This is a genomic window from Ensifer adhaerens, from assembly GCF_000697965.2.
GTDB lineage: Bacteria > Pseudomonadota > Alphaproteobacteria > Rhizobiales > Rhizobiaceae > Ensifer > Ensifer adhaerens.
In genome coordinates, this window is sequence record NZ_CP015881.1 from 1,144,551 (window position 1) to 1,202,221 (window position 57,671).

Here is a 57,671-nt window from a genome sequence, read left to right on the forward strand (position 1 = left end):
CGCCCAGACGGCGTCAAGGCTCCCGCAGCCAGGTTTACCGTTTCGCAGAGACTTGAGAAGGAACAAGGCTAAGGCTTGCCCTCGAGAAGACCTATAGGGAGAGCGTCAGGGCGCTGGACAGCCGAGGATCAGGTCTTCAACCTCGGATCCGGAGCCGACGCGCATCAGCACCGTAAACGTGCCGCCGGCGCCCACTTCGAAAAGCGTGCCCCCGTTTTCGCCCTTCTCGTTCGTCCGGGTCACAATCAACAGGCTTCCAGCGCCGCTCAGATAGGATCGAATGTTGGACACTGCCGACCGGATCTGCGCGGCAGAGAAGTAACTCCTGTTGAGAATGTTCGCGGCTCTGACGAGATCGAAGCGGCCGGCGAAATCCGGTGAGCGCCGCATGATGTCATCCTCGACAAACGCGATGGAATCGTCACGCGATAACGACCGGGTGATCATCTGGACCGGCTCGCTCCTTCCGCTGCGGATCAGCGCGCGCAGGCGCGGCTGCAGCATGGATTTCGCCAGATGCCGCGGGATGAAGGCAAGGGAGACATAGTCGAGCCGTCGGATCCAGGGCCGGATCGCAAGACCGGCGACATCATATTGCAGCGGCCAACCTTCCGGATCGGCAAGAACGCGAACCCCCGGCGCCACCTCGACGATGTGCGCGTCGATGAAGAGATCGGTGGCTGTGATCTTCGGATTCGCCCCGCAGGCCTCCAGGTATCGCAATAGCTCGACCGTCGTCACACCGGTAGATACACCGACATCGAGCACCTCCCGCAACTGCGTCGCCCGCTGCGAAAGCAAGGGCCTGAATGCGGTTTCCAGCTCGCGAAAGCGCGACGGCTGCGTGAGTTTGAAGGTGCCGTTTCGCATCTTCAGTTTTGCGAAGAACTCCGACTCCCGGACCCAGTCCGTCGAGCCGTCGTTTCCAGAATAAAATTGCCGGGCGCTCATCACCATGGTCGGACAACCTGTAAAAATTGCCTGCGGCTCTCGAACCCAGAGGGCATCTGGCAGCGACCGAATACTTTGCCGCCTGCCTTTCCAGACAGGGGCTCAGCGCCCGCTACAGTGATCCCGAGGGTAGATTGGCCGACATCGGCTCCCAAAACATGAAAACGACAACAGTTAATTTCAGTATATTCGAAAACAATGCAGGGATAATACCAACTCCCCCGGAGATTCCAAGTTACATTTCAGCAGTTGCTTTCAAATGAGCCGCTGCGTCATGCCATGCCCCCGTTCGCCAGATCGTGCCGCCTTCTTTCTTCTCTGCTTCCCTCCGGCCGAGCGCAACGACGACTCAGCGCAGGTCCTGTGAAGGGTGCGAGGAACGGTGGAACCGAGGGGCGCCGGCATCTGCGCCGGCCGCCGTCAATGACGGCGGACCGGGCTTGATCAGCGCGTAAAGGTCCTCGTAGCACGAGACGGTCCGGTCGATTGAAAAGCCTTGTGCACGGCGGCGCGCATAGGCCGTCGCATTGCGATACTTCTCATCATCGCTGGTAAGTTCGCGAATGCGGTCTGCGAGTTGCCCGTGGTTCTTCGCCGGGAACCGGTAGTCGTCGTTGTCAACGACCACGGCCAGCCCGCCGACATCGCTGACCAGGACCGGCAGGTCCGACGCCATCGCCTCGACCACGGCCACCCCGAAGCCTTCCCAATGGGACGATTGCACATAGAGATCAATTTGGCTGAGGAACGCCGGGATATCCCGGACCAGCCCGGAAAAGTGGACGCGCTCTTGCAGTCCCAGAGCTCCGGCCAGTTCTTCCACGATCGGTCGGCGTTCCCCCACACCGGCAAAGACCGCATGGACCTTGTCCGGAAGCCGCTGCAGGGCCCGCACGATGGTTTCCTGGTCCTTCTTCTCCGTGAAGCTTCCGACCATGCCTATGTAAAAGAGCCCATCCTCTCTCGGCTTGCGGTCGCGCGCCGACGCAAACCGGTCCAGGCTGACACCGTTTTCGACGATGTGGATTTTCGCGGCCATGGGCGCCAGCCATTCGGAGAGGTGGTCACGGACAGGTGCGCTGATTGCCGCAACGCCGTCGTAACGGCCATAGACCCACCTTTCGATACCCCGCAGCCACCGCCTCGCCCTTCGGCGGTTCCAAGTGTTGTGTTCGGTGTAGATTTTCCGAAAAGGCAGGAGAGCGCAAAAATAGAGGGAGGGAAACAGGTGGACGTGCACGACGTCCGCGGCCCGCATCGCGCGCCATGCTCTGGCAATCGAACTGGGGCTCGTCAGCTTGACCGCGATGATCGTCACGGCAGCGAAAGCCTTGTCCTCCAGGAGCTCGTGATTTGCCCCCTTCCACACGATCACCGTTGCCGAAAACCGCGCCTGCCGCTGCGCCATTTCCACGACCAGGCGCTCGGCGCCGCCGTTTCCGTTAAGGTCGTTGATGATGTGAACGACGCTGCCCGCCATTGTAAGACGATCGCCTCAAATATTCCTCAAAGGCGATTATGCATAGCAATGGTCAATTCAACAACTATCAGTAATAGTATACATCGAAAAATATGAGTTTCCCATTGGCGCGTTAGAAACGCGCGCAGCCGAAAAGTTGCTGACAAAGCATCGTCGCGGTTGCTCTTTCTTGTAGAACACTCGCGACTATTTTGGACAAAGTGAAATGTTCCTGTCAGATCAGTGCCATGCGCTCAAGAAGCAGCTTGTTCACAGCATGCACATCAAACTTTGATTGGGCCAGTTCACGAGACCTGAGCCCCATGTCTGTGATCAGTGAAGGCGCTCTCAGGAAGCGGCACATGGCTTCGGCCAGTTGCTTGGCGTTGCGCGGCTCCACAAGGTAACCATTGAGCCCGTCGACCACTGTCTCGTCGCAGCCCGGCAGATCGGTTGTGACGATCGCGCGCCCGGTCGACATCGCCTCAAGAATGCTGCGCGGTATGCCCTCGCGATAGTAGGACGGAAGGACGAAGACGCTGCAATCGCTGAGATGCGGGCGCACATCCGTGGTTTCGCCGAGATAGTTCAGGCTGCCGTCCTTGACCCATCCATCGATGGTTTCAGCGGAGATCGCCGCCGGACTGGGATCGAACTGTCCCAGAAGACGAAATTCGGCCTCCGGGAACTGCTGGCGAACGAGGCGCGCGGCCTCGACGTACTCGCCGATCCCTTTGTCCTTCAGCAGGCGGGCGACAAGCAGAAAAACCGGGCGCCCGCGGGGCGGGCTCGAAAAGGCATAGTGGTCGAGGTCGACGCCTGAGCCCGGCACGAGCGTCAGCGCGCGCGGGTCGGAAATCAGCCTGCAGCTCTCGATATCAGCCGAATCCGCACGATTATAGGCAAAGACCCCGCCGGCCCCCTTGAGCGCCAACCGGTAGAGCAGCACGCTCAGTTGCTTGATGCGGCGCCCGACCCACCGCTTTCCTGCGGCTTCCGAATAGACGTGGCCAAGGCCGGTCACGAGAAAATACCGTCGCTTGACGCCGGCCAGACGAGCGGCAATGCCGCCGTAGACGATCGGCTTCATCGTATAGGGGATCACGACATCGATCTGCCGCGAGCGTAACAGCCGCCAGTAGGACCAGAGCGTCGCGAGATCCGTCAGTGGGTTGAGCCCCGTGCGGCTCATGGGCGAGCGGACGAACTCCACACCGATCGCGGCAAGCTGCCGGACGACGTCCTCGTCCTGCTCCGGCCCGACGGCCAGGACCGAATGGCCGGCCTCCACCAGGCGCCGCAGCAACTCCAGGCGAAAATTGGTGAGCGAGCGACTGTAGCTCGAAAGCACCGCGATCCGCTGTTTTGGAACCACGCCGGCAACCGCCGATCCCGCGGCCGCAGCCGCCCGCTGTGGCGGCAGCCTGACCGGAGAATAGTCGCTCGCGTCAATCAACATCAGGGCGCGCTCCATACAAGCGTTCGAAAGATCGTACAGATCACATCGGCATCGGCGTCGAAGGCGGCCCCCGCCTAAGGCTCGACAGCGCTGCTTGCAGGACATCGTCGGTGAGATGCGCGGCATCGGCGTCGGCGGCCACTTCCTCCCCGTCGTCCGACGAGGGCGCGCCAGCCGTGCCTTCAGTCGGATGTTTGTCGAAGCCGGGAATGAGGCTGTTCATGATCGCAAAGACCATCGCCTGATCGCCGAGTTCAGCAAAGAGCTTCAGGCGCGCGAACATCTCCTTGAGCGTCGCCAGGGGCACGGCGTTCGGCATCGCGCCGAGCACACCTGGAATAGGTGAACTGATGCGTTGCTCGCCGCTGTCGAACAGCTCCTCATAGAGCTTTTCGCCGGGCCTGAGACCGATGATCTCGATATCGATGTCCTTGCCCGGCGTAAGGCCGGCAAGCCGGATCATCCGCTTGGCGATGTCGATGATCTTGATCGGCTCATTCATGTCCAGAACGAAAATCTCGCCTTTGCCGATTTCGCCTTCCAGACCATAGGCCGAAGCCTGCAGCGTCAGTTCGACGGCTTCGCGAATGGTCATGAAGAAGCGAGTCATGCGCGGATCGGTTACCGTCAGCGGGCCACCCTTGGCGATCTGCCGCTTAAACAGCGGGATCAGCGAGCCGCTCGATCCGAGCACGTTGCCGAAGCGAACCGTCATGAAGCGCGGGCCGGAACCCTTCTTCAGGCAATGAAGGTCAAGCGCCTGGCAATAGAGTTCGGCCAGCCGCTTGGTCCCGCCCATCACGCTGGTCGGGTTGACGACCTTGTCGGTCGACACCTGCACCATCGCCTGCACCTTGAAGCGGCGGGCGGCATTCGCCACGTTCATCGTGCCGATCACATTGGTCAGTACGCCCTCGCAAGGGTTAAGCTCCACCATCGGCACATGCTTGAGTGCGGCAGCATGGAAGACGAGTTCTGGCCGGTACTTGGCAAAGACATCGTTGACGCGATTGGCCCGGCGGACGTTGCAAAGGTTTGCCGTCCGCTTGACGGCCGGATAGCGCTCCCCGAGCTCCATGTCGATCGCATAGAGATTGTATTCGCAGTTCTCAACCAGGATGAGTTCGGCCGGTTCACGCGCCGCCACCTGCAAGGTGAGCTCGCTGCCGATCGAACCACCGGCGCCGGTGATCAGGACGCGCCGACCGCGGACGAGGCGAAGAATTGCCTCGTTGTCGAGGGCTGCCTGCGGGCGCTCCAGAAGATCCGTCAGCTCGATCGAGCGGAGTTCGAAACGGCTTTCCTGCTTGGCGCTCTTGAGTTCGGTGATCTGCGTCAGGCGCGATACGGTCATGCCACGCGCTTCGGCGCGCCGCATCACATCCTCAGCGGCTTCCCCGAATGCCGAAAGCGCTTCGGTAAAGACAACATGGCGCGGCAACTGTCCACTTTCTGCGAGCGCGCAAACCACAGTCTCGAAATCGGTGAGCGCGCCAAGGATCGGAATGCCGCGCAAGGTCATGTCCGTATGCTCCGGCGTCACTTCCAAACAGCCGACCGGCTTGTGGCTGCAATGCGGATCGCGGCGGAGCGCTCTCAGATAGAGATCTGCCGCATGGCCGCTGCCGACGAGCAAGGTCGGGATTTGGTCGGCATTGCCCTCGGCGACCGGCTGCCGTCGCGTTGGGCGCAGCGCCAGTTCGTCGAGCCGGAAGCTCAGCCGCGAAGCCGAAAGGAATGCGGTCAGAAGAAGCGCCTCGAGTGGCACAACGCTTCGCGGCATATCCTGGAGGCGGTTCGCAAAGAACGACATCAACACCAGCGCCGCTGAACTGATCAAGACGGCCTGAAGGATTGAGCGCAGGTCAGAGACGGAGCAGTAGCGCCAGTCGCGAGCGTACAATCCCGCGATCGGAAAGGCGATCGCACAGGCCAGAAGATATTGCGGCCCGGTGGCTAGCAGCGCCCAGATAAGCTCCGGTCGCGTCGACATGGCGTCGAAGCCATAGCGCAGGAAAAAGGCGGCCACGAGCGCCAGGGCTGCAGACGCTATGTCCATCGCGTAGAGCACGCGCGATCGACGAACCTGCTTGACCGACGATACGGCCGTTCTTGCTGCCAGGCGCAAAAGCGCACGGGCGACGGCGGCAAACCAGGTGAACAGATTAAGGAACCTTGCCCAGTATCTCGCCATAGACGGCGGAGACGGGGCGACGGCTTGCGTTGGCTGGGCAGCGGCCTCGTTGCGATGCATGCGACACCCTTCGATCCATAGAACGCCATTCAACCGCCGCGCCGAGAACGGACGGACGAATGATGCGCCTTGAGACGTCATGTCTCGTTGAATTTGTTTGGAATAAACTTCTGATACCGATCAGCTCATACAAATTTACCTGAAATCTATTTTATCTATGCACTGATACAAACTTTGGTCTTCGCAATAAAATACGCCAACTTCGCCAAAACTCTCGCACGCCAAAACCTGTATGTAAATTATCTTTTCGTTCTATCGGAAGCAATTTACCTAATTATATTAGAACTCAATAGTATTACTACAATTTAATCCATAACCCTTTGGGGTTAGCAAGCGACCGCTACAGTTCCCAAGGGGCGGAATGGACCGCCCAAAAGAAATAAATAAAGATTCACTTCCGGAACATTGCCACACAATTTTATGTATAATTTGGAATATATTTGCATGTCCAAAATACATAACAGAGAAAAATGAAGCATACCTGTAGATACAAATCGACTAAATCTTAGCGCGACTGAAAAATGCGCCCCGATATCAGCAGCGCGCATCCCGGAACTGCTCTCGGGTGAAGATCGAGGAACTTCGACAGGACCTCTCCGACCGCCGGAAAACGAACCAGCCGGCCGACCAGGCCAGCCTGCGACATCAGCGTACACCTCGGCCCAGTGCAATTCTGCGCGGGAAGGACCTTGTGGGCTCATTCCCCCGCGAAGGCGCGTCGATAGGAGTCGGAAATCGGCCGGATCAGATACTCAAGGAAGGTGCGGTCGCCGAGTTCGATAAAGGCGTCGATCGGCATCCCCGGATGCAGCTGCTCCATCCGCACGCCGGGCGGCAGCGGCGTATCCAGGCGCAACACGGCCCTGTAATAGGGCTCGCGCGTCGCCGGATCGGTCAGGCGGTCGGCCGACACATGGGCAACCGTCGCAGAAACCTCCGGCGTCAAGCTGGTATTGAGCGCCGAGAGGCGGACCCTCGCCGGCTGACCGACATGGACGACGTCGATGTCGTGCGGATGAATGCGCGCATCGACTACCAAGTCCCCTGTCGGCAGGATCTCCATGATCTTCTCGCCGGGACCGACGACACTGCCAACAGCATTGTAAACCGAGGCGACGACAACGCCGTCCACCGGTGCTTTGACGACGGTGCGCTCGAGCACACGGCGGGCGGCCTCGACTTGTTCCTCCACGTCGGCAAGCCCGGTCTTCACATCGTTCATCGCGGTCACCGCCTGCTCGACGCGCTGGGTCTTCAGCCGTTCGATCTGCTCACGCGCTTCTGCGACCTGCGTGCGGCTCGACGAGGATTCTGCCTGCAGCATGCCGACCTGGCCGAGCAGGTCCGCTTCGACGCGAAGAAGCTGCGTGTACTCCGTGCGGTTCGTCAGCCCCTTTTCCAGGAGATTGAACTTTCGCTCGGCTTCACTGCGCACGATCTGCGTCTGCTTCTCGACGGCCGCCTTCTGCGCGGCCAAGCCATCGAGCGCATCGTTGATGCTTTCGACCCGTTGCTGCAGAATAACGGTCTCGGAGGTGAAGCGGGCAAGCCGGGTCTGAAACTCCTTCACCTGCTCTTCGGTCAGGTCACGGCTTGCGGCCGACATCGTGGCCGGCGCGTTGCCGATCGCGATCGTCAGATCCCGCCGCCCGTCCCGTTCGGCGGCAAGGCGCGCCTCCCGCGCTTTTAGCGCCACCCATTGCTTGGCAAGGCGGTTGAGCTGCGTGCGGGCGACGGTGTCGTCGAGGACCACGAGCGTCTGCCCCCTTGAGACTGCATCGCCCTCGCGAACCGCGATTTCGCTGACGATCCCGCCTTCCAGATGCTGCACGAGAACATTACGGCCCGTGGCCGTGATCGTGCCGGAAGCGACTGCGGCACCGGAGAGCGGCGCCGTTGCCGACCAATAGCCGAAACCGGCTAGGATGAGGACAAGCGTTCCATAGCCGAGCCGGCCGACCATCCCGGTATCGGTGACGATTGTCTCCCGCCAGGAGCGTCGAGTACCCGTCGTCGTCATGGCCGATCCCCGGTTCTGCCAGGCAGGAAGGCGGAAATGTTTGTCGGCGAAGGGTTCGCCTGTCTCTTTACAGCCGCGGCTTTCGCGGCCCGGTCAGCCCTTTCGGACTGCGCGCGGCGCGCCACCTCGTCTGTCGGGCCGAAGTCGTCAATCCGGCCATCCTTCATCACCAGGATCCGGTCACACGTCGTGGCAATCGAAATGCGGTGCGTGACGATGACGACGGTGACGCCGCGCGCTTTCGCGTCTCTCAGCGCCCGTCCGAGTGCCGCTTCCCCTTCGCTGTCGAGGTTGGCGTTCGGCTCGTCGAGAACAAGAAGACGCGGGGAGCCGTAGAAGGCGCGCGCAAGCCCGATGCGCTGCCGCTCGCCGCCGGAGAGATTGTTGGAACCGGGCCCGATCGGGGTCTGATAGCCCTTCGTCTGCGACAGGATGAGATCATTGGCATGAGCCGCGCGCGCGGCCGCAACCACCGCCTCGTCGGCTGCATCCGGCTCGAAGCGGGAGATGTTGGCGGCGATCGTGCCCGGCAGCAACTGCACGTCCTGTGCGAGATAGCCGATCAGACTACCGAGCTGCGTCGCGTCCCAGGTTCTCAGATCCGCACCGTCGATGGTGATCGAGCCCGCGGTCGGGGCAACGGCGCCGGTCAAAAGCCGCGCGAGCGTCGATTTGCCCGCCCGGCTCGGTCCGACCACCGCAACGCTCTCACCGGCAGCGATCGTGAAATTCAGCCGCTTCAGGATCGGCTCAGGGTCGGCTCCGGCATCGGGCGAAACATAGAGCAAATCACGCACGGCGATATCGCCGGCTGGGTTCGGCAGCAGAAGCTTGCGGCTATCGGCATTGCCGGCCTCGATCACCTTTTCGAACCGCTGCCAGGCACTGCGCGCATCCATTGCCTGCTTCCAGATCCCAACCAGCTGATCGAGCGGCTGCAGCGCGCGGCCCGATAGGATCGACGACGCGAAAATCATTCCGGCAGTCATCTGCCCCTTTAAGACAAGGGTCGCGCCAACAGCGAGGATCGCCATCTGCAGGATCATTCTGATCGATCGCGATAGGCCGCCGAAGATTGCGTTGACGACGAGGCTTCCGTCCGCTGCCGCCGTCGCGGCAGCAAACTGTCGGCCCCAAACCTCGCTGACATTGTTCGTCATGCCCATCGCACGCACGGTCTCGGCATTGCGGCTGAACATCTGCGCCGTCAGATTGGCGCTGGTTATACGCTCCTGCGCGAACTGCGACGCCTTCTTGTTCATGTACTGATTGAGGAAAACCAAGAGCAAGACCACGATCGCGCCGATCGTCGTCATCAGGAAGAGCAGCGGATGCAGGAGATAAAGGAGTGCGGCGAACACCGGCGAGAACGGCAGGTCAAAGAGGACCAGCGTGCCACGTGAAGCGACGAAGCCTCTAACGGTCGCAAGATCGCGCAAGGGCTGGATGTCACCCGGCTCCCTGCCCGTTGCCGCGACCAGGTTTTCGAAGGCGGTCGCCCCGAGCTCGCTGTCGAGCTTGGCCGCCATGCGCACCGCATAGATCGCCCGAATCACATCGAGCAGGCCGAGGAATGCGAAGGCAAGGAACGCGATAATCGTGAGGTAGACGAGCGTTTCGATACTCGAAGAGGGCAAAACTCGATCATAAACCTGGATCAAAAACAGCGGCGAGGTCAGCGCCAACACGTTGACGACCGTCGAGAACAAGCCGAGATCGATGACGCTGCGCCGGAACGCAGAGCGTAAACTACCGCTTGTGATTCTGTTGTCTACCATGCTGCAACGACACCGTTTCCAGGAATTTGAGTGGGGCCGTATCGATGGAAGTGTTCCCCGATGTCAACATGCCGGGGGTTGAGTAGGTACTATACATCTGTTGTAGCGGTTGCTTATAGATGCTATTTTAGGCCCCCACCATCTAACGCGACAGATCACAGTTTTCACACGCTAAGGTCGCTTGCTGCCTTTGCGCGGCGGTCGGTAAAAGCAACGGCGCGTATTCTGCCCCACTAATAAAGGATGGAAACATGATCGTTAAGGGAAGACCCGTAGCTGACACGCTTTATGGCACGAACGTAGCTGACACAATTTATGGATATGGCGGCGACGATAGCCTTTGGGGCTATGCCGGAGACGACTATCTCGACGGTGGCGACGGCAACGACCGGATGTACGGTGGCGACGGCAACGACTTCTTCAAGGCCGGTCCAGGCGACGATTATGCTGAAGGCGGCGTCGGCAACGACTCCTTCGATGGCGGCCTTGGTAACGACCACTTCGTGGGTGGCCTGGGCAACGACATCTTCGACGGCGAGGACGGCGACGACACACTCGACGGCGGCGATGGCCACGACACCATGCTCGGCGGTGCCGGCAACGATACCTTCTACGGTGGCGCCGGCGAGGAATATATCGATGGTGGCGCTGGCAATGACATCATCTATGCCGGCGACGGTAATGACGGTTTCGTCAATCGCATCAATCCGGCGACCGGCAAGGTAACGACGCAGGCCGTCGGCGGCGGCGCCGGCGACGACTACATCTATGGCGAAGGCGGCAACGACGCGCTCAAGGGCCAGTCCGGCAATGACCACGTCTATGGCGGCATCGGCGATGACCGGGTCGATGGCGGCGACGGCGACAACTATCTCGACGGCGGCGACGGCAACGACATTCTCGATTCAGAGAACGGTCGTGATGAGGCCCATGGCGGTGCCGGCGTCGACCGGATCAGCGTCGGCGCAGGCGACGACCTCGTCTACGGTGATGGCGGCAACGACAGCATCAGCGGCGAAGACGGCAACGACACGCTGAATGGTGGCGATGGCGATGACCTGTTCTATGGCGGCTCGGGCAACGACACGATCCGCGGCGATGCCGGCAGGGATACCCTGATCGGCGACACCGGCTCAGACTTCCTCTGGGGCGGCGCTGACGCCGACCGCTTCGTGCTCAAGGGCGCGGGCGCACTCGATGGACGGGATACCATCATGGACTACCAGGATGGTCTCGATCGCATCGTGCTCGAAAAGCTCGGCATCACCCGCTACGCCAACACAGGTGGTCCCGGCACGGTCTATGCCTATGACGACGCCAGCGGCGACGTGATCCTGAAGGCACAGGATTCGGGCGGCCACGCCTTCCAGATCGTCGTCGACGATCCGAACGGTACCCTGTCTGCGGCCAACTTCAGCGCGGCGGACTTCACCTTCGCATAAAATACCGGCGGCCGCGGGTTTGAATACGCGCTCCGCGGCCGCCACTTCCGCCAGTTCCTGCCTCTACTGGCAGTCCCGTTCGCGAAAAACTCACCGAGCGACCGCTTCACCAGCGGCGAGTGACCGCAATGCCTCGTCCAGTTCGTCGAGATCGCTGATCCGCCTATCGGCTTGGTGCGCCTCGTCCGGCGCCGCCGTGCGGTGAACCCGCGCTTCGCGCGCGACCATCACCGTTTGCCATCCGCGCCGGCGTGGCGTGACGAAATCCTTGAGCGGATTGTCGGCGATGTAGACGAGACTGTCCTGCTTGACGTCCGCCCAGGTCTCGATCGCCTCATAGGCCCGTGCATGCGGTTTCCAGAATTCTCTCCCCCAAAGATCAGTGAAGATCACCCGGTCCACCAAGGCTTCGAGCCCCAGCGCCTTGACCTTGGCCTGTTGCGTGGCCGCCGGCCCGTCGGTGATGATCGCTCTTCGGCCGACGCGCGCACGCTCCAGATAGCGGCGAGCATCGTCGGCGAGAGCTATTTCCGGCCGGTGTCCGCGGTAGACGGCAACCAACTGGCCGACCAACGCTTCGTCGATGGCAATGCCGATCGCTGCCAGCGCCGTATCGAAAACGCGCCCGCTGTGCCCGCTCGCAGCAGCTGCCTCGCAATGCCCGGCAAAGCCTTCCGCGCCCAGATGGTTCGCCAGCCAGGCATCAACGGCCCTGAAGCCACTTGCAGCAAAATCCCGCTCCAGATAGAGCGTATCGTCGAGATCGAAGACAAGCACCTGCTCGCCCATCCGCCTATCCCCGGAACACCGCTGCATCGTATCGCAGCATCAGCACACCTTCTCGCCAATCGTCGTGGACCGTTCTCGGCAAGCCTGCCACTTCCTCCAGCAGCCATTGGGCAAAAGTCGCGCCGGCATGATCCACAAGCGGATAGCCGCCGCCGAAACGAGCGTTGATTTCGATCACCCGCGGGCCGGTCAGGCGATCGTCCATGACCTGGAAACAGAACGCACCACGCAAGTCGGGCAACGCCCGCAAAATGCCCTCAGCCATCGCCCGATGCGCCGTATGGCGCTCGGTGACGCCCTTTTCGACTTCGCCCGCCCTTATGCGCAAGCGCCGATGCGAAATGACCGACTGCAATGTGCCACCGTCATCGACGAACGCATTGACCGTGTGCTCCGGACCGTCGAGATATTGCTGCAGGATCATCGGCTCTGCAGTCGTTTCAGGCAGATCGGCCATTGAGCGCACCATGCTGATCGAGCGGCTTGCGCTCCCGGCATTGGGCTTGAGGAACAGCGGCCAGTCCCAGCGGGAGAGCTCGCCGCGAACCTCCTCCAGCATGCCGGTCCGCGGGACCGGCACCCCAGCCGCGTCGAGCACACGCATGGTTTCGAGCTTGTCGCGCACAACGTCGATGACAGGCGGAGTGCTCACATGCACGCGGCAATCGAAGTGGGCGAAATCCCCCGCCGCTGCCGCAAGCGGTACCAGTTCGGGATCGATCGTTGGTACGAGCAGCCGCACATCATGCGCCCGCGCGATCTCCGCCAGGCGGCCCGTGAACTCTGGGTGACTATAGGCGGGTACCGCGAAAGCCCGGTCTGCAACGCCACAGGCCGCGCTCAGGTCAGGATCAAGATCGCAGGCCAGAATCTGGATATCGATGTTCAGCGCGCGCGCTGCCCGGCGAAAACACTCGATCAGGCCAACACGTCTTCCTGCGGAAGAGACAAGGATCTTGAACGACCGGTACGCCATACACGCCTTCTCCTTGACTGTTAGGACGACGGGCCAAGGCAATCACCGTGGCTCCGCCTGACTGAACCCGATGCAATGCCCCCGCGGTTACGCATCCAACTTGCTGTGCACCGGGGGGCGCCGGCCGTCGGCCGTGCGCCACGCGGTTACCTCGATGCACTGCCGGTCTCCGCACATGACGGTAAAGCCATCCGCCGTATGAGTCTGAACTTGCGCGGCAAGGCCGATGTAACGGAAGGAGTCCGCGAAGGGCCGCGCCGCATCGATATGGACGACCTTTCCGTCCGGGCGCGAAAAGGCGCCGGGATAGGGCTCGCCGACCGCCCTGATCAGTCGCAGCACCTCCGCTGCCGGGCGCCGCCAATCGATCAGGCCATCCTCGGCGACACGCTTTGCACAATAGTTCGCCAGGCTGTGGTCCTGCTCCATCCGCGGCGCCTTGCCGGCCGCGGCCAATTCAACGGCCTCCGGCACCATCTCCGCCAGATTGCGCACATGCTTGCCGTAGAGACTACGCGCCGTCTCATCCGGCGCGACAGAAAACAGGCGCTGCAGGATGATGGGGCCGGAATCCGTGCCCTCGTCTATCCAGAAGAGCGACGAACCCGTCGTCTTTTCGCCAAGCAGGATGGTCCAGGGGATAACACCCCTGCCTCTCAGACGTGGCAGCGCCGACGGGTGAAAACCGATCACGCCCAGCCGCGGGATGGCACGGAAGGCCTGGCGGCAGATCTGCGACCAGCCGAGGACCAGGACGAGATCCGGAGCGCTCGCGTGGATGGCTGCAAGCGTGTCTTCAGCGTTCACGTTGGTCGTATGGCAGACCGCGCTGCCCGCCGCGCGCGCCGGCGTCGTCAAGTCGGCAAAATCGGAATGACGATCCGCAGCCTCCGGCGGCAGCGTTACCACCACGGACGGCAGCATCCCCTTCGCCAACAGGGCATTGAGCGCGATTAGGGATCCTTCGACGGCACCAACCAGAGCAAAACGCATTTTGGTTCTCAAATACACAATGTGTCAGAGCGCAATATACAACTCGGATCACAACCAAGGGAAGAAATAACCCATCCGGGCGATATTAATGTATTTCAAGTATGATATGACGGGATGCTATTTCAGAGCCGGGCTATACTGCAAGAGAATAATTGCATGACAGTGTCTGCCGTTGTATCTTGAAACCACTGCATTCTAGGGCGCGCCCTGGAAGGTCAATTTAGAGTACGAACCTATTTCAGAAATAATCGCGTCCGAAGTGTCCATAATCGAGGCAATAGGAAGTTGATGTCTTGGCGTGCACTGGGCGCGTCCAGGAATTTAATGCTTGTGCCCCCGCCGGGAAGCACCCAGGTGCGCCCTGTCGTCAGGCTCAGGGAATGCGGACGAAGGCCCAAACGGCGGCGCAACTTCGGATCCACGGTATGATATTGCATTTGATCACTAATTTCAGCGCAAGCGCCGGAGCTGAGACGATGCTCGCGCGCCTGCTCAAGGCGTCGTCTGACGAACGCGTCATGGTCGTATCGCTGCTCGATGTCTCGGCGCGAAACCGTGACCTCGCGGACAATCCGCGCGTCGAGTATGTGGCGCTCGGCGCACACTCGCTCCCGGCCATTCTGCAGGGCACGATGCGGCTTGCCAACATCATCCGCCAGGAAAAGCCGAGTGTCATGCTGTGCTGGATGTACCACGCCATGGTGGTCGGCACGGTCGCTGCCAAGCTTGCGCGCCGCGCAACGCCGGTCATCTGGAATGTTCGCCAGTCGCTGGATGATGTCGCCTCGCTGTCGCGAAGCTCGCATATGGCGATCGCCGCTGCCCGCGTGCTCTCCGGCTCGGCCTCCGGCATCATTTACAATTCGTCGCGCGCGCGCGAAATGCACCGCGCCTATGGCTACCGCAACCTGAATTCGGTCGTCATCCCGAACGGCTTTGAAATTCCGGCAGTGGCAGCAGGCCATGAAGCGCCGCCCCGGCGGATCGGGATCGTCGCGCGTTTCCACCCGCAGAAGGATCACGCCACCTTCTTTCGCGCCGCCGCCTCGGTGTTGCGCACCCATCCCGACACGCGCTTTCTCGCGGCCGGACGGGGACTAGCCTGGGACAATCCCGAAGTCGTCCAGCTGATTTCCGATGCCGGATTGCCAAGCGAGGCCATCGACCTCAGGGGCGAAGTTGCGGACATGGAGGATTTCTACCGCAGCATCGACATTCTCGCCCTGTCCTCCAGGACAGAAGGCTTTCCGAACGTCGTTGCCGAGGCGATGAGCTACGCAAAAATGGTGGTGGCAACGGACGTCGGTGACGCGGCTGAGGTTGCCGGCAATGCCGGAATCGTCGTGCCCGCCCGCAATCCCGAGGCCTTTGCCGACGCCATGCGCAAGGTGCTCGACCTTTCGCCGGAGGAGTATGCCCGGTACGCGCATCTCGCCCGCAATCGTATCGAAAGCGAATACACGCTGCACAACATCGAACGGCGTTACTCCAATTTCCTGAGGAACTTCTAGCAGCCACCGCACGGCTCAAGCTGCGGAAAAAATTCGGAGAGGGGGACCGACACATGAACGACAATAACAAAGAGGCGCGACCTAAGCGAATGCCGGGGGACTTGGCGCCGACAGTCAGGCGGGCAGCATGACCACGCCGATACGCACAGTCATCATCGACGACCATCCGCTCGTCATCGTCGGCGCCCGCGCGACGATCGAGACGACCAACGATATCGTCTGCGTCGGCTCGGCCGGAACGGGTGCGGAGGCGCTCGCGCTGATCAAGGAAACCGGGCCGGACGTTTCGGTCATCGATATCGCCCTTCCCGACATGAGCGGCCTTACGCTCGCGGAGCAAATCCTCAAGCAGCAGCATTCGGCCTATGTGGTTGTGATGACGATTTACCCGGAGCGCTCCTACGCGCAGCAGGCGCTTCAGATCGGCGTCAAGGGCTTCATCCAGAAATGCTCCGCGCCCGAGCACCTGCTGCTTGCCGTTCGCTCCGTCACGCATGGCGGGCTCTATCTCGATCCGCCAACCGCCCAGGAACTGACGCGCACGGCACCAAATCCCGGGTCGCGCACGATGAAGACGGCCGGCGTGCCGGGGCTGACCCGTCGCGAACAGGATGTTCTGCGCCTCGTCGCCCTTGGATACTCCAACAAGGAAATCGGCGCGCGCGCCAATGTCAGCGTCAAATCGATCGAAACCTACAAGGCCCGTGCAACGGAGAAGCTGCAGCTCCACACGCGGGCGCAGATTGTCCATTTCGCCTTGACCCATGGCTGGATGAGCGCCGTCTAGGCCGTGGTCGGGTCGGGCGCAGGCGGGATGCCCGTCTGCCCCAATCGAGACAGGAGCCGCCATTGCGAATTGTGTTTGTGCTTTCAGGGCTTGGTGCCGGCGGCGCAGAAAAGGTCGTCAACATCCTCGCGCGCCATCGCTCGGCCCGCGGTGACGACGTGCACGTGCTCGCGCTCAACGCGGAAACCCCGGAGACCTACTTTGCCTATGACAGGTCCGTCCGCGTGGAGGCGCTGGGCGGCGGCTCGTCGGTGCCTGTCTTCAGGACAGTCGAGCGTATCGCCCGATTGCGCGCGCGCCTGCGCGCCCTATCGCCGGACCTCGTCATCTCCTTTCTGACGAAGGTCAACATCATAGTCGTGCTTGCCAGCCGCGGCCTCGGCCTGCGGCTCGTCCTTTCCGAGCGAAACAACTTCAATACGCAAGACATGAACCCGCTATGGCGATTGGCGCGGCCGCTGGCGGCTCGCCTGGCGGAGCGGCTGGTGATGCAGACGACGGAAGCGGTCAATTCGCTGCCGCCGCCCCTCAAAGCCAAGGCCGTGATCATCCCCAACCCGATCACGCTTCAGCATGTACGTGAAAAACAGTCAGGCACTGACACCCGCGTGCTAGCCGTCGGCCGCCTGAACAGGCAGAAGGGCTTCGATCTACTGATAGACGCCTTTGCCGATATCGCGGGGCGCGCGCCGAACATGACGCTGACAATCTTCGGCGAAGGCCCGGAACGGCCCGTGCTCGAGGAACAGATCCGACGCCTCGGCCTTTCAAACCGCGTTCGTCTACCGGGCACCACGAAATCACCGGTCGAGTGGATCAACGCCGGCGATATCTTCGTCCTCAGTTCGCGCTTCGAAGGCTTCCCAAATGTGCTGCTGGAGGCGATGTCCGCGGGCCTTGCCAGCATCGCCTTTGATTGTCCTTGGGGGCCGTCGGAAATCATCGACACGCCGGCGGTTGGCATGCTCGTCCCCAAGGAGGACACTCGCCGACTGGCAGACGCGATAGCCCGCCTGGCGGCCGACGCGACACTCCGGCACCAGATCGGCGCCATGGGCGCACGCGCGGTTGCCACGCGCTACGCTATCCAGTCGGTGCTAAAGCAGTGGGATGACGTCATCGCCGCTCCTGAAGAGACCCACGCGCTTTACCCGGCAGCGCGCGTATCGACCTGATACGGCACCGCCTCAGGAGGCGACGCCGCATCACCCGATCACGACCCGGGCGGCGTTGCTGGCTTCAGGTAGAGGGTCGGGATCCCATATCTGTCCTTGAAACCGAGAGACGCGGACTGCACGTAGCCGTGGCTTTCCGCATAGGCACGCATCGGCTTTTCCAGTTCGTCTTCAAAGCCAAGCAGAAACGCCGCCGGCGGGTCTTTCTCGAACAGCGCTTCGATCGTCGATGGTGACGTCATCTTGTAGTACTTCGCCAGCTCGGGGCTCGTCATGTCGGCGGTGCGGTAGGCAAACGGCCCTGTCGCCAGCTCGGCATAGACATCGAGGCCGCCTTCCAGCGGATAGATGGGCGCGAGCGTCGCAACCTTGCCGGTGACGCCGGCGGCCTGCATTCTCTCAGCAATCGTCACGCCTCCCTCATGCACGCGCATCGTCGTCCACTGCTGCGGATGGGTCGCCTTGCCGAGGTATTGACCAAGGCGCGGCGCGTTGACCGCAAGGACGACAAGTACGGCCGACAGCAGGATCGGCCGCACCGTGGGGAGTGCGCGCGGACCAAGTGCCTCGAGCAAAAGGCCAAACGCCAGCGGAAGGCAGACGAGCGGCGGCGCAAAATACTGGGGGAACCCGGGCGTCGGAACGAAGCTCAGCACAAAGCTGCAGACGAGCACGCCCGCAAGCACGAGCACCTCCCCCATGCGCAGCTGTGGTTCGACCGCCACGTTGTCGGTGCGCCGGGCAAGAACGATGAACGCGACGGCGATGATCGCCGCAAGCGCCACGGCCACGGCCGGCGCTAGCCATATATCCTGCGCCATGACCAGTTTCTGGGCGAGCGACATCGCCCCGCCCTCCCCGTCGCCGCTCATCAGCCGCCAGTATTGCGGATGCGGACCGGTATGGTAGCGCACCACATGCGCCAGGAAGAGCTGCGGATCCCTGACGAGATAAAAAAGGATCGGCGCGCCGCCGGCAAGACCGCCGACCAGCAGCGGCGCCGCGACCTTGGCAATACGATCCTTCAGCGCCAGCGATCGCGGCAGAAGGAATGCGGCCACGGCCACGGCCGGGATGAAGGCGATGGCGCTCAGCTTGAAACACACGGCCAAGGCCAGCAGAAATCCGGCCAGCGCCACCAAAAACGAACGGCGCTGTTCATTACGCAGGGCGAGAAGAAAAAGACTGAGGCCGAGAAAGGCGAAGGGCCACGGCAGGAAATTGTTGGTGGCGCCGACACCCGTCTGCGTCAGGAACAACTCGTTCACCAGCGACAGGATGCCGACACAGACAGTTGCCCAAGCCGAACGCGTCAACACATACACCACGCCGCCGACAGCGACTGCCATAAGGATCCAGGCCAGGAAGACACCGAGGCGACCGCTTAAGAGCAGGTCGCTGGACCCGGTCAGCTTGCTGATGCCGTAGAAGTACCACGCAGAGGCCGGCGGATGATTGTAGAAGAAATCGGCGTAGAGCGACTGGTCGTTCAAGAGCCTGGCCGGCGGCACATACAGCTGCTCGTCTCGCCGCATGTCGAAATTCATGATCCGAAGAAACAGAAAATAGAAAACGAACAGGAAGAACAGGGCCGCGGCGACTTGATAGAAAATCCCGACCGATTTTCCTTCAACAGTTTCCTGTCTTTCCGAAGAAACACTTGCTGGATAGGTCATGCAAAAACTCCGAACAAAAATAGACGAAGTATAAAATACAGGCTGGCGACGGGAACGATGCAGTCGCACACGGCTTCAAATAGATCACACAGGATCGTAATGCGCAGCGGCGCATGGCCTAGCGGGACAACCCCGACAAGCGTGCAGGGATAAACCTGACACGTAAAAAGGCTTGCGGCCAAGCAGAATATAAGGTATTTCTTGTATATTAGTTACTTAACATAACGGAAACCCTGGGACTTATCCAGACATATTCCGTAGCGCGCAGGTAACCACCTGCTTTTATTGACGTGCATTTTAATCAGTTATTGAAAACGCTCAAATCGCGCATTGGATCGCGATTGCTCATGAATAAAACCTGAGACGTCAACACTATCCCAAACATATCTTCTTGGAGACCGCTATGAAAGTCGTTCTCTTTGCGGGAGGGCTTGGCTCGCGCCTGGCCGAGGAAACCACGCGTATTCCCAAGCCGATGGTCGAGATTGGTGGCAAACCCATCATTCTTCACGTCATGGACATTTACAGCCACTGGGGGCACCGCGACTTTGTCGTCGCCGGCGGCTATAAGTGCATGTCGATCAAGAGCTTCTTCCATAACTTCCATCTGTCGACCGCAGACTTTACCGTTGCGCTCGGAAGCGGCTCGATGGTGCTGCACCCCAATCATCCGCTCGACTGGAATGTCTCTGTCGTGGACACCGGCCTGTCGACGATGACTGGAGGGCGGCTCCTGCGGCTGCGCGAATGGCTCGACAACGAGCCTTTCATGGTGACCTATTCGGACGGCGTCGGAAACATCGACATAGAGGCGCTGCTGGCGTTTCACCGCTCGCACGGGCGCCTTGCGACAGTTACCGCCGTGCAGCCACCGGCCCGTTTCGGCAACCTCGAGATCGAAGGTGACCAGGTCGTCGAGTTCACCGAGAAGGTGCAGAAGAAGGAAACCTGGATCAACGGCGGCTTCTTCGTCTTTGAACCCGGCGTCCTCGACTACATTCCGAGCCTTTCCGAACCGCTCGAAATGTCGCCGCTGACCAATCTCGCCAGGGCCGGTCAACTGTTTGCCTACAAGCATCACGGCTTCTGGCATCCGATGGATACGATCCGCGATCGCGATTACCTGAACGGGCTGTGCGAAAGCGAAGATCCGCCGTGGCTGCACTTTGAACGCGATCACCTTTCCGCCGCGACAGCCGCACCCTCCACCCATCACGTACGGATGTAGGACATGGCTTTGATCACCAGCGAGGTCGACCTTGCCGAGGCGTTCCGTGGCCGAAAGATCCTGATCACGGGACACACCGGTTTCAAGGGAGGCTGGCTCTCGCTCTGGCTAAGGCGACTGGGCGCATCGGTGGTCGGCCTCTCGCTGCCACCGTCGATACCGTCCTTCTACCTGGCGACCGGCCTCGGCGACGTCATCGACGGCCATGAGGGCGACATCCGGTCTGCCGCCGACGTGGCGAGGGCAATCGGCGGACAGGATTTCGATCTCGTCATTCACTTGGCCGCGCAGGCCGTGGTTCGCGCCTCCTTCGAGAACCCGGTCGACACCTATGCGACCAATGTCGTCGGCACCGCCATCGTGCTTGATGCGGCAAGGCGTATGAAATCCCTGAAGGGCGTGATCGTCGTCACCAGCGACAAGTGCTACGAGAACCGCGAATGGGTCTGGGGCTATCGGGAAAACGACCCGATGGGCGGGCGCGATCCTTATAGCTCATCGAAAGGCTGCGCTGAACTCGTCGCAGCGGCCTATCGATCCTCGTTCTTCAATGACCCCAACGGGCCTCAGCTCGTCAGCGTGCGCGCCGGCAACGTCATCGGCGGCGGCGACTGGGGTGCCGACAGGCTCGTGCCCGATCTGGTCCGGTCGGTGGAAGGCGGCAGCCCCGCGCGGCTGCGCAATCCGTCAAGCATCCGGCCGTGGCAGCATGTCTTCGAACCGCTTCGCGGTTACATGATGCTGGCGGCGCACCTGCTTCACGGCAGAACGCGCTTTGCCGGCGGCTGGAATTTCGGCCCCGACCAGGAAGCGACCGTCAATGTCGGAACGCTTGCCGACATGGTCGTTGCCCAATGGGGTGACACGCCGCCGAGATACATCGTCGAACCGCAGGTAAACGCGCCGGTGGAATCGACCATCCTGCGCCTCGACAGCACCAAGGCCCGCACGGAACTCGGCTGGAAGCCGGTGCTGCGCCTGCGCGACACCGTGGCCACGACTGTCGCCTGGTACCGCAAGCATCGGGAGGATCCGAGGAACATCCGGTCGTTCTCGGAGCATCAGATCGAGCAATACGCCGCCGCCTGGAAACAGGAAGTCGAACACGAAGCAAGACCATTGCCATTGCGCGACATCGGAGATTGGAAAGATGCGAGTTAATTACGGACAGTCCGTTTACGGTCAGGAAGAGATTGATGCCGTCGTGGCAGTCCTGCGCTCATCGACACAGATGGGCACGGCCGTCAGGACGATGCAGGAACGTGTCGCGATGCTCTTTGCGAAACGGCATGGCATCATGGTGAATTCAGGTTCGTCCGCGAACCATCTCGCCGTCGAAATCGCCGACCTTCCGAAGGGATCGGAGGTCATCACGCCCGCATTGACCTTTGCGACGACCGTCGCCCCGATCGTGCGCGCCGGTCTTATCCCGGCTTTCGTCGACGTCGTCGAAGGCACCTACAATATCGATGTCGATGCGATCGAGCGGATGATTACCAGAAAGACGAAGGCGGTGATGATCCCTTCGCTGATCGGGAACCTGCCCGACTGGGATCGCATTCGCGCCATCGCCGACGCGCACAAACTGCTGGTGATCGAAGACAGCGCCGACACGCTCGGCGCGACGATCAGGGATACAAGCACCGGCGCGCGGTCCGATATCAGCACGACCAGCTTCTATGGCTCGCATGTCATCACCGCGGCGGGCAACGGCGGCATGGTTTGCGTCAACGACGACGAACTGGCGCGAAAGGCAATGCTCTATCGCTCCTGGGGCCGCACATCCTCGCTCTTTGTCGAGTCCGAGACCATCGAGAACCGGTTCAACATCGATCTAGACGGCTTCGACTACGACGCCAAGTTCGTGTTCGAAGTGCTGGGCTTCAACATCGAACCGTCCGAAATGGGCGCGGCGTTCGGGCTTGTCCAGCTCGAACGGCTGCAGCAAAACATCGATGCGCGCGAGGGCAACTTCGCCAAGCAGCGCGCCTTCTTCGAGGCCTACGAGGACTGGTTCGTCCTGCCGAAGCAATTGCCGCTTTCGCGAACCGGATGGCTGGCATTCCCGATGACTGTGCGCGCGGATGCGCCATTCACCCGCCGGGAGATGCAGATCTTCCTGGAACAGCGCGACATCCAGACCCGACCGGTGTTTACCGGAAACATCCTGCGCCAACCGGCGATGAGCGGCGTTCATAGCAAGGTCGAGCCGCGCGGCTATCCGGTCGCCGACGACGTGATGCGCGGCGGCATTCTGCTCGCCTGCCACCATGGCCTGACACAGGCGCACCTGGACCATATCCACCAGTCGTTCCGCGATTTCGCCACGCAATTCGCGAGCTCGGGCGCCAGCAAGCGCCGCCAGCAGCAAACAGCCTCCTTTGAGCAACCTGGAGCTTGAAAATGACACGCCTTTTGAGATGCCGCGCCTGCCTTGCAGCCGACCCACTGACGTTTCTCTGCATGGGCGATCACCCACCGGCAAACAGCTTCGTGCGCCCGGAAGATGTGCCCGAGAACCAGCCCATGTATCCGCTAGACTCGCAGGCCTGCCTGACCTGTGGATTGATCCAGGTCTCCGACCAGGTTCCCGACGGATTCTTTGAGCACTATCTCTACGTCCCATCGAGCGCTACATCCATGCATGACCATTTTGCTGGACTGGCCGGAATTTTGAAGAAGGCCGCCGGCGACGGGCTCATCGTCGACATCGGCTGCAATGACGGCCTCCTGCTTTCGGCGTGCAACAAGGTGGGTGGAAAGACGCTCGGCGTCGACCCGGCGGCGAACCTGGCCGAGATCGCCCGCTCGCGCGGTGTCGACGTCGACGTGGGCTACTTTACCCATAGCGGCTCAGGCCGACTGATCAGTGAGTACGGTTCGGCAAAAGCGATCGTCACCACAAACACGTTCAACCACATCGGCGATCTTCATGACTTCATGGCTGGCGTCAAAGGCTGGCTGGCCGATGATGGTGTCTTCGTCATCGAAGTGCCCTGGGCGAAAAATCTTCTCGAAAACAACGAGTTCGACACAATCTATCACGAACATGTATCCGAGTTCAGCCTACTTTCACTCGTCAAGCTCGGCGGGTACTTCGACCTCGACGTCGTCGATGTTCATCGTCTCGGCGTACATGGAGGCTCGATGCGGGTTTTCCTCAAACACGCCGCCACGGCCACGCCCCCGACGGCGATCGTCAGCGAGATGCTTGCCGAAGAGCTCAATGCAGGGATGCTCGAGGCGGATACGTATCTTGCCTTTGCCGAGCGCATCCGGAAGATCGGCGTCGATCTGATCGCCATGCTGGACCAGCTTAAGAAAGACGGCGTCACCGTCGCAGGCTATGGGGCCCCGGCCAAGGGAAACACCTTGCTCAACTATTTTGGGATCGGCCCGGACAGGCTCGATTACCTGGTTGACCGGAATGCCTTGAAGCAGGGCCTGTATTCACCGGGCATGAAAATACCCATCCGCTCCCCGGACGTTTTGAGGGAGGATGCGCCCGGCGTGCTTTTGGTGCTGGCGTGGAATTTCTTCGATGAGATCCGCGTGCAGCAGGCGGACTTCGCCGCGCATGGTGGCCGCTTCCTCGTGCCGCTGCCGTATCCGGCCATGGTCAACTGAAAACGACGGAGGTGAGGCGTTTCCACCCATCGCGGTGGAAACGCAATTGGCCGGGGCTTCAATCCGGCTGTCCTGCGCAAATAGGAATAGGCGATGTCGAGGGTTCTGATTACGGGGGCGGCTGGCTTCATTGGTTCGCATTTGACGCGGACCTGCCTTGATGTCGGTCACGAAGTCCATGTCGTGGTTCGGCCCGGCTCCGACGACAGCCGGCTCGACGCGCTCGATCAGTCGATTGAACGACACAACTTCGACCTCCAGTCAGAAGACGCGATGAAGAGTTGCCTGTCGGAAATCTCACCGGAGTTCGTCTTCCATCTCGCGGCACGCCCGAGGAGACGCGAGGAAGCGGAATTGAGCGACGCCAAGGCAGGCATCAAAGAACACCTCACCGCTTTATTGAACCTTCTCGGCGCCGCGAGCAGCGTTCCCCATCCGCCCTTGAAAATCATCCGAACCGGATCGATTGCCGAATACGGCACAGCGCCCAGACCCTATGAGGAAGAGAGCCGGGAAATGCCCGCCACCGCCTATGGTGCCGAACTCGCTTCTGCGACCCACCTCATCGGCGGATTGCAGAGACGTTTGCCCTTCCCCGTGATCACCACCAGGCTGGCTCTGGTCTATGGCCCAACGCAGTCGACCGAATTCATGATCCCTCTGTTCATCGAACGTTGCCTTGCGGGTCAGCCCTGCGTTGTCCACCATTCCGGCGACCGTCGCGATCTGCTTCATGTGACCGACGTTGTCGATGCACTGCTTCGCATCGCCGACGCCCCGGTCAGCACGCGGCTTGTCAATGTCGCAAGTGGCGTCGCACCAACCATGCGGGAGGTCGCTGAACTCATCGTCGAGCGGACGGGCGCCGACCCTGATCTCATCGAATATCGTCTGGGAGGAATGTCGGCGGGCGCAAACGAGTTGCGCGCATCGACGGCGCGCGCCAAGGACCTCTTCGGTTGGAGTGCGCGCATCCCCTTGCGCGAAGGAATAACCCGCACGGTCGAGTGGCACCGGCAGGCGCCCGCGCTGTCCAATACGAACGCCGGCCGTTGGTCTCGAGAAACGGCGTGAAGATGGTGGTGGCGATGAAACAGAGACCCAAAATCTCGATCCTGGTACCGGCCTTCAACGAAGAGTCCAACGTTCGGCGCGCCCATGAGGCGATCCTTGACGTGTTTCGAAGCCTGCCTGGCTACGACCGCGAGATCATCTTCATGGACAACCATTCCACCGACCAAACGTTCCCCATTCTGACCGAGATCTCCCGCGAGGATCCGACCGTCCGGGTGATCCGTTTCAGCCGCAACATCGGCTATCAACGCTCGCTTCTCGTGGCTTACAAGTCTGCTACGGGCGACTGCTCGGTCCAGATCGACTGCGACCTACAGGATCCGCCACATCTCATTCCGGGGATGCTGGAGCTTTGGTGCGACGGACACCAGGTGGTTTATGGCATCCGTCGCACGCTCAAGGACGGATGGCTGACGACGCGCATCCGCCGTGCCTTCTATTGGTGTATCAATGCGCTCAGCGAAGACGACCTGCCGCTCAACGCCGGCGAATTCCGCCTCGTGGACCGACGCATCCTTGACGAACTGCGGAAGGTCGACGACACCTCGCCCTATCTGCGCGGACTCATCAGTGCAATGGGTTTCTCGCAGGTTGGCTTCGAGTATGACCGCGAGGCCCGTGTCGCGGGCGAAAGCAAATTCCCATTCAAGGCCATGCTGTCGCTTGCGGTCGATGGGATCCTCAACCATTCGCTGACACCCTTGCGACTGGCCTCGATGGCAAGCCTGGTGATGGGCACGGCAACGCTCGTGCTGCTTCTCGGATACCTCATCGGCAAGCTTCTGTTCGGCCAGGACTGGCCGGCCGGCTTTGCAACGACAACGATGCTGCTTCTGATTTCGATCACCTTGAACGCGATTTTTCTCGGCATAATGGGTGAGTATGTGGGTCGTATTTTCATGCAGTCGAAACGCCGGCCCGCCCCGATTATCGAAGCTTCGCTCAACGACGACGAACACCGGCGACCGACGCCGGCGATGCCGGATTGGAGGCGCGGCGATGTCGCTGCCGACAACAAAAGACGCTAGCCCCCGCCAGCGCGCCGGCGAAACGCTTACCCGGTTCGCAGCCGTGGGCGCCCTGACGACCCTGCTCGACATGGCGTTATTCAACGCCTTTTTCTTCGCAGGAGCACCGCCCACGCCGTCCAACCTCGTTTCCTATTCCTGCGGCATTGCGGTTAGCTACATGCTCAATCGCGCCTGGACGTTCCGCGCCGCCCATAGCCATGTGCAAGCGGTGAAGTTCGTCGCCGCCACCCTGACGGGTCTCTTGATATCGACGACGATCGTCGCGGGCCTTGCCCTCCTGATCCCGGCACCGGTCGCCAAGGTGATCAGCGTCCCGATCGTCTTTGTCTGGAATTATTTGGCGTCGCGACTTTGGGTTTTTCGCGGCTCAGAGGCGCCAAGTACGGAAACAAGAAATAGTGCCTAAATCAAGAAGTATAATTTAAGCCTGCATTCCCAGACGCATGCTTCTTCGAGTGAAGATGAAGATAAAATTTTGATATATTAGAATTTTTTATTTTACAGTTTCGGAGTATTCGCACCGATGTCCTTAACTCATTTGCAGCGCCTGGAAGCCGAGGCGATCCACATATTCAGAGAGGTCGCCGCGACCTTTGCGAAGCCGGTCATGCTCTATTCGGTGGGCAAGGACTCCTCCGTCATGCTGCATCTGGCGATGAAGGCATTTTATCCCGGCAAGCCGCCCTTCCCCTTCCTCCACGTCGACACCACCTGGAAATTCCGCGAGATGATCGAGTTTCGCGACCGCACTGCGGCCGAACTTGGCATTGACCTGCTTGTTCATATCAATCGCGAGGGCGTCGAGCAGAAGATCAACCCGTTTACCCACGGCTCCAACGTACATACGCATGTGATGAAGACGATTGCGCTACGTCAGGCGCTCGACAAATACGGCTTCGATGCGGCCTTCGGGGGCGCGCGGCGGGACGAGGAAAAGAGCAGGGCAAAGGAGCGCATCTTCTCCTTCCGCAACGCCCAGCACGCCTGGGATCCGAAGAACCAGCGGCCCGAACTCTGGAAGAGCTACAACACGCGCGTCGGCCCATCCGAATCCATTCGCGTCTTTCCCCTGTCCAACTGGACGGAACTCGACATCTGGCAATACATCCTCAAGGAAAACATCCCGATCGTACCGCTCTACTTCGCCGCACGCCGGCCGGTCGTCGAGCGGGACGGCATGCTGATCATGGTGGATGACGAACGCATGCCGCTCCACGCGGACGAGAAGGTCGAGCAGCGCCTGGTGCGGTTTCGCACGCTCGGCTGCTACCCGCTCACCGCTGCAATCGAATCCAACGCCACGACACTCCAGGACATCGTCCGCGAAATGCTGACCGCCCGCACGTCGGAAAGGCACGGCCGCCTGATCGACGCGGACGAAACTGCGTCGATGGAGAAGAAGAAGCGGGAGGGGTACTTCTGATGACCGCCAGCATTCCCGCAACACCGGGCAGCGTGCTCGAATATCTGGCCAAACAGGAGAAGAAATCGCTTCTGCGTTTCATGACCTGTGGTTCGGTCGACGACGGCAAGTCGACGTTGATCGGCCGTCTCCTCTACGACAGCAAGCTGCTCTTCGACGACCAGCTTGCAGCACTCAAGCGCCAGACCAAACGCAACAGCGCCAACCACGGCGACATCGATTTCGCGCTCCTGATCGACGGCCTGGAGGCTGAAAGAGAACAGGGCATCACGATCGACGTTGCCTATCGCTTCTTTGCCACCTCGCGCCGCAAGTTCATCGTGACCGACGCGCCGGGGCACGAGGAATATACCCGGAACATGGTCACCGCGGCGTCCACGGCGGCCCTTGCCGTCGTGCTCGTCGACAGCCGAAAGGGTATTCTTCGGCAGACGCGGCGCCACTCCTTCATCGCGTCCCTGCTCGGGGTGCGCCATGTCGTTCTTGCCGTCAACAAGATCGACCTCGTCGGTTTTGACCGCAGGGTCTTCGACACGATCGTCGCCGACTACAGGGCCTTTGCCGAGAATCTCGGCTTCTCGACGATCACGCCGATCCCGATTTCGGCGCGCTTTGGCGACAACATGACGAGCCGTTCGCCGAACATGCCCTGGTATGGCGGCCCAACATTGCTGGAGCATCTCGAGACGGTGCCGATCGAGGAAGAGGCAGCCGAGGCGGATTTCCGTTTCCCGGTCCAGCTTGTCCTTCGCCCAAATCTCGACTTTCGCGGCTTTGCCGGCCAGGTGGCATCGGGCAGTATTGCTGTCGGCGATCCGGTCGCGGTGGCAAAATCCGGCCAGCTCTCCAGGATCAAGGAAATCGTCACTTATGACGGAAAGCTTGCGCGTGCGGTCGAGGGCCAGTCCGTTACGCTCGTGCTGGAGGACGAACTTGACATCTCGCGCGGCAACATGCTCGTGCCGCCGGAAGATCGGCCGCATGTCGCCGACCAGTTCATGGCGCACGTGATCTGGCTTCATCCGGATGCGATGCTTCCCGGACGCAGCTACATCCTGCGCACGGAAGTCGACAGCGTCAGCGCGACCATTACCAGCCTCAAACACCAGATCGACGTCAACACCTTTGCCGAGGAAGCGGCAAAATCGCTGCGCATGAACGAGATCGGCGTTTGCAATCTTTCCACCCAGACGCCGATCGTCTTCGACAGCTACAAGGACAACCGGACAACCGGCAACTTCGTGCTGATCGATCGTTTCACCAACGCCACGGTCGGCGCTGGCATGATCGACTTTCCGCTGCGTCGCGCGCTCAACGTGCATTGGCAGGCCCTCGACATCAACAAGAAGGCCCGTTCCGCCCTCAATCATCAGACGCCGCGCGTGCTGTGGTTCACGGGTTTCTCCGGCTCGGGGAAATCGACGATCGCCAACACCGTCGAGAAAATGCTGCACGCCCAGGGCAAGCACACGTTCCTGCTTGACGGCGACAATGTCCGTCACGGCCTCAACCGCGATCTCGGCTTCACCGAAGAAGACCGCGTCGAGAACATCAGACGCGTGGCCGAAGTCGCGAAACTCATGACCGAAGCGGGCCTGATCGTGCTCGTGTCCTTCATCTCGCCGTTCCGCTCGGAACGCCGCATGGCCCGCGAATTGTTCGGCCCGGGCGAATTCATCGAGATTTTCGTCGACACCCCGATCGAGGAATGCGCGCGCCGCGATCCCAAGGGCCTCTACAAGAAGGCGCTCGCCGGCGAGATCAGCAACTTCACCGGCATCAGTTCGCCTTACGAGCGCCCGGAGACGCCGGAAATCCACCTGCACACCTTGGGCCGCGAAGTCACGGCGCTTGCAGGCGAAATCGAGGCCTATCTCGACAATCAATAAGCGCCAGTTCGGCGCAGCAGACGACGCCGCCAGCGGCAGTACGGAGAAAGATAATGATCGATACGCTCACGGCCGCAGCGATAGAGGCTGGCAAGGCCATTCTAGACGTCTATGCGCGTGATATCACGGTCGATGAAAAAGCCGACCGTTCGCCGGTCACCGAAGCGGACCGGCGTGCCGAAGAGATCATCCTTGCCATTTTGGCTCGAGCATTCCCCGATATCCCGGTGGTCGCCGAGGAAGCCGTCGCGGCAGGCTCAGTGCCCGAGTTCGAGGGCCGGCGCTTCTTCCTCGTCGACCCGCTCGACGGAACGAAGGAATTTATCAACCGGCGAAGTGACTTCACCGTCAACATCGCCTTGATCAGCGACGGCGAGCCGGTGGCTGGCGTCGTCTTTGCGCCCGCTCGGCTCGTTGGCTATGTCGCAGAAGGGGGACGGGCGAAGAAGTTTCAGGTGACCGCCGACTTTGCCATCACCGGGACCACGGAAATACGGTGTCGAGAACGGCCTGAAAATCTGACCGCGGTTGCCAGCCGTTCGCACAGCGATGCCGAGACGGCGGATTTTCTGGAGCAGAACGCAATCCGCGACTGCACGTCGGTCGGCTCGTCGCTCAAATTTTGCCTGCTGGCCGAGGGGCTCGCCGATGTCTATCCCCGTTTCGGTCGCACGATGGAATGGGATACGGCCGCCGGTGATGCCGTGCTGCGCGCTGCCGGCGGGCGCGTCACGACGCTTGACGGGCAACCGTTCCGCTACGGAAAGCGGCGTCAGGCAAATGATTGCGATTTCGCCAATCCAGGGTTCATCGGCTGGGGGCGTGATTGCGGGCCGGAAGCCTGCGAAAAGGAAGCAGACTAAAGGGAGAAAGTCTAGAATGCCTGAAGACGACGTTCGAGCGCACGGCCTTGTGTTGGTTGAAGGTGACGGCATGCCATGAACATGTTCAACCATACCCTTTCGGCCGGATTGGCTGCTCGCCGCGAAGCCGCTCGCCGCGATGCGCCAGGCATCGTGCTCACCAAAAAGATCGAGTTCCTTCTGCTGGTCGGCGCCGTCTTTTTTTGCTCGATGAACTATTTTCGCTACGGCGATACGAACTTTACGGTCGCCGATTTCCTCGCCTTTCTTTGCTTCTGCTTTGCGCTACTCAACCGCAATATCGATCTTCAGCTCTTCGGGCGTGTTAGCAGCGGATTGTGGTGGCTGGGGCTGACAATGCTGGTCTCCGGCCTGCTGGTAAGCAGCATCGCGGGCCCGGATCCGATGCGCGGCATCGTCGTCGTCACCCAATATCTCTACGCTTATCTCTTTGTAGTGCTATTGTTCAGCGGTCGTACGCTCGATCAGCTCGTGCTGCTCGCGAAGACCTATGTGTTCTCGATCCTCGTCCTTTGTTTCCAGGGCATCTATCTCATCCATATTGATGGCCGCACGAACACGAACTTCGTCAGCGGCAACGGCCGCTTCAGCGGCCTTATGGAGCGTGAAAACGAGTGCGCGGCGGTGATAGCGCTCGCGGTCCCGATCCTGCTTGTGTTGATCACGACGAAGCGGCTCAACCGAATCTATGCCGTCTTTGCCCTATTTATCCTGATCTACGGGATCGTGCTGACCGGCTCCAACACTGGCCTCATCGCCCTTGTCTTCGGCATGAGCGTATTTGCTATCATCGGCGTCAACTGGAAGCGGCTGATCATCAACGTCGTCCTTTTGGCCGGCATCGTTCTCGCAGTCTTCACATCCGCCCGCGACTATCTTCCGGCCGCATTCCAGAAACGCGTGCTCGGAGCGCTCGAAAGCGGCGACATCGGCCAGGCCGGCACGTTCGATCATCGCGTCGATCTGATCTATGAAGCGATGAACATGACCGACAGCACCTTGCTGCTCGGCGTCGGCGCGGACCAGTACCGGATCGCGAGCGCCATTCACCAGCCGGTTCATAATCTCTATCTGCTCCTGTGGACGGAAGGCGGGCTGATCTCGGCGGTGGGTCTTCTGGTGATGCTGCTTTCGGCCTTCGGTCCGGCGCTGGCCGTGGCGCGGCTTCCCGGCGGGCGACCGTTTGCAGGCTGCATCGTCGCCAACGTCTCCATGCTGCTGTTGGTCGCGAATGCCGTGCCGCACGCCTATAGCCGCTTCTGGCCCTTCCCGCTCGTCTTGCCCGTGGCCCTTGCCTGCGCCTACATCGCGCTCTCAGCTTCGGCAAAAGCGACGTCGGACGCCTTTGCCCAACCCGAACCGGCGCCACAACCCGAACTGCGGCAGAAGGATCTTATCGCTCAGGCACGCTCTGGCGTGCCGCGCTGAGCCGGCGTTCGCTGATCCGATCCCCGAGGATCATCACCAGAACAGTTTCGGCGATGATCTTGAGATCGACCCAGGCTGATCGGTTGGCAATGTACCAGAGATCAAGATCGAGCTTGTCGTCGTTCGAAAGAATGGCGTTGCCGCTGATCTGAGCCCAGCCGGTGAGCCCCGGACGGACGCTGCAGCGACGAACCCCGCGCTCACCCAGCGCATCGATCGTCTCGGGAAGGATCGGCCGCGGGCCGATGAGGCTCATATCGCCGATCAGGATGTTCCAGAACTCGGGCAACTCGTCCAGGCGCGTCCGGCGAAGCAGAAGCCCGAACCGCCCTGTGCGCTCGGCGTCGCTGAGGAGACGCCCTTCGGCGTCCCGTGCATCCGACATCGACCGAAACTTCATCATACGAAACGGGCGCCGGTCGAGCCCCGCCCGGGTCTGGTAAAACAACACGGGCCGCCCGAGCCAGATGGCGACCGCGATCCCGACCACCAGCATGATCGGCAGGCTCAAGAGGCCCGCGATCAACGCAAAGACGATGTCAAAGCACCGCTTCATCTCCAACTCCCATGCACGGGTCGGCACATGGCCGGGCAACCACGTCGCGGCTACTCGACCGTTTCCGAAATCGCGGTTTTATGCCCGCGCTTCCATTTCAAGCACCGGCGCGCGTTGACCCAGAGCGGGAAGAGACGCTTCGGTGACGACGGCATGCAAAAAGCGGGCGGCCTTGGTCATCGCCTCTTCGCTCTGTGCCGGATCGACGAGAAGCGCGATACTGGTTTCGCCCAGCCGGCGTGCGACCGGGAGCCGCTCGGACGGCGAAAGCCCAAGATCGGTAAAGCACTTCTCCAGATAGACCTCCGAGCAACTTCCGGAAAAACACGGCACGCCTGCCGCATTCATCGCCGCGACGATCCAGTCGCGGTCGTGCCCGGGCTTCAATGCCTCCGGGCGAACGAAAGCGTAGTAGCGGTAATAGGCGTGGCGATATCCCTTCGGCAACGTCGGCACGCGCAACGCCGCAAGCTCTTGGGCCACCTCGTCGAGGATCGCAGCGTTGCGAGACCTTGTCGCGTGCCATGCCAAAAGGCGCTCCAATTGCCTCGAGCCGAGAACGGCCGAAAGCGACGTCATTCGCCAGTTCGTGCCGATCGTTTCATGCAGCCAGCGGAAGCCCGGCGGATGCTCTCTGAGGAACGCGGCGTCATAGGATTTGCCGTGGTCCTTACGGCTCCAGGCCTTCTTCCACAGTGCCTCGTCGTCAAGAGCGATGAGGCCACCCTCGCCGCCGGTCGTGATGATCTTGTCCTGGCAGAAGGAGAATGCCGCGATATCGCCGAAACTTCCGACCGGCCGGCCGTCGATCTCCGCGCCGTGGGCCTGCGCGCAATCCTCGATCACCCATAGTCCCGCCTGTCTGGCGAGGGCCATGATTTCCGGCATGTCGCAGGGAAATCCGGCCAGGTGGACCGCGATGATGCCCTTTGTCCGGCTGGTGACCTTCGGTGCGATCGTTGCGGCGCTGATGTTTTGGCTATTCTCGTCGACATCGGCAAACACGGGAACGCCGTCGCAAAACGAAACGCACGACGCCGAGGCGACAAAACTGCGCGGCGTCACGATCACCTCGTCGCCGGGTTCAAGACCGAGTGCGAAAAGCGCTAGTTCCAGCGCAAGCGTACCGTTTGCAAGCGCGATGGCGTGCTTACGCCCGAGTGCACGGGCATAGGCTTCCTCGAAGGCTGCGACGTGCGGCCCGGTCCAGGCATTCACCTTGCCCGACCTCAGGACCGCTGCAACATCCGCAATCTGTTCCTCGTCATATACCGGCCACGTCGCCACAGCTTGCTCCCTCGCTCGACTGAAAACCCCGGAAATATCAGATGACCTGCCGCACCATCACGAAGGCCTCGGCGGCCGATTTCAGCACGGTTGCGCCGCGCAATGTGGCGAGCGCGTTCAAGGTCTCGAGGCTGCGCTCATGCGGCGCCGCCCGAACCTGGGACTTGAACGCCTTCATCGCCGCAAGCTTTCGAGCGATATGGTCGCTGATGTCGACAAACACATTCGGTGCGAAGCCCGGCGTCACATACGGCGCGTTCCAGTTGGTTTCAGACAGCGTCTCGTAAGCCAGGATAACCTTGGGATAACCGGGCTGATGCGGCCTTGCGGCCACCATCGACGACAGGAAGATCAATTGATGATCGACATGCATGTCACCGACGAAAGGGACGAGCAGCGTCTGCGGCGCGATGGAGCGCACCAGTTCGAACAGGGCGGCGTTAAGCGCCGAATGGGAGGTTTCGGAAAGGGCTGCGGCGGGGAAACCCAGCCAGCGCGTTTCCTTGACCCCGAGAATCCGATGCGCCTCATGGGCTTCGGCCTGAACGGCTTCCACCGAGGCGCGATCATAGGCCGGTGGTTTTCCCTCCGTGACAACAGCCACGAAGACGTCGCTTCCGTGCGCCGCCAGCCGCGCCATCGTTCCGCCGGCGCCCAGAACCTCGTCATCGGGATGCGGTGCGATGACCAGCGTTCGTCCGAGCGTTTCGATCAGGCTCATCCTGCTGCCCTCGCCAACGCGCCGGTCGCCGACGACCTTAAGACCTCTACCCGGCAAGGACGATCATCTTTACCGGCTAACGCCGGCATCGGCCTACATGCGAACTCGCCCCTCACGCAACTCTCCATCTCTGCACGGCCGAAGCCCCTATTATTCCGAAGTTACAGGCCGGCAATCGATACGAAGATGACATCGCCAGGCAGCACCGCGGTAACGTTCGTGGCCTCGATGCTCTGTCTGCTCTTGGCCTCGCCGCGACCGGTCTCCCGGTCGATCTTGTAGAGAAACGATACCTGTTCCTGCTTGCTCGAATCGACCGCCGCAGCGGCCATCAGGACCATCTGCTCCTTGGTTGTCTGACGCTGCGTTTCGAGCTTTTTGAGCGTGGCCTCGCGCTCCTGGAGCAAGGTCAGGATCTCCTTCTCGCGATTTGCCTTCAAGGTTTCGAGCTGCAGCTTGAGATTGGCGAGCTCGCGGTTGGAGCGCCCAATCTCGGAGATAAGCTCCAGCAATCGCGACTTTTCGCTCGAGGTTGCCATCTTCACCCGTGAAAGCTCGGATTCCGTGTTCAGCTCCCGTTTCCTGAGCGCGAGCGTCCTCGCCTCAACCTGTTCGTTGAGCGCGACGACCTCCTCCTGCTGCTCCTTGAGCTTGTCGAGGATCGTGAGGCTCGCCTCCGTCTGCATGATGCTCTGGTTGAGGATCTCCATCTGGTTCCTTGTCGACAGCAGGTCCGTCTTCAGGATCTTCTCCTCGATCGCGACCACGGGACCGACGGAAGTTTCATCGACATACATCTTGACGCTTTCCGGAATATCCTTGAGGTCGACCTTCTCGGAACCGCGCAATTGTGCGTAAAGCCGGGCGGTGTAAACCGCCTCCCGCACGATCTCGACATCTGTTTCCTCGATCGTGCCGCGCAGCTTCGCCTGGGCGAGGATGCGGTCAGCCGGATTGCTCATCGCCGTCTGCGGTCCACCGGCAAGGCCGACGGCCTGCTCGACCGTCAGTCCCGGGTAATAGGCGAAGGAGCCAGGCGTCCGCACTTCGCCAAGGATCAGTACAGGGCGAACCGTTACGATAGAAAGCGACAGCTTCGGATCGGTCAGCAACTGGCGGGACAGATATTCGCTGCGCAAGGCGTCAACCGCCTCGGGAATGGTTCGCCCCTCGATCTTGAACGTGCCGATCAAGGGAAAGGCGGCCGCTCCATCGGTCGCGATCGTCAGCGACGTCGGCAACTCGGCATCATCCAATATGTCGAAGGACAGCACGTCCCCGACCGAAACCCGGTAGGCGGCCGGCGCCGCCTGGGTCGTGGGCATGGCGCTCGCTGTTGCAGCGCCCGATGCGGTGGCGCTGGGCGTACTGGCGGTCGATGCGCCGGCAGCGTGAACGGGACCCGTCAGCGACAACGTCGCCGTCGCGACGATAGCGATATGACTGACGATGCGAAAGATTGTTTGAGCCGGAAACTTCATGCTTCCCTCTAATGAATAAATCCGAACTTCACGATGGTTCAACCGCACCAAGAGAAGCGGAAATTAAACTCCAACAATAGATGAATTTATTTTACGAGACCTCTGTAATTTCTTTCGGTCACTATGATATGCTTCAAAAACAGGTTCCACTGCACAATTTTTAATTGCATATGGATAAGTAATTTAAATTTTCCCAGAAACAGGGAAACAAATTTTTCTCGCAGCACGAGAACACTAAAACACATATTAGCATTCTTCCATGAAACAGCCGTAATTGCAACCTCGAAGCAGGATGTGATTTTGTGACATTATTGGAATCACTACTAAAAAAGATAAGAAAGTATCGTTTAGCCTGGCAGGCGGAGACGGATCTCCACGGACGGCTCAAGAACATTGCGCACCTGCTGACCGGCAACTTCGCCAGCGCGTTCATCGGACTGGCGGGTTTTGCCTTGACCGCGCGAGCGCTCGGGCCTGCCGACTATGGCCTATTGGCGCTGTCGTTCGCCTACACACGTGGTATCGAGCGGTTTGTCAGCTTCCGTTCGTGGCAGCCGCTCATTAAATACGGGGCAAGGGCCCAGCAAGCAGGAGAGACCGACGATCTCAAGGCATTGTTCAAGTTCGGCCTAATGATCGATCTCGCCACCGCATTGGTCGGATGGGGCTTGGCGGTGCTAATCGTCCTCGTTGCCGGACCGCTTTTCGGCATTTCCGAACAGATGAGCCGTTTCGTGCTCATCTACTGTGCAGTCCTGCCCTTTCAGGTGACGGGCATGCCAACGGCAGTCATGCGCCTTTACGGCCGGTTCACGATCCTCGCTTATGGGCAGGTGGCCGCGAGCCTCCTTAGAGCACTGTTGTGTCTCGCTGGCGTTTATCTCGGCTGGGGGCTGTTCGAGTTTATGCTACTTTGGATGGCATCACAAATCGGCAGCAGCCTGAACAGGATGTTTTGGGCTATTCGAGAGCTGTACAAGCAGGGCCTGCATGACGTTATGTGGGCTCCTCTTCGTGACATCAGGGACCGTTTTCCCGGATTTTGGAGCTTTTCGCTGTCGTCCAATTTGGCGCTCATCATTCAGGCCTGCGCCTTCGAGTTCGATACGCTGCTCGTCGGCTATCTCGCCGATCCAGGCTCGGCCGGCCTTTATCATATCGCCAAGCGAGTGGCCAAGATCGCCCAGCAGGCTGGCGAACAGGTTCAGGCGGTGCTCTACCCGGATCTTTCGCGCGTGTGGGCCACGGAAGGGATCTCCGAATTCCGCAAGACCGTGCGCCAGACCACTTTGCTGCTGTTTGCGTTCGGCGTGTGCGGCCTGATCGTTGCGAACCTGACCATCGAATGGGTTCTACGCGTGACGGCAGGGGCCGGTTTCGAAGCTGCCGCCCCACTAGTCGAGGTGCAGTTCCTCGCCGTCGTCGTCTTCCTGTGCGGCCGAACCCTTTACTCGGCGTTGCTCGCCATGGGAAACGAGAAGACCCTACTCAAGAGCGCTGTTTCCGGCGGTCTTCTTTTCTGTGGCACGGCCACACTTCTCATTCCAGCTATCGGAGCGGTAGGCGCCAGTGTGGCTCACATTTTGATGTCTACTCTCTGGTTTGTACAGATGTCGCTGGCCTACCGCCGGGGACTTGCCACCAAACTGTGACATCTCAGCGCCCGCGCCCATTCTGTCGTCAGCGATCCGACAACAATTTGCCGCTCGCCCGATCAACTGGCCCTCAGTTCCTTGAGAATTGGAACCACATTCAAGCACCGATAATGCTCGGAGGATGAGATGCGCATGCCCCTCGCGACGCATTCAGGGCGGGCCGGCAATTCGTGGGCCAAGCCATGCAAAGGCGTGATAGCCGGCGATGCCCCACGTTACGGTGGCAGCTCCTCGCCCGAGCGTACCGGCTTTCCCGCCACCAAAACCGTTTTCACCCCTTCTAGGGGGGTGAGGGCCCTAGATTTCTTTTGACGCTGACGAGGAGTCTTCCGCGCCCTTCCGGTTCCGTCACTCCGAACGGTCGCAGTAGTTCATGACGTTGCCGAGAATAACCGCATGGTTCAGCGAAAGCCGTTGCTGGACATTGGCGAGTTGGCGATCGGTCGTGACGCCCGAGCGGCAGACCAGAATGACGGAATCGACGTGCGACGCGAGCCAGATCACGCCTTCGTTTTCTTCAACGGCCGGCGCGTCGACGATGATCAGATCGTAGCTGTCACGCAGTTCGGCACAAAGGACATCGAGGTTCATCAGGCCCGGCCGCACCGAAATGAACTCAAGGTGGGGATAGGCCGGCGACGTCGCGATCCGGCTCTTGATATCGACCTTGCCTTCGAGCGGCGCCGTGATCGCGGTATCCTTGGTGTTGGCACCGGCAATGTTCGGCGCGCTCTGCGCAGACATGTCGAGGTCGATGACGATCGGGCGCAGTCCGTCGACCTTTGCCATTGTCGCCATGCCGAGCGCGACTGTGGTCTTGCCGTCTCCGAGCGCCGGCGAGCACAACATCACCACCTTGCCGCCCGCCTCATGGTCGATCGTGAGCCAGGCCATGCATAGCGTGCGCATGGCGGTCGCCGCCGGTGACTCCGGATTGTTCAGCATGTAGTGATAAAAGGCCGACGAATTCCGCAAGCGCTTGCGCATATCGGGGACACTGGCAAGGTTCGGACGGTTGAGCAGTTGCTCGGCGTCGCGCGGCAGGTACAGCCTGCTCTCCAGCGAGTCCGAAATGATCACCCCGACGACCGCGAGCAGAACGGCCCCGATGCTGCCGGCGACGATCACCAGCGTGTTGTTCGGGAACGTCGGCTTCGTCGGCACTTCCGCATAGGACGCGATCCGTGCGGTTGGCTTGTACTCGCCTCTTTCGGGATTGAGCGCACCCAGCCTGAGCACGATCTGGTCGTAGATCGCCTGTTCCGACTGAAGGTCGCGGGCAAGTTCACGCCGACGGATTTCGGCAAGGTTGCGCCCCTGGACCTTGTCCTGCAGCGCGCTCAGTTCCGTCTGGAATTTTTCGGCGCGCACCGTTGCCACCTTGGCGTTGTTTGCCAGCTCGTGCACGAGGCGCTGCGCCTCGTTGCCGATCATGGTGCGCACGGACTCAAGCTCGTTCGTGGCGTCGAGGACCAGCGGGTGGTTCTTGCCGAACTTGGCGCCGAGCTGCGCACGCGTGCGCTCGAGCCGCGCCTCTTCACCACGCAACTGGTCAAGCTGCGTCGAGGTCAACGCACCGCCGGCCAATTCCTTCCCGTCGGAAGACACCAACTGCTTGGCCTCGTTGTATTTCGCAACCGCGCCGGCTTCCTCGACGCGCAAGGTCACATATTGCTCGTTGAGCTGCAGCATGCGGGCTCTTAGAACATCATCCTGCGGATCGAAGGTCAGGTCGCTGTCGCGGGCAAAGGCGGCGATATCGCGCTCCATGCCGGCAATTCGGGTCGCGCTGTTGGCCATCTCGCCGCGCAGATACGCAACCGTGTTGTTCGTGGCCTCTTCGGTCTTTTTCGCCGTCCAGGAGAGATATTGCTCGGCGAGTGCATCGGCGATCGTGGCCGCCTTCAAGGGGTTCGATTGCACCACGCGGATCGTCAGCGCGAGGCTTTCCCCGGTACGGGTGACGACATAGGAGTTCAGCAGCGTCGAGATGGCGCGGTTGCGCTGCACATTTTCCGAGATCAGCCGCTCCTTCTGCGTGCTCTCTGCCGGCGCACCGAAAATGAACTCGGAGATGTTGGCGAAGAACGACTGCAGGAACGTCTCGTGCTCGCTGCGGGTTTCAGGCAGGTAAGTGTTGAAATCGGGATCGTTGACCAGGTTGAGCGCATCGACGACGACGCCCACGAAGACACGCGAGCGGATCACGTCCAGCTCCGTTTCCATCACCGACCGGTCGCGTTCGAGCTTGCGCAACTCGACCTGCGCCTCGTAGGGGCGGACGTCGTTGCGGTCGAAGACGATGGCCGAAGCTGCGGTATAGGAGCGCGGCAGCAATGCGGCCGTCAGCAGCGTCGCAAGCAACGCAAACCCCAGCAGCGAGAAGAAGATCACGCGATACCGGCGGAAAAGCTCGACCAGATCGCGGATGCCATATCCGCGTGGCGCAACACGCGCCTCCCGATACTGAACCGCAGGCATTTGGCCTCGCCCTGGAGGCGCTTCGACTTTGCGATCGATGGTCAGCATGAGAGCCCTAACATATAAATTTGATAGAAATACCTGCCGTCAAAGAACTGTAGCCACGCTCACACAGAATCCGCGCGGCAAAAGGCAACGCCACGCAGGTAAATTACTGACATAGAAATAACATTCAAATTTAGAAAACTATATTATACCGCGTCCGGAAGAGCAATAGTTGGTTGCCGCCGGACCACGGAACGATTTGACCTCCATGGTTGCGACAAACATGCTCGTGCACGTCCGACAATTACGGGCCGGCGCAGAAGAGAAACCGTAGGCCACCTCTAGTTCGGGTAGCGACCCGCAATCCGCTCCTGCGACAACCATTCCATGAACTGATCGAAGCGCGTGCCCCCACCGGTCGAGGCAGGCTCCCAGGCGTCATTCACACCGACGACGCCGCCGAATTTTTCCTCCACGCTATCGGCCATGCCATCGCCGTCCTCGTCGGCATAGGCATCTGCCTCTTTAATCGCGGGGATCTCGCCGGGCGCAACCACCATGCGCCCTGCTCCCCTCTCGCCTTGTGCACCCATATCCTTGATCCAGGCGACATCGAGATCGTCGCGGGGAAACGCACCGGACTGGCCGCGAACCTCTTCATATGCCTCACCGGCTGCAAGGAGCGTATCAACCGCCAAGGGGCAAGGCGGGCGGTTCACCACGAATTGGTCTGTTCCTGGCGAAAGCAATTGAAGCGACTTGGATGGCGGCGCCCACAACTCGTTGCCGCTCTCGTAGATCTGCGGCTGGCCGGCGCTTTCGACATTCTGCCACTTTATTGCGTAGGTTTTCTCGACCGTGCTCGGACCCGCCTTGAAGTAGTTGCCGACATAGGAAATCGGCGTGCCGCCCGGATACTGCGAGAACACCTCGCCCCACTCGGAACGTGCATTGAAGAACACGTTGTTGACAATCTCGATGCAGGATTTTCCGTAGTGGTTGTTGTCGGGATTCCGGTCATTGTTGGAAATGCAGGCGTTCCGCCAGAAGGTGATGTTCTGCGGGACTCTGGGATCGGCGCCGAGAAGGGTGCACTTGCTGTGCTTGTTCAGCCCCTCGGCAAAGATCGAATTCGCGATGGTGATGTCGGTCGTGTTGGAATAGGTGCTGACGTTCTCGTCGGTCGCCCAGGACATCGACGTATGGTCGAAATAGACGCGCTGGCTGTTTTCGATCACCGCCGCATGGACGTTCTTGACGGAGTTCGGCAGCCGCGGCCGAATGCGCAGATGCCGGACGATCACGTCGTGCGTCTGCTTGGCAACAAGCGGGGTATGCCTCAGTTCGTCATTCGTCTGGTCGATGGTCAGCAAAATGCCGCCACCCGGCGCCGTCTGCCCGAGGATCGAGACCGAGTTGTTATCCTCGCCGATCACTAGCGAGGATTTGAGCTGGATGATGCCGGAAACGCGAAACACGCAATTTCGTGCCCCAGTCGCCTCGATGCATTCGCGCAGCGTGCCCGGGCCGGAATCCTCAAGGCTCGTCACCTGGATGATGCGGCCGCCGCGGCCGCCCTGCGCCATCTTGCCGTGCCCTTCGGCACCGGGAAACGCCACCATCTGCGGCTCGGTGGCCGAAGCCGCAACACCCAAGAAGGCAGAAAGCAGGGCAAGCGTGCGCGCACCATGCTGAAAAGCCTTTGCGCGTCGAGTCTGTTGCTGGAAAGACCGAGAACCGAAATGGCCGGCCGACCGCGGCGCACGTGGTGATGTGCGCGGCATGACAATCTCAATCGGCATACAGTTTACTCCCAAAGCCTTTTGGCGGGCCCCGCTCCAGAAGCTTTAAAACGCTCGTGCAGGGCAATTCATTCCGCCCTATATCGTCAATCAAAAGAATATGTTTCGCGCAATTCGGGGCGAAGCTTTCCACTTTTGTTATAGTTCGTCAATTCGATTTATTTGCATCACCCGAATTAGGTATATAACTCGCGCTTTTGACCTCTCGAAGTAGCATTGAGACGGTGCTACAGTCTTGCGAATATTTAGTTTACTTTCGGGACCTTGTTTCGTGTCTCAAAAAGCAATTACCGTCGGATTTCCATTTTCGGGTGATGACATCGGGGGGAGCCATATTTCCGCGCTCAACCTCATATCGTCGTTTGACAGGGACCGGATAACCCCCATCGTCTTCGTGCATCATCCGCGTAAGGCGCTTTCCAGATATCTGGACGAAAACAAGATCGACTATGTCACGATCGAGGACATCGACATCCTCTCGCCGCAACGGGATCGTCGTTTCGCGACGCAATCATTCTCGGCGCTGCGCTATCCGATCTCGATGGTGAAGATCATCAAACTCCTGAGACGGCACAAGATCGACATCGTGCACACCAACGACGGCGCGATCCATACCACCTGGGCGCTTCCAACCTACTTGGCCGGCGCCAAACTTCTGTGGCACCACCGCGGCGACCCCCGCGCCCGGGCGGTCAACATGCTTGCGCCGCTTCTTGCCAAGCACGTGGTCACGGTTTCGCGATTTGCGCAGCCGGCAAAGCCGTTGCTCCCGCTTGAGGGGCGTATCTCGGTACTGCACAGCCCCTTCCGGCATCCGGATCAGGTCCCCGATCGGGAGGAAAGCAGGCTCGCGCTGGTGCGCGAACTCGGCCTGCCGGAGGAGACGCGGTTCGTCGGCTACTTCGGGCTTCTCAACGAGCGCAAGCGCCCTCTCCGTTTCGTCGAGGCGGTGCACGCCTTTCACCGCAGCAATCCGGATTTCCCGATAGCCGGCCTGCTTTTCGGCGCACCCGAACAGGCAGGGCCGCGGCTCGACCTTGAGACAGCAGAACGCGCGCGCGCGCTCGGGATCGCCGACAAGATCCACCTGATGGGATTTCGCCATCCTGTCGCGCCCTATATGTGCGCCGTCGACATTCTCCTCGTGCCGGCCATGAGCGAGCCGTTCGGCAGAACGCTCATCGAAGCCATGATGTACGGCACTCCGGTCGTCGCCACCAATCACGGCGGAAATCCGGAGGCGATCGAGAACGACGTGACCGGTTTTCTCGTCGAGCCGGAAAATCCAGAGGCTTTCGTCGCCCCGATGGAGCGCCTGCTGAAAGACCGCAACGAGTGGCAACGCATCAGCGAAACGGCGCGCACCTCGACGCTGGCCGCCTATGGCATCAAGCCCCATGTCGACGGCATCGTCAGCATCTATCAGCGAATTCTCGGAAAGCGGCCGTCCGACATCCCGGCGCGAGCCGCGCATTGAGACCACCGTCAGCGGAAAGAAAGAGAACGACATGCAGCTCTCGGATATCGATTTCCTGATCATCGGCGCCGCCAAGAGCGCGACCACCTGGCTACAGCAATCACTGCAGCAGAACCCGTCCGTCTACATGCCGGATCCCGAGCTCCACTTCTTCAGCCGCAACTTCGAAAAGGGTGACGGCTGGTATCTGGGACAATTCGAGCCCAAACCTGAACAGACCATCGTCGGCGAGAAATCCAACTCCTACCTCGACGAGCCGGAAGCAGCTGCCCGCATCAAGAAGGCGCTGCCGCGCGCACGGCTGATCGCGCAGCTGCGCAATCCCGTCGACCGCGCCTATTCCGACTACTGCATGCTCTATCGCCGCGGGGAAGTTGGCACCGACATCACCCGGTATCTCGATCCGCGCCAGGCAAAGGGCGGACGTTTCCTGGTCGGCGGTCTCTATTGCCGCCAGCTCGAAGCCTATCTCGATCTGTTTCCAGCAGAAAACCTGCAGGTTCTCCTCTATGAGCATATGCGCCAGAACCCGCAGGCGCATCTCGACGCGGTCAGAGGCTTTCTGCAGCTGTCGTCGCCGCTTTATCCGGTCGTCAACAAAGTCAAGGACAAGACGGTGCCTGTCGTGCCGCCGAAGCTGCGCCGACTTCTTCAGCCGCTAAAGCCGATCGCGGCACCGTTCCGCAGCAACCCCATCGTGAAGGGCCTGCGCTCGATGGTCGCCCGCGAACTCGACTATGTGCCGCTTCCGACGGATCTGCGCAACCGGCTGGTCGAATTCTACGCGCCGGAAACCGAAAGGCTCGGCGCGCTTCTGAAGCAGGACCTTTCAGGCTGGCTGCAGGCGGCCGCCGATAGCGCGCGACCAGCGGCCTGATGCAGGCGCCTAGCCCTCGGCGCGCCGCCCAAATCGTAAGAACAGAACGAGCGGTACGGCCACCAGATAGACGGCGACGACCGACAGCCAGATGGCGCCTGGCCATTCCTGCCTGAAGACGAAATAGAAGCTCGAGAATCCGAGCGGACTGGCAATCGATGCCAGGCTTACCGCCGACGCCAGCACGCCCTGAAACTGGCCTTGCTGGGTCTCATCGACCTGTCGAGTTGCAAAGGACTGCAAGGCCGGCGCGCCGATGCCGCCAAGAACGAATACCGGCATGATGGCGAAGATCATCCAGCCTTCCGTCGCGAATGCCATGACGACCAAGCCAACGCACGCGCCGGCAACACCTGTCAGGATCGTCGCGCGTTCGCCGAGCCTTCTCACCGCTGGCCCTGGGAGGAAAACCTGGGCAAGGGCCTGGCAGACCCCAAAGGCGCCGAGTGAAAGACCGATCCACAGCCCGTTCCAGTGAAAGGCATCGCTGCCCCACAGCGCCCAGCAGGTGCTGCAGGCCTCGCCGGTCGCACTGAAGGTGAGGAACAGAACGACGATTGGCATCAAGCCCTTGGACGAGAAAGCCCAGCGGAGCGGACGGAGCGGATTGAGCGCGGCCAGGTCGATCTTCTCCCGGCCGGGAATGCGCGATTCCGGCAAGACGAAGAGCGCCAGCAGCAAATTGCAGGCGTTGAGGATAGCGGCTGCAATAAAGGGCAGCCGCAAGCCGTGGTCGCCGAGGATGCCGCCCAGCACCGGGCCGACGATAAAGCCGATGCCGAACATGGCGTTGAACAGGCCGAAACGGCGGGCGCGTTTCTCCTCCGGCGATATGTCGGTGATATAGGCGGTCGCCACCGCCAGGTTGGCGCTTGTCAGGCCGGCGATCGCGCGGCCTGCGAAAAGCATCCAGAGATTGGAAGCGAAAGCCAAAAACAGGTAGTTGATGGCGGCTCCGCCAAGAGAAAGCAGCAAGACGGGCCGCCGGCCGATGCGGTCGCTGAGGGCACCGAGCACCGGTGCAAACACGAACTGCATCACTGCATAAAGGGCCGCCATTGTGCCGATGAGCGGCGCGACGTCGTCCGTCTGCGTGAGCTCCTTAAGCAGCGACGGCAGAATGGGAAAGATCAGTCCGATGCCGACGGCATCGAGGATAATGGCAGCAAAAATGACGATAAGCGGCTTCTTCATGGTGAGGGGTGTGGTCATGGCACGCTCCGGTAGACGCGAGGGTGCGACACCGCCAGGCGCCAATGGCTCGCGAGCAGGGGCTGACGAAATGTCAGATATCTGGTTTCTGGGAGACGCTGGCCGATCCGCGCCGAAATAGGCGGGGATGGCATGTACTCGACCGCCTGGACGCCAATTCGTCCACCTGTTTACTCCGCCATTGAGCGGATCAAGGGAAGCGGTCGCTTTTCGCGACGGGCAATATTTACGTCAGATAGCCGCACGCCGCAATCCCTACCTCCGCGCACGCCTATAACAAGAGATTAAACTCCACTATTGCGCTTGGCTCTGTGGCCCGCTATCCCGGTGCCCAGCGCCGGGCACCGGCCGCTCATCGCCCGTGGCCCGCCGAACCAAATCATGGAGAATTCGACGCTCGACCGATCGGGTCATCGCCGTCCCATGTTGATGGAAGGGCACCCCGGTCCTTTCACTGATTTGGAGGCCAGGAGGCCGCACTTTTCCCGGCACGGCCGCCACCTAGGCAACCTGCGCGTCGGGCTCTGCGTCCGTGGCCAGCACGACCGTATTCCTACCCATGCGCTTGGCTTCATAAAGCGCGTCGTCTGCTTTCTGCAGCAGTCGCTCAAGCGTCGTATCCGCGGCGATCGCCGACGCTGTCCCGAGGCTCGCGGTCACGCAGCCATCGGTCAGGCCGCGATGCATGATGCGCAGCCCTTCGATTGCAGTCCTGATCCTCTCTGCCATCGCCAAAGCCTGCAGCGGCTCCCGTCCAGGCGCCAGCACCAGTATCTCCTCCCCGCCGAAACGGAAGACGAAAGCGGCCTCGTCGACGGCGGCGCGGATGCACTGCGAGACTGCGCGGATGCAGGCGTCACCTTCAATGTGGCCATGAACGTCGTTGAACCGCTTGAAGTGATCAATATCGAGCAGGATCGCCGAAATTGCCGTCTCCCCCGGCGCTTCGTTCCACAGCATGCCGCCGATCCGCGCCAGCGACCGGCGGTTCAATAGCCCCGTCAGTTCATCCCGTTCAGCGTTGCGTTCGAGTTGCTGGCAAAGGAGGCTGCCTCTCAACTGATTGAGAAAATTCTGCCGGTCCTTCTGTTCCAGAAAATAGGCACTCCCCGCCAGGAATATCGACAGCGTCAGATAGAAGGTGATGATGCCGGAATAGGTTACGTCGTCGAAGGCGCCGGTCAGGTGCGTCGTGGTGAAGTGCGACCCGCACATCAGCGCAAGCCCCGAAAGAACGGCAAAGAAACGCGGCCGGAGCGCGATGACGAAGAACAGGAAGGCAGCGGAATTGCCGTTCTGGTAGACGAAAAGGTAAGGGCTGGCGCTCTGCGTGGCCACGGCCATCGGCAGGGTCACGCCCAGCACCGCAATCGCCACCGCCAGGACATCGTAAAGACGGGCATCCGGCCAGCGCCGCACCGCCAGGATGCAGGCGATAACGAAGGGCGTGAACACCAGGAAGCGAACGGTAAACAACCCGGTGAAGACATCCGGCAACATGGTGTGGTCGCCGAAATAGACGAGATCGTAGATAAAGATACCGATCACGCCCCAGATTGCGGCGAGCCGCACGCGCTCTGCCGCATAGTCCTTGCGGAAGAGTTCTTCTATTTCGGGCGAAAAATGCAGATAGCGCGATCTGGCCTTCTACCTGGTCTAGCGTCACAACGCCCATCGCCTATTTCCACTGCGGAAAGACTCGGCACTGATTAGCAGAGAAAGCTGAATATTCGTCTAAAGTTAGAACGGTTCACTGCCCCGGCGCGCGGGCCGGCCTGAAGCGACATCACGCCTCGGGAACCTTGATCAGCACCGTCCCTGCCGCATCGATCGGCCGGCCATCCTGCGTGCGGATATCGAGCTTAACCGGCAGGCCCGTTTCCTTCTCGACTAGTAACGAATGCTCCTCGCCGGGCTGGAACAAGTGCCTTTCGCCGAACTGCCGCAAGGCGACCATGACCGGGAAGAGGTCGCGGCCCATCACCGTCAACTGGTACTCGACCCTCGTTTTCGCCTCGCCTGCCGGAACCGTTTCGAGAATGCCGCGCTCGACAAGCGTTCTCAGGCGGTCCGTCAAGATGTTCTTGGCAATGCCAAGGCTCTTCTGAAAATCGCTGAAGCGGCGGACGTCATCGAACGCATCGCGCACGATCAGCAGCGACCACCAGTCACCGATCGCATCCAGTGATCGCGCGCTGGGGCAATAGTCTTCCTTCAGCCGTCTGCGGGCCACCATGCATGATCTCCATTTGGATTTTTGGTTGCATTATGAAACCAAAATGATATCCATTCCTTGGTTTCATTATTAAACCAAAACAAGGAACACGTCCAATGGATGGTAAAATTGCTGCAGCGCCGGCTGGCGCTGCAAACGAAGTCTCGTGCCCGGAAGGCAGCGCCCGCCCGGCATCGCGGCTGACGCGTCCGATGATGACGCTCTTTGCCTTCGCCGCTGGCCTCGCAGTCGCCAACGCCTATTTCGCCCACCCTTTGCTCGACGTGATGGCCGCCGATCTCGATCTGTCGGAAACCGGCGCCGGCCTGATCGTCGGCGCGACCCAGCTCGGCTACGCGCTCGGCCTGATCCTGCTTGTTCCCCTCGGAGACCTTTTCGATCGCCGCAAGATCATCATCTTTCAGTCGCTGCTGTCGGTCGCAGCCCTTGGCTTCGTCGCCCTTTCAGCCAGTGTCGAAATGCTCATGGTCTCCATCGCCGCAGTTGGCATGCTTGCTGTCCTCACGCAGGCGCTGGTGGCCTATGCGGCCAGCCTCTCTCATCAGGCGGAACGGGGTCGGGTGGTCGGATTTGTCACCAGCGGCATCGTCATCGGCATTCTTTCGGCTCGCGCCGTCGCCGGATTTCTGACCGATCTGGCCGGCTGGCGGGCGGTCTATATTGTATCCTCTGTGCTCACCTTTTTGATCGCTCTGTTGCTTTACAAGCTGCTGCCGGATCAGCAGCGGGAAACGAGCAAGCTCAGCTATCTCCGCCTCGTCGCCTCCACCTTCACGCTAATCGCCCAGGAGCCGGTTCTGCGCGTCCGTGGCATCATCGCCATGCTGATCTTCGCCAATGTGACGACGCTGCTCACCCCGCTTGTCCTGCCGCTGAGCGTGCCGCCCTTTTCACTATCGCATACCCAGGTCGGTCTCTTTGGGCTGGCAGGGATTGCCGGAGCACTTGCGGCCTCTCGCGCCGGACACTGGGCCGATCTCGGATTTGGTCAGCGCACGACCGGCATCTCGCTGGCGTTGATGCTCGCTGCGTGGTTGCCGATTTCGCTGCTGGACCAATCGCTCCTGTGGCTCGTTGCCGGCGTCCTCGTCCTCGACTTCGGCCTTCAGGCCGTGCACGTGACGAACCAGGCATTTATCTATCGCGTCCGTCCGGAAGCTCAGAACCGGCTCACAGCCGCCTACATGCTCTTTTATTCGCTCGGCAGTGCGCTCGGATCGTCCTTTTCTACCATCGCCTATGCCTATGGCGGATGGCATGGCGTCTGCCTGATGGGCGCGGCACTCAGCCTCATAACCCTACTGTTCTGGTTGATGACGGAACCCGCAGGTCCGCAAGGCGGCGCGATGCTGAACGGCTAGTTCGCCACCACCCGCACTGCGCATGGCCGCCCTCGGCGGCAGGCGGTCATGCTCTTGGCCCGCCAGCCCTCCTCCGCTTCGCCAGACGTCTCGACATCACTCTCGCCGACCCTACGGAACCCTTCCCCAAACCGGGCGTTTAGGTTGCTTGAGCGTCATCTATCGGGGATCAACGCAATGTCAGACGCCGAAAACACGTCCGACAGCGATGTAGTAGCCAAGGGAAATGTGTGGCCGGCATCTCACGACGAGATGCGGTCGTTGATCGACAACTTTGACTGGTCCCCGACCCCTCTCGGACCGATGGAGAATTGGTCGCCGACGCTGAAGATTATGATCCCCTTCCTCCTGCGCAACCGGTTTCCGCTCCTGCTGTGGTGGGGGCCACAGTATGTCTCGATCTACAACGAGGCCTATCGCCCTGTGCTCGGCGCCAAACACCCCTGGGCACTCGGCAAACCGGTCAGCCAATGCTGGAGCGAGATCTGGCATGTCTTGAAGCCGCTGATCGATACGCCCTTCCATGGCGGCCCTGCCACCTGGAACGATGACATCGAGCTCGAAATCAATAGACACGGCTTTCTGGAAGAAACCCATTTCACCATCGCCTACAGCCCCGTGCCGGACGAAACCGCAGAAAACGGGATCGGCGGCGTGCTCGCCACTGTCACCGAAATTACCGAGAAGGTGATCGGCGAGCGCCGTATCGTCGTCCTTCGGGACCTTGCGTCTCGCTCGGGCGATGCACGATCGCCCGACGAGGCCTGCGCGATCGCAACGGAAACATTCAAGACGCACGAACGAGACGTGCCCTTCGCCCTTCTCTACCTCGTGGAGCCCGGCCGCAAACGAGCAAGGCTTTCCGGATTGGCAGGCCTTAAGCCGAATCACGCGCTGTGCCCGGCAGAGGTAGAGTTGGCGCTAAAGGACAGTTCCGCAGGCTGGTATTTCGGTGCCGACCTGAAACCCATGCTTGTCGATGATCTCGGACGCCGTTTCCCGCCGTCCGCGAGCAAAAACCATCCCAATCTACCACATACGGCAGCCGTGCTTCCGTTGCCCGCGGCCAATGCCCGCGATGCCGCCGGTTTTCTCGTGGTCGGCTTCAATCCTCGCCTGAAGCTCGACGAGCACTACCACGATTTCTTGCATCTCATGCGAGCGCAGATCGCCAGCGCCATCGCCAATGCCCAGTCCTATGAGGACGAGCGTAAACGTTCCGAGGCACTCGCGGAGATAGACCGGGCGAAAACCGTCTTCTTTTCCAATGTCAGCCATGAGTTCCGTACGCCGATCACGCTGATGCTCGGTCACATCGAGGACCTGCTGGCCCGTAGCGGAGCGCGTCCGGACGATCACGACCGTCTGCTCATTGCCCATCGCAACTCGCTGCGCCTGCTCAAGCTGGTCAACATGTTGCTTGAATTCTCGCGCATCGAAGCCGGGCGCCTGCAAGCACGCTTCGAGCCGACGAACCTTGCAACGACGACGGCAGAGCTTGCCAGCGCCTTTCGATCGGCGATGGAAATGGCCGGGCTGAACCTGACCGTCGATACGCCGCCGCTGCCAGAACCGGCCTATGTCGATCGCGAGATGTGGGAGAAAATCGTCCTCAACCTCCTCTCCAATGCCCTCAAATTCACGCTCAGGGGCGATGTCGCCGTCAAACTCGCGGACGATGGCGACAATTTCGTCCTGACGGTCCGCGATACCGGCATCGGCATTCCTGCCAACGAGATGCCCCGCCTTTTCGAGCGCTTCCATCGCGTCGAAGGCGCAAGGGGTCGCAGCCAGGAGGGCTCAGGCATCGGGCTCGCCTTCGTCCAGGAATTGGTGAAACTTCATGATGGAACGGTCTCAGCCGAAAGTCGCCTCGACGAAGGCACGTGACAATCCCCAAAGGCAGTCGTGCTCCTGCGCAGCACCGCAACGGCAATGGCGAGGATCGCTCGTCGAGGACCGTCGGCGCCGCGCCGTTCGTGGAGGAGGCGCTGCGATGGCTGCCAGATCATCCGTCCTCGGATGCGGGTCTGCCTGAGGTCGACCCGGCGCCGCATCCGCCGGAAAAACGAAACGGCAGCCGCCGAACCCTGCTGGTCGTCGATGACAACGCCGATATGCGCGACTACCTACGCCGCCTTCTCAGCGCGCAATACGATCTCAAGATCGCCGGCAACGGCGAAGACGCGCTCGCCGCCGTCGGGTCGCAAAAGCCGGACCTGATCCTCACGGACATCATGATGCCAGGCTTCGATGGGATCGAACTGCTCAGGCGCCTGCGCACGGACGCGCGTACCAACACCGTGCCGGTCATCGTTCTGTCGGCGCGAGCCGGTGAGGAGAGCCGTATCGAGGGCATGCAGGCGGGCGCCGACGACTACTTGATCAAGCCCTTCAGCGCACGCGAGCTTTTGGCCCGGATCGAGGCGCACCTGAAGATGTCGCAGTATCGCATGGAAGCCGCGGAGACCCTGCGCGCGAGCGAAGAGCGTTTCCGTGCTCTGGTCACCGCGAGTTCGGATATCGTCTACCGCATGGGTCCCGACTGGCACGAGATGCGGTTTCTGCAAGGCAAGGACTTCGTTGCCGACACGGACGAGCCAAGCGACAGTTGGCTCGAAACTTACATTCCGCCTGAAGACCAGACGCTGATGCTGATGCTCGCGCGCATCGGCGATGCCATCGACAACAAGGCCGCTTTCGAAATGGAGCACCGGGTCATTCGTCGCGACGGCGGCCTTGGATGGACCCATTCGCGCGCCATACCGATGCTCGACAGCAACGGGGACATCGCCGAGTGGTTCGGTGCGGCGCGTGACATCACCGACCGCAAGCGGGCTGAAGAGACCCGGAAACGTCTGCTCAGCGAACTCAGCCATCGGGTCAAGAACATGCTCGCGTCGGTCCAGGCGATCGCGCAGCATACGTTGCGCTCGGCCAAGAACCCCGCCGACTTTGCCGCCAGCTTCAGCGGACGCCTGCAGTCAATGTCGCGCATGCACTCGCTTCTGACCCGAACGGCTTGGGAAGGGGCTGACCTCGGCGACATCATTCGCGATCAGCTCTTGTGGGGAACTGCCGACGAGCGTCGAGTCACGACCTCCGGTCCACCCGTGCGATTCGATGCGCAGACGGCAACGCATATGGCGATGGTCCTGCACGAACTCGGGACCAACGCAGCAAAACACGGTGCGCTTTCCTTAAGCAATGGAACTGTGTCGATCGATTGGAACGTGAGCGGCAATGCGCTTTGTCTCAACTGGACAGAACAGGGCGGACCACCACTCAAGACGCCGCTCAGTCCAGGCTTCGGCACCAGCCTGATCGAGAAGGTCGCGACGGGCGGCGGCGGAAGCGCCCGCCTGACGACCGAGGCAGATGGCATGCGCTGGGAAGTGCGGCTGCCGCTCGAAGCCCATGTTCCGCCAAGTACCCTGTCGGACTTGGAGGAGCCTGTGAGAGAAACGCCGGCGGCCAACGCCCCGGCCGCGTCGACGAAGCTGAAGGGAAAGCGAATATTGGTGGTTGAGGATGAAGCGCTGATCGCCTTCGAAATTGCCGCGATTCTCGAGGAAGAGGATGCTGAGGTCGCCGGCCCGGCCGCGACACCCGGCGATGCGCTACGTCTGATCGACGAGATGACGCTGGATGCCGCGCTGCTCGACGCCAATTTGCGCGGCCAACCGGTTGACGCGATCGCCGCTGCGTTGGCCGACAAGAAAGTCCCCTTCGTCTTCGTATCCGGCTACGGTCGCGAGGCTCTGCCCCCGGGCTTTGCCGACACCGCTCTGCTGGCAAAGCCGTTCAACCCTCGACAATTGCTCGAGGCCGCTGCCCTGCTCGTCGCCGAGCCCAAGTCCATCCTTCGTTTTCGGCACTGAGGGACCGCGCTTGATCGAGCCTTCTTTCCTTCGGAAACCGTTGCATTTCGGCTCGCTTGCGTTAGCTTTTCAGAACGCGCCGCAAAGCGGCGGCGGCCTTTCGCAACGTGTGGCCATCACCGATGCGGTTCCACTTCGGGTTCGTGGGAGCGATCAATATGCTGGTCGACAATAGTAGCGCGAACGCCTCCGAACAGTCCAATCGCGAGAGCGAGGCGCGGTTCCGCGAGATCTTCGAAAACGCCGGCGTCGCGGTGTGGGAGCAAGACTTCTCCGCAGTCTGCGATCTGCTGGATCAGCTTCGCTCGGATGGCGTCGAGGATCTGCGCGCCCACCTGAAGGCTCACCCCAGCCGCCTGGACGAAGCAATCGCGCAGGTGCGTATCGTCGACGTCAATCCTTTCACCGTGGAACTGTTCGAGGCCACCGAGAAGGACGAGTTGCTGCGTTCACTCTCGAACGTTTTTCTGCCGGAGACGACGCCGATCTTCCTAGAAGAACTGATGGCGCTCTGGCAGGGCCAGAGGCGCTTCGGCAGCGAAGCCGTCGTGCAGACGCTGCGCGGGCGGCGGCTGGATGTGGTCTTCACTGTCACGTTTGAAGGCGCACGCTGCGAACGCACCTATGTCAGCATCCTCGATATTTCCCAGCGCAAAGCCGCCGAGCGTCGCTTGCGGGCGGTCGACCGGATAGCCAAGGCAATCGCCAGCAACCTTGATCTCGATCACATAGTTCAGACGGTGACCGACGCCGCCACCGAGCTTGCCGGGGCGAAGTTCGGCGCCTTCTTCTACAATCTCGCCGACCCGGACGGCGAGCGTTACACGCTTTACACCCTGTCAGGCGTACCGCGCGCGGCCTTCGAAAATTTCCAGTTGCCCCGCAACACCGCCGTGTTCGAGCCTACCTTTCGCGGTCTCGGCATCGTGCGCTCCGACGACATCCGAACCGACCCGCGCTACGGACAGTCCGCACCACATTTCGGCATGCCGGAGGGGCACCTGCCAGTGGCAAGCTACCTCGCGGTTCCCGTGGTTTCACGGTCCGGTGATGTTCACGGCGGGCTCTTCTTTGGCCATGATCTCCCTGGTGTCTTTACCGCCGAGACCGAGGCGACGGTTACCTCGATCGCCGCACATGCTGCGATCGCCATCGACAACGCCCATCTGCTCAAGGCAGCGGAACATGAGCTGGCGATCCGCCGCGCGACGGAACGCGCGGCCCAGCAACTGGCGGCGATCGTCGAATCCTCGGAAGATGCGATCCTGTCGATAGATCTGGACGGCATCATCACCAGTTGGAACATCGGCGCCGAGCGCCTTTACGGCTACACGGTAGAAGAAGCGGTCGGCAGCCCGGTCACGCTGTTGATCCCGGAGGAACGCCTCGGCGAAGAACTGGAGATCCTGTCAAAGGTTCGTGCCGGCCAGCGCGTCGACCACTTCGAAACCTTCAGGCAGCGCAAGGATGGCGGGCTCATCCCGATATCGCTGCGGATCTCGCCGATCCGCGACAATGCCGGCGAGGTCATCGGCGCGTCGAAGATTGCCCGCGACATCAGCGAGCGCCGGCAGGCCGAGCAGCAGAAGGACCTGCTGATCCAGGAGATGGCGCACCGGGTGAAGAACCTGTTCATGGTTTCGAGTAGCGTCGTGTCGCTGAGTGCCAAGGCCGCCGCATCCGCCGAAGAGCTGGCGTCTGCCGTCGTCGCGCGGTTAGGGTCGCTGGCGCGCGCACACGTGCTCACCTTGCCGACGCCCGATCGTGATGGCGCAAGCGAAGGCCGAGCGAACCTGCAGGCGCTGCTTTCGACATTGCTTTCGCCCTATGACGGCGAAACGCCACAGGGACTTCGCCGGGTCACGGCGCGAGGCTGCGATTTTGGCATCTCGCGCGCTGCGATTACCGGCTTTTCGCTGGTCGTGCACGAGTTCGCCACCAACGCCGCTAAGTACGGCGCCCTCTCGACCGCCACCGGTTCCCTCGACATCGAATGCATCGATCGCGGCGAGACCCTGGAACTCAAATGGACCGAACAGGGCGGGCCTCAGGTAACCCAGACCGAGACCGAGGGCTTCGGCACCAAGCTCGCCAAGCTGACGATCGAAAGGCAGTTCGGTGGCGAAATTCTCCGCCAGTGGCACTCGGAAGGCCTGATCATACGCCTGATCGTCCCCAAGGACCGCCTGCAGCCGCCGGAGTGAGGAGCGCCTTTCAGGCGGCAAGCGCCATCGACGGCCGTGTGCACGTCATTCCGGCTTGCGGCCACTACGTTCCACTGGAGCGGCCGTCGGCGCTGAATGCCATCCTTGCGGGCGTGACCGGCTCTTTTGCCCTTGCCTGATCTGCGTTATCTTTTCCTGGCGGATTAAACGCCAAAAAGCCCGCCGGATTTCTCCAGGCGGGCTTTTTTGTGATTTGGTTGCGGGGCAGGATCTAATCTTCACTTGCTCCCGAGCAAGTGAAGCCGACGTCGATCATAACTTGCAATCGACGCCAGCAAAGATGGTGGCGGGAGGGCACAACCATCGTTACTGGCGATCGAGTGGTGGCGGACATTTGCGTGTCGACGTGGCACCACACGCGCAGGAAGCGGCACCCGAAGGATGCAGTTTTCTTTCAGGCTTATTCCGAGCAGCTGTGTAGGCATTTATGATGAGCCTCGTCGCCAAATCCAATCACGCATGGCATGAACTGATTATTGGGTCCCTCACTTCTCACAGCCAAGTGGTCGTTGTTCGACACAAGGTAGGCCAACGGGCGCATCAGCTTGAACGGGAAATGCACGGGTGGCGATTGCAGACTGGCAATTACCAACGGCCGGCCTGCGTTCCGCGTGGCTGCCTCGATTAGCCACACCGTAAGTTCGTCGTTGTCCACACTGTCGGGAGCCAGACGAAGGACACGTTTGCCCTTTTCAATCCGCTCCACGGCCCCCCAGCTTGGATGACCAAATTGGTCATTCGACACGTGCCTTCGCGCTCGCCGTAGATTTCGCTCATGCGCCGGTGGACTTCTGCTGACGTGCAATCGCTTTGAAGGGCAGATAAGCGCCCGTTCCGTTCGGCAACCTTGCCGAAGAAGGGAATAAGTGGCAACGGCCATACCTGTTGGTTTTCACGCGGAACTGAGCCGGTTAGGCGCCTAATTTCCATTGAGGATTGAGCCATGTGAACCTTCCCTCAACGCGGAGAGCCACGAGGGCAACGGAGTCCACCAACCTCAGCTTCAGCGAATGGGCCACGGTCTTCGGTGACGCCAAGATAACCGCTTTGCTCGACCGCCTGACCACCGTCGCCATATCATGGAAGCCGCAAAACGACAGCTTCCGCTTCAAGGCTAGGTCGGCCGCCGCCGCACAGAAAAGAGGAAAAAAGCTCAGTTCCGCGTGGAAACCGACCGGCTTATCCTTACCTTTCATAAGAAGACGTTCACCGGCTGGGTGATCCCAAGCTCGACCCGCGGTATGAAGCGGTGCGTGTGTTTGCTGCGGAAGTCATCTGATTGATCCTTCGCGGTGAGATATTCCTCTTCTTGATTCATCGATATTCTATTCTGCTTGGCTCACGCCTCGGCCAGCGACGCCGCGACATCGGCAATCGAGCGGAAGAGGACAAGTGGATCGTCCTTCGACGGCAAGAAGCCACGCCGTTGCCAGAAACCGGCAGCTTCATCATCCACGGCATTGACCATCAGCGCTCGCCCGCCCACCAGACCGGCCGCCTGGACGCAACGCTGCAGCGCGTGTTTGACGAGACCCGTCCCAATCCCCTGCCCCGCCCATCCGGTATCGGTGGCAAGCTGGCCAAGAAGAAGGCACGGAACCGGATTGGGCGGCTGGCCTGTGCGAATCGAGCGCGGCATGACCGACGGCACCACGGCCGTCGGCGCCAGACCATAATAGCCGACGACGCGCCCCGCCTCATGGACGACCAAAATGGCGGTGAAGCCCTTCTGCTGATTGGAAAGCGCGCGCGTCTTCAGCCAGTGATCGAGCGTCGGCTTGCCGCAAGAGAATTCAGACACATCATGCGCGGCGGTAAGCGGTTCGGGAGTGGATAACGCCACGACTTACCGCTTCGGCTCGTAGCCGGCTTCCCATGGTGCGGGCCGTTTCGCCAACTCGACCATTTCGGGAGCAGGCGCTGCCGGGGCGGCGAGAACCTCCATGAACGCATCGAAGCCTTCCGGGCTCATACGGATCAGGCTTTGCTCCATCACGACCTCCTCGGCCGCGCGCACGGCGGCATCGCGCACGAAGTCGGTGCGCGAGCGGCCGCGCAGCGACGCCGCACGATCGATCATCGCGACATCCGCTTCCGGCAGTCGCATCGAGATGGGGTGTTCCTTGCGTTCCGCTGTGGTGGCCATGAGTCGTCTCCTTTGAAGGCAAGATAGTGGATTGTATTGTAATTAGCAATACAATAGTATCATCCCCATGTTGAGCGATCACGAAACAGCGGCGTCGACACGACCGACCATCGGTTCGGGCGCGCGTAGGTTATTTCGCTATGCCCTCGCGCGCGGCTGTGATCAGTGATCATGGCACGGAGTTCACTTCGAACGCCATGCTGGCCTGGAGCGAAGAGAAAGGCGTCGCCTGGCACTTCATCGCTCCCGGCAAGCCCATGCAAACCGGCATCTGTGAAGCCTTTAATTCAAAGATGAGGGACGAACTCCTGAACGAGACACTGTTTTTCGGCCTCGATCACCGCACGGCCATCCGCACCGTCTTATTGACGTCAATAAAGACAGTCAGTGCCACCGCAAGGGACGGCTATTGCGGCGGCCGCGTAAACAACTTC

General features: G+C 60.9%; 46 protein-coding genes and 3 pseudogenes (1 of these 49 only partly in view). 25 read left to right on the forward strand and 24 right to left on the reverse strand.

The window, feature by feature from the left end; translation table 11 throughout:
• Positions 1-105 precede the first annotated feature (105 nt).
• The 6 genes from FA04_RS24885 to FA04_RS24910 all read right to left on the reverse strand — a co-directional run bounded on the left by FA04_RS24885 (position 106) and on the right by FA04_RS24910 (position 9,921).
• Positions 106-957: a hypothetical protein gene (locus FA04_RS24885; protein WP_034798270.1), complete on the reverse strand. Its 852-nt coding sequence runs from the start codon at positions 955-957 to the stop codon at positions 106-108.
• A gap of 343 nt (positions 958-1,300) precedes the next feature.
• A complete protein-coding gene (locus tag FA04_RS24890) occupies positions 1,301-2,431 on the reverse strand; it encodes a glycosyltransferase (RefSeq protein ID WP_034798272.1) in 1,131 nt (376 codons plus the stop codon).
• Between the two features lie 214 nt (positions 2,432-2,645).
• Positions 2,646-3,869, reverse strand: coding sequence for a glycosyltransferase family 4 protein (locus FA04_RS24895; protein WP_051659428.1), 1,224 nt, complete (start codon positions 3,867-3,869; stop codon positions 2,646-2,648).
• A 40-nt stretch (positions 3,870-3,909) separates the two neighbouring features.
• A complete protein-coding gene (locus tag FA04_RS24900; RefSeq protein WP_082936581.1) occupies positions 3,910-6,063 on the reverse strand; it encodes a polysaccharide biosynthesis protein in 2,154 nt (717 codons plus the stop codon).
• A 757-nt stretch (positions 6,064-6,820) separates the two neighbouring features.
• The gene (locus FA04_RS24905) at positions 6,821-8,143 is read right to left on the reverse strand and encodes an HlyD family type I secretion periplasmic adaptor subunit (RefSeq protein ID WP_034798274.1); all 1,323 of its coding nucleotides are present in this window, start codon (positions 8,141-8,143) and stop codon (positions 6,821-6,823) included.
• Positions 8,140-9,921, reverse strand: a complete 1,782-nt coding sequence (locus FA04_RS24910) for a type I secretion system permease/ATPase (protein WP_051659414.1) — start codon at positions 9,919-9,921, stop codon at positions 8,140-8,142. The genes FA04_RS24905 and FA04_RS24910 overlap by 4 nt, the downstream gene beginning before the upstream one ends.
• A 251-nt stretch (positions 9,922-10,172) precedes the next feature.
• Between FA04_RS24910 and FA04_RS24915 the strand changes: the two genes are divergently transcribed.
• Positions 10,173-11,363: a calcium-binding protein gene (locus FA04_RS24915; RefSeq protein ID WP_034798276.1), complete on the forward strand. Its 1,191-nt coding sequence runs from the start codon at positions 10,173-10,175 to the stop codon at positions 11,361-11,363.
• Between the two features lie 90 nt (positions 11,364-11,453).
• Here the strand turns inward: FA04_RS24915 and FA04_RS24920 are convergent, their stop codons facing one another.
• The 3 genes from FA04_RS24920 to FA04_RS24930 all read right to left on the reverse strand — a co-directional run bounded on the left by FA04_RS24920 (position 11,454) and on the right by FA04_RS24930 (position 14,121).
• Positions 11,454-12,152 (reverse strand): HAD family hydrolase, encoded by a 699-nt coding sequence (locus FA04_RS24920; protein WP_051659415.1) that lies wholly within the window; start codon positions 12,150-12,152, stop codon positions 11,454-11,456.
• A 4-nt stretch (positions 12,153-12,156) separates the two neighbouring features.
• Positions 12,157-13,128 (reverse strand): ATP-grasp domain-containing protein, encoded by a 972-nt coding sequence (locus FA04_RS24925; protein WP_034798278.1) that lies wholly within the window; start codon positions 13,126-13,128, stop codon positions 12,157-12,159.
• 87 nt (positions 13,129-13,215) lie between these two features.
• On the reverse strand, positions 13,216-14,121 hold the full coding sequence (locus FA04_RS24930) for a methionyl-tRNA formyltransferase (protein ID WP_034798280.1): 906 nt from the start codon (positions 14,119-14,121) through the stop codon (positions 13,216-13,218).
• A 425-nt stretch (positions 14,122-14,546) separates the two neighbouring features.
• Here FA04_RS24930 and FA04_RS24935 point away from each other — a divergent pair, with 425 nt between their 5' ends.
• From FA04_RS24935 to FA04_RS24945, 3 genes are all read left to right on the forward strand, one after another.
• Complete coding sequence (locus FA04_RS24935; RefSeq protein ID WP_034798345.1) at positions 14,547-15,632, forward strand: glycosyltransferase; 1,086 nt, start codon at positions 14,547-14,549, stop codon at positions 15,630-15,632.
• A 127-nt stretch (positions 15,633-15,759) separates the two neighbouring features.
• Complete coding sequence (locus FA04_RS24940) at positions 15,760-16,419, forward strand: response regulator transcription factor (RefSeq protein ID WP_034798282.1); 660 nt, start codon at positions 15,760-15,762, stop codon at positions 16,417-16,419.
• Between the two features lie 71 nt (positions 16,420-16,490).
• The gene (locus tag FA04_RS24945; protein ID WP_234798809.1) at positions 16,491-17,594 is read left to right on the forward strand and encodes a glycosyltransferase family 4 protein; all 1,104 of its coding nucleotides are present in this window, start codon (positions 16,491-16,493) and stop codon (positions 17,592-17,594) included.
• Between the two features lie 38 nt (positions 17,595-17,632).
• Here FA04_RS24945 and FA04_RS24950 read toward each other — a convergent pair whose 3' ends face one another.
• Positions 17,633-19,270: a glycosyltransferase family 39 protein gene (locus FA04_RS24950; protein WP_034798284.1), complete on the reverse strand. Its 1,638-nt coding sequence runs from the start codon at positions 19,268-19,270 to the stop codon at positions 17,633-17,635.
• A gap of 403 nt (positions 19,271-19,673) precedes the next feature.
• On the opposite strand from FA04_RS24950, the gene rfbF reads away from it, so the two are divergent.
• From rfbF to FA04_RS25005, 11 genes are all read left to right on the forward strand, one after another.
• Entirely contained in the window at positions 19,674-20,498 is an 825-nt protein-coding gene (rfbF, locus tag FA04_RS24955; protein ID WP_051659417.1) for a glucose-1-phosphate cytidylyltransferase, read from the forward strand.
• Between the two features lie 3 nt (positions 20,499-20,501).
• Entirely contained in the window at positions 20,502-21,659 is a 1,158-nt protein-coding gene (rfbG, locus tag FA04_RS24960) for a CDP-glucose 4,6-dehydratase (RefSeq protein WP_082936560.1), read from the forward strand.
• Positions 21,649-22,899: a DegT/DnrJ/EryC1/StrS family aminotransferase gene (locus FA04_RS24965; protein ID WP_051659418.1), complete on the forward strand. Its 1,251-nt coding sequence runs from the start codon at positions 21,649-21,651 to the stop codon at positions 22,897-22,899. Before rfbG ends, FA04_RS24965 begins: the two co-directional genes overlap by 11 nt.
• Before the next feature lie 2 nt (positions 22,900-22,901).
• Positions 22,902-24,125, forward strand: coding sequence for a class I SAM-dependent methyltransferase (locus FA04_RS24970; protein WP_034798286.1), 1,224 nt, complete (start codon positions 22,902-22,904; stop codon positions 24,123-24,125).
• 93 nt (positions 24,126-24,218) lie between these two features.
• On the forward strand, positions 24,219-25,199 hold the full coding sequence (locus FA04_RS24975; protein ID WP_034798288.1) for an NAD-dependent epimerase/dehydratase family protein: 981 nt from the start codon (positions 24,219-24,221) through the stop codon (positions 25,197-25,199).
• A gap of 14 nt (positions 25,200-25,213) precedes the next feature.
• On the forward strand, positions 25,214-26,227 hold the full coding sequence (locus FA04_RS24980) for a glycosyltransferase family 2 protein (protein ID WP_156553063.1): 1,014 nt from the start codon (positions 25,214-25,216) through the stop codon (positions 26,225-26,227).
• The gene (locus FA04_RS24985) at positions 26,199-26,636 is read left to right on the forward strand and encodes a GtrA family protein (RefSeq protein WP_051659419.1); all 438 of its coding nucleotides are present in this window, start codon (positions 26,199-26,201) and stop codon (positions 26,634-26,636) included. Before FA04_RS24980 ends, FA04_RS24985 begins: the two co-directional genes overlap by 29 nt.
• 117 nt (positions 26,637-26,753) lie before the next feature.
• Positions 26,754-27,653, forward strand: coding sequence for a sulfate adenylyltransferase subunit CysD (cysD, locus tag FA04_RS24990; protein WP_034798293.1), 900 nt, complete (start codon positions 26,754-26,756; stop codon positions 27,651-27,653).
• Entirely contained in the window at positions 27,653-29,542 is a 1,890-nt protein-coding gene (nodQ, locus tag FA04_RS24995; RefSeq protein WP_034798295.1) for a bifunctional sulfate adenylyltransferase/adenylyl-sulfate kinase NodQ, read from the forward strand. Before cysD ends, nodQ begins: the two co-directional genes overlap by 1 nt.
• Positions 29,543-29,595: 53 nt before the next feature.
• Positions 29,596-30,405, forward strand: coding sequence for a 3'(2'),5'-bisphosphate nucleotidase CysQ (gene cysQ, locus FA04_RS25000; RefSeq protein ID WP_051659420.1), 810 nt, complete (start codon positions 29,596-29,598; stop codon positions 30,403-30,405).
• A 75-nt stretch (positions 30,406-30,480) separates the two neighbouring features.
• Complete coding sequence (locus FA04_RS25005) at positions 30,481-31,854, forward strand: O-antigen ligase family protein (RefSeq protein ID WP_034798297.1); 1,374 nt, start codon at positions 30,481-30,483, stop codon at positions 31,852-31,854.
• Here the strand turns inward: FA04_RS25005 and FA04_RS25010 are convergent.
• From FA04_RS25010 to FA04_RS25025, 4 genes are all read right to left on the reverse strand, one after another.
• Positions 31,820-32,410, reverse strand: a complete 591-nt coding sequence (locus tag FA04_RS25010) for a sugar transferase (protein WP_034798299.1) — start codon at positions 32,408-32,410, stop codon at positions 31,820-31,822. The genes FA04_RS25005 and FA04_RS25010 overlap by 35 nt on opposite strands.
• Before the next feature lie 78 nt (positions 32,411-32,488).
• Entirely contained in the window at positions 32,489-33,697 is a 1,209-nt protein-coding gene (locus FA04_RS25015; RefSeq protein ID WP_051659421.1) for a DegT/DnrJ/EryC1/StrS family aminotransferase, read from the reverse strand.
• A 37-nt stretch (positions 33,698-33,734) separates the two neighbouring features.
• Positions 33,735-34,418: a PIG-L deacetylase family protein gene (locus FA04_RS25020; protein WP_034798301.1), complete on the reverse strand. Its 684-nt coding sequence runs from the start codon at positions 34,416-34,418 to the stop codon at positions 33,735-33,737.
• 161 nt (positions 34,419-34,579) lie between these two features.
• Positions 34,580-35,899: a polysaccharide biosynthesis/export family protein gene (locus FA04_RS25025; RefSeq protein ID WP_234798780.1), complete on the reverse strand. Its 1,320-nt coding sequence runs from the start codon at positions 35,897-35,899 to the stop codon at positions 34,580-34,582.
• A 302-nt stretch (positions 35,900-36,201) separates the two neighbouring features.
• Between FA04_RS25025 and FA04_RS25030 the strand changes: the two genes are divergently transcribed.
• Complete coding sequence (locus FA04_RS25030; protein WP_234798781.1) at positions 36,202-37,551, forward strand: lipopolysaccharide biosynthesis protein; 1,350 nt, start codon at positions 36,202-36,204, stop codon at positions 37,549-37,551.
• A 351-nt stretch (positions 37,552-37,902) separates the two neighbouring features.
• Here FA04_RS25030 and FA04_RS25035 read toward each other — a convergent pair whose 3' ends face one another.
• Positions 37,903-40,035 (reverse strand): GumC family protein, encoded by a 2,133-nt coding sequence (locus FA04_RS25035; protein ID WP_034798302.1) that lies wholly within the window; start codon positions 40,033-40,035, stop codon positions 37,903-37,905.
• Between the two features lie 326 nt (positions 40,036-40,361).
• The gene (locus FA04_RS25040) at positions 40,362-41,822 is read right to left on the reverse strand and encodes a pectate lyase family protein (RefSeq protein WP_051659422.1); all 1,461 of its coding nucleotides are present in this window, start codon (positions 41,820-41,822) and stop codon (positions 40,362-40,364) included.
• A gap of 271 nt (positions 41,823-42,093) precedes the next feature.
• Between FA04_RS25040 and FA04_RS25045 the strand changes: the two genes are divergently transcribed.
• Positions 42,094-43,299: a glycosyltransferase family 4 protein gene (locus FA04_RS25045; protein WP_034798304.1), complete on the forward strand. Its 1,206-nt coding sequence runs from the start codon at positions 42,094-42,096 to the stop codon at positions 43,297-43,299.
• A 31-nt stretch (positions 43,300-43,330) separates the two neighbouring features.
• The gene (locus FA04_RS25050; RefSeq protein ID WP_034798306.1) at positions 43,331-44,176 is read left to right on the forward strand and encodes a sulfotransferase family protein; all 846 of its coding nucleotides are present in this window, start codon (positions 43,331-43,333) and stop codon (positions 44,174-44,176) included.
• Between the two features lie 9 nt (positions 44,177-44,185).
• Here FA04_RS25050 and FA04_RS25055 read toward each other — a convergent pair whose 3' ends face one another.
• From FA04_RS25055 to FA04_RS25065, 3 genes are all read right to left on the reverse strand, one after another.
• Positions 44,186-45,370 carry a TCR/Tet family MFS transporter gene (locus FA04_RS25055; protein WP_034798367.1) on the reverse strand — a complete coding sequence of 395 codons (1,185 nt, stop codon included), beginning with the start codon at positions 45,368-45,370 and terminating at the stop codon, positions 44,186-44,188.
• A gap of 519 nt (positions 45,371-45,889) precedes the next feature.
• Positions 45,890-46,960 carry a GGDEF domain-containing protein gene (locus FA04_RS25060; protein ID WP_234798782.1) on the reverse strand — a complete coding sequence of 357 codons (1,071 nt, stop codon included), beginning with the start codon at positions 46,958-46,960 and terminating at the stop codon, positions 45,890-45,892.
• A gap of 214 nt (positions 46,961-47,174) precedes the next feature.
• Positions 47,175-47,624 carry a winged helix-turn-helix transcriptional regulator gene (locus tag FA04_RS25065; protein WP_034798308.1) on the reverse strand — a complete coding sequence of 150 codons (450 nt, stop codon included), beginning with the start codon at positions 47,622-47,624 and terminating at the stop codon, positions 47,175-47,177.
• A gap of 95 nt (positions 47,625-47,719) precedes the next feature.
• On the opposite strand from FA04_RS25065, the gene FA04_RS25070 reads away from it, so the two are divergent.
• The 5 genes from FA04_RS25070 to FA04_RS35315 all read left to right on the forward strand — a co-directional run bounded on the left by FA04_RS25070 (position 47,720) and on the right by FA04_RS35315 (position 55,210).
• Positions 47,720-48,985 (forward strand): MFS transporter, encoded by a 1,266-nt coding sequence (locus tag FA04_RS25070; protein WP_034798310.1) that lies wholly within the window; start codon positions 47,720-47,722, stop codon positions 48,983-48,985.
• A gap of 261 nt (positions 48,986-49,246) precedes the next feature.
• Positions 49,247-50,875: a sensor histidine kinase gene (locus FA04_RS35305; protein ID WP_167550718.1), complete on the forward strand. Its 1,629-nt coding sequence runs from the start codon at positions 49,247-49,249 to the stop codon at positions 50,873-50,875.
• Positions 50,872-52,866, forward strand: coding sequence for a response regulator (locus FA04_RS35310; RefSeq protein ID WP_051659425.1), 1,995 nt, complete (start codon positions 50,872-50,874; stop codon positions 52,864-52,866). The genes FA04_RS35305 and FA04_RS35310 overlap by 4 nt, the downstream gene beginning before the upstream one ends.
• Before the next feature lie 158 nt (positions 52,867-53,024).
• Positions 53,025-55,070 carry a PAS domain S-box protein gene (locus tag FA04_RS34435; protein ID WP_167550719.1) on the forward strand — a complete coding sequence of 682 codons (2,046 nt, stop codon included), beginning with the start codon at positions 53,025-53,027 and terminating at the stop codon, positions 55,068-55,070.
• Positions 55,067-55,210: a hypothetical protein gene (locus FA04_RS35315; RefSeq protein ID WP_156553069.1), complete on the forward strand. Its 144-nt coding sequence runs from the start codon at positions 55,067-55,069 to the stop codon at positions 55,208-55,210. Before FA04_RS34435 ends, FA04_RS35315 begins: the two co-directional genes overlap by 4 nt.
• A 281-nt stretch (positions 55,211-55,491) precedes the next feature.
• On the opposite strand, the pseudogene FA04_RS35960 reads toward FA04_RS35315, so the two are convergent.
• Positions 55,492-55,974 (reverse strand): annotated as a pseudogene (locus tag FA04_RS35960) (hypothetical protein); the annotation flags it as partial.
• 104 nt (positions 55,975-56,078) lie between these two features.
• Here FA04_RS35960 and FA04_RS35320 point away from each other — a divergent pair.
• A pseudogene (locus tag FA04_RS35320) lies at positions 56,079-56,312 on the forward strand (ATP-binding protein); the annotation flags it as partial.
• Here the strand turns inward: FA04_RS35320 and FA04_RS36420 are convergent.
• Genes FA04_RS36420 through FA04_RS25100 form a run of 3 tightly spaced genes read right to left on the reverse strand, consistent with a single transcriptional unit; the run spans position 56,284 to position 57,237 of the window.
• A complete protein-coding gene (locus FA04_RS36420; RefSeq protein WP_257785209.1) occupies positions 56,284-56,409 on the reverse strand; it encodes a hypothetical protein in 126 nt (41 codons plus the stop codon). The pseudogene FA04_RS35320 and the gene FA04_RS36420 sit on opposite strands and share 29 nt — an antisense overlap.
• A 21-nt stretch (positions 56,410-56,430) precedes the next feature.
• Positions 56,431-56,934, reverse strand: a complete 504-nt coding sequence (locus FA04_RS25095) for a GNAT family N-acetyltransferase (RefSeq protein ID WP_034798314.1) — start codon at positions 56,932-56,934, stop codon at positions 56,431-56,433.
• 3 nt (positions 56,935-56,937) lie between these two features.
• Positions 56,938-57,237, reverse strand: coding sequence for a type II toxin-antitoxin system TacA family antitoxin (locus FA04_RS25100; protein ID WP_034798315.1), 300 nt, complete (start codon positions 57,235-57,237; stop codon positions 56,938-56,940).
• Between the two features lie 158 nt (positions 57,238-57,395).
• Here FA04_RS25100 and FA04_RS34445 point away from each other — a divergent pair.
• Positions 57,396-57,590, forward strand: a pseudogene (locus FA04_RS34445) (transposase family protein); the annotation flags it as partial.
• A gap of 53 nt (positions 57,591-57,643) precedes the next feature.
• Here the strand turns inward: FA04_RS34445 and FA04_RS25105 are convergent.
• On the reverse strand, positions 57,644-57,671 hold the final stretch of the coding sequence (locus tag FA04_RS25105; RefSeq protein ID WP_034798317.1) for a DUF6429 family protein. It continues 206 nt past the right edge of the window; only the last 28 of its 234 coding nucleotides appear in the window; its start codon lies beyond the right edge, outside the window; it ends in the stop codon at positions 57,644-57,646.

Coding starts and splice junctions, on each gene's coding strand:
- FA04_RS24885 (WP_034798270.1), bottom strand. CDS start 957: ATGGTGATGAGCGCCCGGCAATTTTATTCTGGAAACGACGGCTCGACG.
- FA04_RS24890 (WP_034798272.1), bottom strand. CDS start 2,431: ATGGCGGGCAGCGTCGTTCACATCATCAACGACCTTAACGGAAACGGC.
- FA04_RS24895 (WP_051659428.1), bottom strand. CDS start 3,869: ATGTTGATTGACGCGAGCGACTATTCTCCGGTCAGGCTGCCGCCACAG.
- FA04_RS24900 (WP_082936581.1), bottom strand. CDS start 6,063: ATGGCGAGATACTGGGCAAGGTTCCTTAATCTGTTCACCTGGTTTGCC.
- FA04_RS24905 (WP_034798274.1), bottom strand. CDS start 8,143: ATGACGACGACGGGTACTCGACGCTCCTGGCGGGAGACAATCGTCACC.
- FA04_RS24910 (WP_051659414.1), bottom strand. CDS start 9,921: ATGGTAGACAACAGAATCACAAGCGGTAGTTTACGCTCTGCGTTCCGG.
- FA04_RS24915 (WP_034798276.1), top strand. CDS start 10,173: ATGATCGTTAAGGGAAGACCCGTAGCTGACACGCTTTATGGCACGAAC.
- FA04_RS24920 (WP_051659415.1), bottom strand. CDS start 12,152: ATGGGCGAGCAGGTGCTTGTCTTCGATCTCGACGATACGCTCTATCTG.
- FA04_RS24925 (WP_034798278.1), bottom strand. CDS start 13,128: ATGGCGTACCGGTCGTTCAAGATCCTTGTCTCTTCCGCAGGAAGACGT.
- FA04_RS24930 (WP_034798280.1), bottom strand. CDS start 14,121: ATGCGTTTTGCTCTGGTTGGTGCCGTCGAAGGATCCCTAATCGCGCTC.
- FA04_RS24935 (WP_034798345.1), top strand. CDS start 14,547: ATGATATTGCATTTGATCACTAATTTCAGCGCAAGCGCCGGAGCTGAG.
- FA04_RS24940 (WP_034798282.1), top strand. CDS start 15,760: ATGACCACGCCGATACGCACAGTCATCATCGACGACCATCCGCTCGTC.
- FA04_RS24950 (WP_034798284.1), bottom strand. CDS start 19,270: ATGACCTATCCAGCAAGTGTTTCTTCGGAAAGACAGGAAACTGTTGAA.
- rfbF (WP_051659417.1), top strand. CDS start 19,674: ATGAAAGTCGTTCTCTTTGCGGGAGGGCTTGGCTCGCGCCTGGCCGAG.
- rfbG (WP_082936560.1), top strand. CDS start 20,502: ATGGCTTTGATCACCAGCGAGGTCGACCTTGCCGAGGCGTTCCGTGGC.
- FA04_RS24965 (WP_051659418.1), top strand. CDS start 21,649: ATGCGAGTTAATTACGGACAGTCCGTTTACGGTCAGGAAGAGATTGAT.
- FA04_RS24970 (WP_034798286.1), top strand. CDS start 22,902: ATGACACGCCTTTTGAGATGCCGCGCCTGCCTTGCAGCCGACCCACTG.
- FA04_RS24975 (WP_034798288.1), top strand. CDS start 24,219: ATGTCGAGGGTTCTGATTACGGGGGCGGCTGGCTTCATTGGTTCGCAT.
- FA04_RS24980 (WP_156553063.1), top strand. CDS start 25,214: ATGAAACAGAGACCCAAAATCTCGATCCTGGTACCGGCCTTCAACGAA.
- FA04_RS24985 (WP_051659419.1), top strand. CDS start 26,199: ATGTCGCTGCCGACAACAAAAGACGCTAGCCCCCGCCAGCGCGCCGGC.
- cysD (WP_034798293.1), top strand. CDS start 26,754: ATGTCCTTAACTCATTTGCAGCGCCTGGAAGCCGAGGCGATCCACATA.
- nodQ (WP_034798295.1), top strand. CDS start 27,653: ATGACCGCCAGCATTCCCGCAACACCGGGCAGCGTGCTCGAATATCTG.
- cysQ (WP_051659420.1), top strand. CDS start 29,596: ATGATCGATACGCTCACGGCCGCAGCGATAGAGGCTGGCAAGGCCATT.
- FA04_RS25005 (WP_034798297.1), top strand. CDS start 30,481: ATGAACATGTTCAACCATACCCTTTCGGCCGGATTGGCTGCTCGCCGC.
- FA04_RS25010 (WP_034798299.1), bottom strand. CDS start 32,410: ATGAAGCGGTGCTTTGACATCGTCTTTGCGTTGATCGCGGGCCTCTTG.
- FA04_RS25020 (WP_034798301.1), bottom strand. CDS start 34,418: ATGAGCCTGATCGAAACGCTCGGACGAACGCTGGTCATCGCACCGCAT.
- FA04_RS25025 (WP_234798780.1), bottom strand. CDS start 35,899: ATGAAGTTTCCGGCTCAAACAATCTTTCGCATCGTCAGTCATATCGCT.
- FA04_RS25035 (WP_034798302.1), bottom strand. CDS start 40,035: ATGCCTGCGGTTCAGTATCGGGAGGCGCGTGTTGCGCCACGCGGATAT.
- FA04_RS25040 (WP_051659422.1), bottom strand. CDS start 41,822: ATGCCGATTGAGATTGTCATGCCGCGCACATCACCACGTGCGCCGCGG.
- FA04_RS25050 (WP_034798306.1), top strand. CDS start 43,331: ATGCAGCTCTCGGATATCGATTTCCTGATCATCGGCGCCGCCAAGAGC.
- FA04_RS25055 (WP_034798367.1), bottom strand. CDS start 45,370: ATGAAGAAGCCGCTTATCGTCATTTTTGCTGCCATTATCCTCGATGCC.
- FA04_RS25065 (WP_034798308.1), bottom strand. CDS start 47,624: ATGGTGGCCCGCAGACGGCTGAAGGAAGACTATTGCCCCAGCGCGCGA.
- FA04_RS25070 (WP_034798310.1), top strand. CDS start 47,720: ATGGATGGTAAAATTGCTGCAGCGCCGGCTGGCGCTGCAAACGAAGTC.
- FA04_RS34435 (WP_167550719.1), top strand. CDS start 53,025: ATGCTGGTCGACAATAGTAGCGCGAACGCCTCCGAACAGTCCAATCGC.
- FA04_RS36420 (WP_257785209.1), bottom strand. CDS start 56,409: ATGAATCAAGAAGAGGAATATCTCACCGCGAAGGATCAATCAGATGAC.
- FA04_RS25100 (WP_034798315.1), bottom strand. CDS start 57,237: ATGGCCACCACAGCGGAACGCAAGGAACACCCCATCTCGATGCGACTG.